This is a genomic window from Simplicispira sp. GW247-4R2A (genome assembly GCF_059424465.1).
Genome location: NZ_JBWKZM010000004.1, coordinates 157,795 through 214,165 on the forward strand (window position 1 = coordinate 157,795; position 56,371 = coordinate 214,165).

52 protein-coding genes (1 of these 52 cut by a window edge) are annotated in these 56,371 nt (G+C 65.0%); 25 read left to right on the top strand and 27 right to left on the bottom strand.

What is annotated here, in order from left to right:
- The first annotated feature begins 72 nt into the window (after positions 1-72).
- Both AC07ZH_RS04775 and AC07ZH_RS04780 read left to right on the top strand, forming a co-directional pair.
- Entirely contained in the window at positions 73-1,179 is a 1,107-nt protein-coding gene (locus AC07ZH_RS04775; protein ID WP_495198780.1) for an aminoglycoside phosphotransferase family protein, read from the top strand.
- Positions 1,180-1,244: 65 nt separating this feature from the next.
- Positions 1,245-1,976 (top strand): 16S rRNA (uracil(1498)-N(3))-methyltransferase, encoded by a 732-nt coding sequence (locus AC07ZH_RS04780; protein ID WP_495198781.1) that lies wholly within the window; start codon positions 1,245-1,247, stop codon positions 1,974-1,976.
- A 52-nt stretch (positions 1,977-2,028) separates the two neighbouring features.
- Here AC07ZH_RS04780 and AC07ZH_RS04785 read toward each other — a convergent pair whose 3' ends face one another.
- Positions 2,029-3,975 carry a GspE/PulE family protein gene (locus AC07ZH_RS04785; RefSeq protein ID WP_495198782.1) on the bottom strand — a complete coding sequence of 649 codons (1,947 nt, stop codon included), beginning with the start codon at positions 3,973-3,975 and terminating at the stop codon, positions 2,029-2,031.
- Positions 3,976-4,023: 48 nt separating this feature from the next.
- The gene (locus tag AC07ZH_RS04790; protein ID WP_495198783.1) at positions 4,024-4,839 is read right to left on the bottom strand and encodes an exodeoxyribonuclease III; all 816 of its coding nucleotides are present in this window, start codon (positions 4,837-4,839) and stop codon (positions 4,024-4,026) included.
- Between AC07ZH_RS04790 and pyrE the strand changes: the two genes are divergently transcribed.
- Complete coding sequence (pyrE, locus tag AC07ZH_RS04795) at positions 4,838-5,536, top strand: orotate phosphoribosyltransferase (RefSeq protein WP_495198784.1); 699 nt, start codon at positions 4,838-4,840, stop codon at positions 5,534-5,536. The two genes, AC07ZH_RS04790 and pyrE, sit on opposite strands and share 2 nt — an antisense overlap.
- A gap of 4 nt (positions 5,537-5,540) precedes the next feature.
- Positions 5,541-6,212, top strand: a complete 672-nt coding sequence (locus tag AC07ZH_RS04800; protein ID WP_495198785.1) for a DUF4124 domain-containing protein — start codon at positions 5,541-5,543, stop codon at positions 6,210-6,212.
- 19 nt (positions 6,213-6,231) lie between these two features.
- Here AC07ZH_RS04800 and gatB read toward each other — a convergent pair whose 3' ends face one another.
- Genes gatB through gatC form a run of 3 tightly spaced genes read right to left on the bottom strand, consistent with a single transcriptional unit; the run spans position 6,232 to position 9,486 of the window.
- Positions 6,232-7,677 (bottom strand): Asp-tRNA(Asn)/Glu-tRNA(Gln) amidotransferase subunit GatB, encoded by a 1,446-nt coding sequence (gene gatB, locus AC07ZH_RS04805; protein ID WP_495198786.1) that lies wholly within the window; start codon positions 7,675-7,677, stop codon positions 6,232-6,234.
- A 1-nt stretch (position 7,678) separates the two neighbouring features.
- Positions 7,679-9,178, bottom strand: a complete 1,500-nt coding sequence (gene gatA, locus AC07ZH_RS04810; protein ID WP_495198787.1) for an Asp-tRNA(Asn)/Glu-tRNA(Gln) amidotransferase subunit GatA — start codon at positions 9,176-9,178, stop codon at positions 7,679-7,681.
- Positions 9,179-9,186: 8 nt separating this feature from the next.
- Entirely contained in the window at positions 9,187-9,486 is a 300-nt protein-coding gene (gatC, locus tag AC07ZH_RS04815) for an Asp-tRNA(Asn)/Glu-tRNA(Gln) amidotransferase subunit GatC (RefSeq protein WP_495198788.1), read from the bottom strand.
- A 269-nt stretch (positions 9,487-9,755) separates the two neighbouring features.
- Between gatC and AC07ZH_RS04820 the strand changes: the two genes are divergently transcribed.
- The 4 genes from AC07ZH_RS04820 to mrdA are packed head-to-tail and all read left to right on the top strand — an operon-like array spanning position 9,756 to position 14,281.
- Positions 9,756-10,799: a rod shape-determining protein gene (locus AC07ZH_RS04820; RefSeq protein ID WP_119109740.1), complete on the top strand. Its 1,044-nt coding sequence runs from the start codon at positions 9,756-9,758 to the stop codon at positions 10,797-10,799.
- A 41-nt stretch (positions 10,800-10,840) separates the two neighbouring features.
- The gene (gene mreC / locus AC07ZH_RS04825; protein WP_495198789.1) at positions 10,841-11,767 is read left to right on the top strand and encodes a rod shape-determining protein MreC; all 927 of its coding nucleotides are present in this window, start codon (positions 10,841-10,843) and stop codon (positions 11,765-11,767) included.
- Positions 11,768-11,825: 58 nt separating this feature from the next.
- Entirely contained in the window at positions 11,826-12,344 is a 519-nt protein-coding gene (mreD, locus tag AC07ZH_RS04830; RefSeq protein ID WP_495198790.1) for a rod shape-determining protein MreD, read from the top strand.
- Positions 12,341-14,281, top strand: coding sequence for a penicillin-binding protein 2 (gene mrdA, locus AC07ZH_RS04835; RefSeq protein ID WP_119109743.1), 1,941 nt, complete (start codon positions 12,341-12,343; stop codon positions 14,279-14,281). The genes mreD and mrdA overlap by 4 nt, the downstream gene beginning before the upstream one ends.
- Positions 14,282-14,295: 14 nt before the next feature.
- Here the strand turns inward: mrdA and AC07ZH_RS04840 are convergent, their stop codons facing one another.
- From AC07ZH_RS04840 to AC07ZH_RS04870, 7 genes are all read right to left on the bottom strand, one after another.
- Positions 14,296-15,180, bottom strand: coding sequence for a DMT family transporter (locus tag AC07ZH_RS04840; RefSeq protein WP_495198791.1), 885 nt, complete (start codon positions 15,178-15,180; stop codon positions 14,296-14,298).
- Positions 15,181-15,231: 51 nt separating this feature from the next.
- Positions 15,232-16,533, bottom strand: coding sequence for a DcaP family trimeric outer membrane transporter (locus tag AC07ZH_RS04845; RefSeq protein ID WP_495198792.1), 1,302 nt, complete (start codon positions 16,531-16,533; stop codon positions 15,232-15,234).
- 31 nt (positions 16,534-16,564) lie between these two features.
- The gene (locus AC07ZH_RS04850) at positions 16,565-17,308 is read right to left on the bottom strand and encodes an amino acid ABC transporter ATP-binding protein (RefSeq protein WP_495198793.1); all 744 of its coding nucleotides are present in this window, start codon (positions 17,306-17,308) and stop codon (positions 16,565-16,567) included.
- On the bottom strand, positions 17,305-18,087 hold the full coding sequence (locus AC07ZH_RS04855; protein WP_495198794.1) for an amino acid ABC transporter permease: 783 nt from the start codon (positions 18,085-18,087) through the stop codon (positions 17,305-17,307). Before AC07ZH_RS04855 ends, AC07ZH_RS04850 begins: the two co-directional genes overlap by 4 nt.
- A gap of 34 nt (positions 18,088-18,121) precedes the next feature.
- A complete protein-coding gene (locus AC07ZH_RS04860) occupies positions 18,122-18,886 on the bottom strand; it encodes an ABC transporter substrate-binding protein (protein WP_119109748.1) in 765 nt (254 codons plus the stop codon).
- A 165-nt stretch (positions 18,887-19,051) separates the two neighbouring features.
- Entirely contained in the window at positions 19,052-19,810 is a 759-nt protein-coding gene (locus AC07ZH_RS04865; protein ID WP_119109898.1) for a sulfite exporter TauE/SafE family protein, read from the bottom strand.
- 247 nt (positions 19,811-20,057) lie between these two features.
- Positions 20,058-21,731, bottom strand: a complete 1,674-nt coding sequence (locus tag AC07ZH_RS04870) for a GMC family oxidoreductase (RefSeq protein ID WP_119109899.1) — start codon at positions 21,729-21,731, stop codon at positions 20,058-20,060.
- Between the two features lie 212 nt (positions 21,732-21,943).
- Between AC07ZH_RS04870 and AC07ZH_RS04875 the strand changes: the two genes are divergently transcribed.
- The 10 genes from AC07ZH_RS04875 (at position 21,944) to AC07ZH_RS04920 (ending at position 35,688) form a co-directional block, all read left to right on the top strand.
- Positions 21,944-23,068, top strand: a complete 1,125-nt coding sequence (locus AC07ZH_RS04875; protein WP_495198795.1) for an MlaE family ABC transporter permease — start codon at positions 21,944-21,946, stop codon at positions 23,066-23,068.
- A gap of 196 nt (positions 23,069-23,264) precedes the next feature.
- The gene (locus AC07ZH_RS04880) at positions 23,265-24,086 is read left to right on the top strand and encodes an ABC transporter ATP-binding protein (RefSeq protein WP_495198796.1); all 822 of its coding nucleotides are present in this window, start codon (positions 23,265-23,267) and stop codon (positions 24,084-24,086) included.
- Positions 24,086-25,066 (top strand): MlaD family protein, encoded by a 981-nt coding sequence (locus tag AC07ZH_RS04885; RefSeq protein WP_495198797.1) that lies wholly within the window; start codon positions 24,086-24,088, stop codon positions 25,064-25,066. The genes AC07ZH_RS04880 and AC07ZH_RS04885 overlap by 1 nt, the downstream gene beginning before the upstream one ends.
- A gap of 70 nt (positions 25,067-25,136) precedes the next feature.
- Positions 25,137-25,748, top strand: coding sequence for an ABC-type transport auxiliary lipoprotein family protein (locus tag AC07ZH_RS04890; RefSeq protein ID WP_495198798.1), 612 nt, complete (start codon positions 25,137-25,139; stop codon positions 25,746-25,748).
- A gap of 194 nt (positions 25,749-25,942) precedes the next feature.
- Positions 25,943-26,161 carry a CsbD family protein gene (locus tag AC07ZH_RS04895; protein WP_119109753.1) on the top strand — a complete coding sequence of 73 codons (219 nt, stop codon included), beginning with the start codon at positions 25,943-25,945 and terminating at the stop codon, positions 26,159-26,161.
- 30 nt (positions 26,162-26,191) lie between these two features.
- A complete protein-coding gene (locus AC07ZH_RS04900) occupies positions 26,192-26,770 on the top strand; it encodes a hypothetical protein (RefSeq protein WP_495198799.1) in 579 nt (192 codons plus the stop codon).
- Positions 26,771-27,283: 513 nt separating this feature from the next.
- Positions 27,284-29,491 (top strand): type I secretion system permease/ATPase, encoded by a 2,208-nt coding sequence (locus tag AC07ZH_RS04905; RefSeq protein ID WP_495198830.1) that lies wholly within the window; start codon positions 27,284-27,286, stop codon positions 29,489-29,491.
- Positions 29,488-30,996 (top strand): HlyD family type I secretion periplasmic adaptor subunit, encoded by a 1,509-nt coding sequence (locus tag AC07ZH_RS04910; protein WP_495198800.1) that lies wholly within the window; start codon positions 29,488-29,490, stop codon positions 30,994-30,996. Before AC07ZH_RS04905 ends, AC07ZH_RS04910 begins: the two co-directional genes overlap by 4 nt.
- A gap of 166 nt (positions 30,997-31,162) precedes the next feature.
- Positions 31,163-32,074, top strand: a complete 912-nt coding sequence (locus AC07ZH_RS04915; protein WP_495198801.1) for a hypothetical protein — start codon at positions 31,163-31,165, stop codon at positions 32,072-32,074.
- 2 nt (positions 32,075-32,076) lie between these two features.
- Positions 32,077-35,688: a calcium-binding protein gene (locus AC07ZH_RS04920; RefSeq protein ID WP_495198802.1), complete on the top strand. Its 3,612-nt coding sequence runs from the start codon at positions 32,077-32,079 to the stop codon at positions 35,686-35,688.
- A gap of 76 nt (positions 35,689-35,764) precedes the next feature.
- Here the strand turns inward: AC07ZH_RS04920 and AC07ZH_RS04925 are convergent, their stop codons facing one another.
- Both AC07ZH_RS04925 and AC07ZH_RS04930 read right to left on the bottom strand, forming a co-directional pair.
- The gene (locus tag AC07ZH_RS04925; RefSeq protein ID WP_495198803.1) at positions 35,765-37,180 is read right to left on the bottom strand and encodes an aminopeptidase P N-terminal domain-containing protein; all 1,416 of its coding nucleotides are present in this window, start codon (positions 37,178-37,180) and stop codon (positions 35,765-35,767) included.
- Positions 37,177-37,995, bottom strand: a complete 819-nt coding sequence (locus AC07ZH_RS04930; protein WP_495198831.1) for a nucleotidyltransferase family protein — start codon at positions 37,993-37,995, stop codon at positions 37,177-37,179. The genes AC07ZH_RS04925 and AC07ZH_RS04930 overlap by 4 nt, the downstream gene beginning before the upstream one ends.
- A gap of 129 nt (positions 37,996-38,124) precedes the next feature.
- Between AC07ZH_RS04930 and tkt the strand changes: the two genes are divergently transcribed.
- The 5 genes from tkt to AC07ZH_RS04955 all read left to right on the top strand — a co-directional run bounded on the left by tkt (position 38,125) and on the right by AC07ZH_RS04955 (position 44,694).
- A complete protein-coding gene (tkt, locus tag AC07ZH_RS04935; RefSeq protein WP_495198804.1) occupies positions 38,125-40,170 on the top strand; it encodes a transketolase in 2,046 nt (681 codons plus the stop codon).
- Between the two features lie 33 nt (positions 40,171-40,203).
- On the top strand, positions 40,204-41,205 hold the full coding sequence (gap, locus tag AC07ZH_RS04940) for a type I glyceraldehyde-3-phosphate dehydrogenase (protein WP_495198805.1): 1,002 nt from the start codon (positions 40,204-40,206) through the stop codon (positions 41,203-41,205).
- A gap of 195 nt (positions 41,206-41,400) precedes the next feature.
- On the top strand, positions 41,401-42,561 hold the full coding sequence (locus tag AC07ZH_RS04945; RefSeq protein ID WP_495198806.1) for an iron-containing alcohol dehydrogenase: 1,161 nt from the start codon (positions 41,401-41,403) through the stop codon (positions 42,559-42,561).
- Positions 42,562-42,630: 69 nt separating this feature from the next.
- Complete coding sequence (locus AC07ZH_RS04950; RefSeq protein ID WP_495198807.1) at positions 42,631-43,674, top strand: CaiB/BaiF CoA transferase family protein; 1,044 nt, start codon at positions 42,631-42,633, stop codon at positions 43,672-43,674.
- A gap of 105 nt (positions 43,675-43,779) precedes the next feature.
- Positions 43,780-44,694 (top strand): ketopantoate reductase family protein, encoded by a 915-nt coding sequence (locus tag AC07ZH_RS04955; RefSeq protein WP_495198808.1) that lies wholly within the window; start codon positions 43,780-43,782, stop codon positions 44,692-44,694.
- A gap of 198 nt (positions 44,695-44,892) precedes the next feature.
- Here AC07ZH_RS04955 and AC07ZH_RS04960 read toward each other — a convergent pair whose 3' ends face one another.
- The 6 genes from AC07ZH_RS04960 to AC07ZH_RS04985 form a co-directional block, all read right to left on the bottom strand.
- Positions 44,893-45,513 (bottom strand): hypothetical protein, encoded by a 621-nt coding sequence (locus AC07ZH_RS04960; RefSeq protein WP_495198809.1) that lies wholly within the window; start codon positions 45,511-45,513, stop codon positions 44,893-44,895.
- 55 nt (positions 45,514-45,568) lie between these two features.
- On the bottom strand, positions 45,569-46,039 hold the full coding sequence (locus AC07ZH_RS04965) for an FKBP-type peptidyl-prolyl cis-trans isomerase (RefSeq protein ID WP_119109769.1): 471 nt from the start codon (positions 46,037-46,039) through the stop codon (positions 45,569-45,571).
- 114 nt (positions 46,040-46,153) lie between these two features.
- A complete protein-coding gene (locus AC07ZH_RS04970; protein ID WP_495198810.1) occupies positions 46,154-47,233 on the bottom strand; it encodes a pirin family protein in 1,080 nt (359 codons plus the stop codon).
- A gap of 222 nt (positions 47,234-47,455) precedes the next feature.
- Entirely contained in the window at positions 47,456-48,901 is a 1,446-nt protein-coding gene (locus AC07ZH_RS04975) for an MFS transporter (protein WP_495198832.1), read from the bottom strand.
- Positions 48,902-49,052: 151 nt separating this feature from the next.
- On the bottom strand, positions 49,053-49,682 hold the full coding sequence (locus AC07ZH_RS04980; RefSeq protein ID WP_119109771.1) for a dihydrofolate reductase family protein: 630 nt from the start codon (positions 49,680-49,682) through the stop codon (positions 49,053-49,055).
- A gap of 187 nt (positions 49,683-49,869) precedes the next feature.
- Positions 49,870-50,286, bottom strand: a complete 417-nt coding sequence (locus AC07ZH_RS04985) for a VOC family protein (protein ID WP_495198833.1) — start codon at positions 50,284-50,286, stop codon at positions 49,870-49,872.
- Between the two features lie 114 nt (positions 50,287-50,400).
- On the opposite strand from AC07ZH_RS04985, the gene AC07ZH_RS04990 reads away from it, so the two are divergent.
- Entirely contained in the window at positions 50,401-51,039 is a 639-nt protein-coding gene (locus tag AC07ZH_RS04990; protein WP_495198811.1) for a TetR/AcrR family transcriptional regulator, read from the top strand.
- 49 nt (positions 51,040-51,088) lie between these two features.
- On the opposite strand, the gene AC07ZH_RS04995 is transcribed toward AC07ZH_RS04990, so the two are convergent.
- Genes AC07ZH_RS04995 through AC07ZH_RS05005 form a run of 3 tightly spaced genes read right to left on the bottom strand, consistent with a single transcriptional unit; the run spans position 51,089 to position 52,838 of the window.
- Entirely contained in the window at positions 51,089-51,961 is an 873-nt protein-coding gene (locus AC07ZH_RS04995; RefSeq protein ID WP_495198812.1) for a DMT family transporter, read from the bottom strand.
- Entirely contained in the window at positions 51,958-52,572 is a 615-nt protein-coding gene (locus AC07ZH_RS05000) for a DUF1439 domain-containing protein (protein ID WP_495198813.1), read from the bottom strand. The genes AC07ZH_RS04995 and AC07ZH_RS05000 overlap by 4 nt, the downstream gene beginning before the upstream one ends.
- An 8-nt stretch (positions 52,573-52,580) precedes the next feature.
- Complete coding sequence (locus AC07ZH_RS05005) at positions 52,581-52,838, bottom strand: hypothetical protein (RefSeq protein WP_495198814.1); 258 nt, start codon at positions 52,836-52,838, stop codon at positions 52,581-52,583.
- A gap of 141 nt (positions 52,839-52,979) precedes the next feature.
- Between AC07ZH_RS05005 and AC07ZH_RS05010 the strand changes: the two genes are divergently transcribed.
- A complete protein-coding gene (locus AC07ZH_RS05010; protein WP_495198815.1) occupies positions 52,980-53,567 on the top strand; it encodes a DNA-3-methyladenine glycosylase in 588 nt (195 codons plus the stop codon).
- Positions 53,568-53,584: 17 nt separating this feature from the next.
- Here the strand turns inward: AC07ZH_RS05010 and AC07ZH_RS05015 are convergent, their stop codons facing one another.
- The 4 genes from AC07ZH_RS05015 to AC07ZH_RS05030 form a co-directional block, all read right to left on the bottom strand.
- Positions 53,585-54,376, bottom strand: a complete 792-nt coding sequence (locus AC07ZH_RS05015; RefSeq protein WP_495198816.1) for a tRNA-uridine aminocarboxypropyltransferase — start codon at positions 54,374-54,376, stop codon at positions 53,585-53,587.
- Positions 54,377-54,543: 167 nt separating this feature from the next.
- Complete coding sequence (locus AC07ZH_RS05020; protein ID WP_495198817.1) at positions 54,544-55,146, bottom strand: methyltransferase domain-containing protein; 603 nt, start codon at positions 55,144-55,146, stop codon at positions 54,544-54,546.
- Entirely contained in the window at positions 55,143-55,559 is a 417-nt protein-coding gene (locus AC07ZH_RS05025; RefSeq protein WP_495198818.1) for a VOC family protein, read from the bottom strand. Before AC07ZH_RS05025 ends, AC07ZH_RS05020 begins: the two co-directional genes overlap by 4 nt.
- 209 nt (positions 55,560-55,768) lie before the next feature.
- On the bottom strand, positions 55,769-56,371 hold the 3' portion of the coding sequence (locus AC07ZH_RS05030; RefSeq protein ID WP_495198819.1) for a PA4780 family RIO1-like protein kinase. 279 nt of this gene lie beyond the right edge of the window; the window shows 603 of its 882 coding nt (coding positions 280-882); its start codon lies off the right edge, out of view — the gene reads right to left on this strand; its stop codon occupies positions 55,769-55,771.

Here is a 56,371-nt window from a genome sequence, read left to right on the forward strand (position 1 = left end):
CGGCTGCCTTGCAGCCCCAGCACTGGCAAAGGCCCGCGCTGCGCGGGCCGGGTTTGTAGAATCGGATTATCCATGAGCCACTCCACCAACACGCCGGGCACGGGCGCCGTTACCTGGCCTGACATCCTTCGCCAGGCGCAATTCACCCAGTGGCTCGCCCCGCTGGTCGAGCGCCACGGCCTGCGCCCCGAGACGCTGCGCCCGGCCTCGGCCGACGCCAGCTTTCGCCGCTACCTGCGCCTGGACACCTGCGTCCCCGGCGAGAGCCGCATTGTCATGGACGCGCCGCCCGATCGGGAAGACTGCGCGCCCTTCGTCCACGTGCAGGGCTTGATGCAGCGCGCCGGCTTGAACGTGCCGGACATCCTGGAATGGGACAAAGCACATGGTTTCCTGCTGCTCTCCGACCTGGGCCAGCACACCGTCATCGAACGCCTCGATGCTGCCGACCCGCAAGCGGCAAACGCCTGGTACCGCCAGGCAACGGACGTGCTGCTGCAGTGGCAATTGGCTTCGCGCCCTGGCGTGCTGCCCCCTTACGACGCGGCCTTGCTGCGCCGCGAGCTGGCACTGTTTCCCGATTGGTACGTGGCGCAGCACCGCCAGGTGGTGCTCAGCGAGGCGCAGCAGCAAGTGTTGTCCACTGCGTTTGACCGCATCGTGGCGGAAAACCTGAGCGTGCCCAGCGTGTACGTGCACCGCGACTTCATGATGCGGAACCTGATGGCCCCTGTGGGTGAGGGCGGCCCGTTGGGCGTGCTCGACTTTCAGGATGCGGTCTATGGCCCCATCACCTACGACATTGCCAGCCTGCTGCGCGACGCCTTCATCAGTTGGGACGAAGAGTTCGTGCTCGACATCACCGTGCGCTACTGGGAGCTGGCGCGCAAGGCCGGCCTTTTGGGCCGCGCCAGCGCCAGCGGCTGGGGCGACGATTTTGGCGCGTTCTACCGCAGCGTTGAGTGGATGGGCCTGCAGCGCCACCTGAAAGTAGCCGGCATCTTTGCCCGCCTGACCCTGCGCGACGGTAAGCCCAAATACTTGGCGGATGCGCCGCGCTTCATCGGTTACCTCCGTGCCACGGCCCGCCGCTACCGGGAGCTGGGGCCTTTGGCGCGGCTGCTGGACCAGATCGAAGGCGATGCGGCCCCGGTCGGTTACGCCTACGGGCGGATGTAGATTTCATACAAAATAGGCCTCTAGCGCTTATCCAGTAAGCGCTAGCAGCTATTTATTTAGAAGCAATGCCCCGTTTTTATTGCCCAGTCGACATGGCCAGCGGCGCTGAACTGGAGCTGCCTGCAGGCGCCGCGCGCCACGTACAAGTGCTGCGCCTGCAGCCGGGTGATGCCATCACGCTGTTTCACGGTGGCCTGGAGGCGGCTGGCCCAAGGGGCGAGTTCGAGGCGCGCATCACCCACATGGGCCGCAGCAGCGTGCGCGCCGAAGTGGGCGCCCACCAAGCGATTGAGCGCGAGGCGGCGTGGGAGGTGCATCTGGTGGCCGGTATCACGGCGAACGAGCGCATGGACTGGCTGGTGGAAAAGGCCGCCGAGCTGGGCGCCGCCAGCATCACCCCGCTGCTGGCCGAGCGCAGCGTGCTCAAGCTCAAGGGCGAGCGCGCCGACAAAAAGCGTGCCCACTGGCAGGCCATCGCCATCGCCGCCTGTGAACAGTGCGGGCGCAACCGCGTGCCGCTGGTCGCGCAGGCGCTGGATTTGAGCGACTGGCTGGCCGGACCTGCCGGGGCTGCGCCCGCGCAGCGCCTGCTGCTGTCGCTGCGCGCAGGCAGTGTGCCTTTGAAAACCCGCCTTGCAGAGGCGGGCCCTGCGGTGTTCCTGTCAGGTCCGGAAGGCGGGCTAAGCCCCTTTGAAGAAGAGGCTGCGCTGGCGCAGGGCTTCGTTCCCGTCGGTCTTGGCCCGCGCGTGCTGCGCGCCGAGACGGCGGCGCTGGCGGCGTTGGCGCTGATGGCCTGAGCTGCCCCTGCCGGTACGGCCGGGGCGCGCCGCGCCCCATACCTTGCAAGTGTCAGAGGTTGGTCGCGGCCAGCACTTCGCTGATATCGGTCAGGCCTTGCAGCACCTTGTCGATGCCGTCCTGGCGCAGCGTGCGCATGCCGGCGACCAGCGCCGAATGGCGGATTTCGCTGGCCGACGCACGGTGGCGAATGTGCTGGCGGATGGTGTCGTCGCTCAGCATGAGTTCGTGAATTCCCAGGCGGCCGTGGTAACCACTCTGTTCGCACTTGTCGCAGCCGACGCAGCGCCACAGGGAAATGCTGCCGTCCACCTTGCCGTGGGCTGAACGCCAGCGCGCGATTTGCGTGGCGCGTGCCTCGGGGCCACTGTCGGAGGTGCTGGCAAGGTACTGCTCGGCAAGCTCGTCCAGCCTCGCCATGTCCGCCGGTACGGCCTGGCGACAGGCGGTGCACAGGCGCCGCACCAGGCGCTGGGCCAGGATGGCGAGCAGCGAATCGGAAAAATTGAACGGGTCGATCCCGATTTCCAGCAACCGCGCGATGCTCTCGGGCGCCGAGTTGGTGTGCAGGGTGGAGAGCACCAGGTGCCCGGTGAGCGAGGCCTCGACGGCGATGCGCGCGGTTTCCTCGTCGCGCATTTCGCCAATCATGATGACGTCGGGGTCGGCGCGCAGAAAGGTGCGCATGGCCGCGGCAAAGGTCCAGCCGATGCGCGGGTTCATTTGCACCTGGCGCAGCCCGCTCTGGGTGATCTCAATCGGGTCTTCGGCGGTCCAGATCTTGCGACCGGCGGTGTTGATGTCGCTGATCACCGAATGCAAGGTCGTTGTCTTGCCGCAGCCCGTGGGGCCGCACACCAGCACCAGACCATAGCTTTTCTGCACCATGCGGCGCAGGGCCGTCAGGTTGGCAGGGCTCAGGCCGATGCCGTCGATCGGCAGCGGCTTGGCGCCGGCCAGCAGGCGCAGCACCACGTCTTCGAGGCCGCGCGAAGTTGGCACGGTGACCACGCGCAGTTCTACCGGTGGGCCGCCAAAGCGCGAGAAATCGATTTTCCCGTCCTGCGGCTTCCGGTGCTCGGAGATGTCCATGCTGGCCATGATCTTGAGGCGCGCCACCATGGCGAACCGATAGCGCGCGGGCAGTTCGAGATAAGGCCGCAACTCGCCGTCCACACGCAGGCGTATGCGCAGGGGCCGGGGTGGCATTTCGGTTTCGATGTGGATGTCCGAGGCGCGCTGGGCAATGGCCTCGGTGATCAGCGAATTGATCAAGCGCACCAGGGTGTTGTCCGACTCGTTCACCACGTCGGCCGCTTCGCCTGCGCCGTCGGGCGTCGCGCTATCCAGGGTGCTGGCCAGGTCCCGTGCGCTGGCGCGGGCGGCGTTGTTGGCTGCCGCACTGTCGGGGCGCGGCGCGATTTTGGGGTTGTCTCCTGGGTGGATGGCATACGCCTTGGCAATGGCGGGCGCCAGCGTGCCTGGCGCCGCGCGCAGGGCGATCAGGCGGCGCTGCGTCAAAAAGCGAAGCTCGTCGAGCAGCACGCGGTCCAGCGGGTCCACCACCAGCACCACCAGTGCATCGTCCCGCGCCAGCAGCGGCAGCACCGATTCGCGTTCAGCTACCAGGCGCGGCACCAGTGCCAACGCGGCCGTATCGGGATGGAGCTGCCCAGGGTTGACCACGTAGTCACCCAGCCAGGCGGCAATGACCTGGCGCAACTGGTCTTGTGTGAGTTCGCCGCCGCCGATGAGAATTTGCCCGATCAGGCGGTGAACACCCTGCGCGCGCTCCTGGCGCTGCAACTGCAAGGCCTCGGCCAGCGCCGCCGCGCGCACCATGCCGGCATTGACCAAAGCCTCGCCCAGATGCTTGGCCGTACCCACCACCGGATGCGGGGAATTGATCAGCTGCCAAAGCGCGTCGGAATCGTGCGGCTCGAAATGCGGGCTGGGCGGCGGCGTTTCGTGCTGAGTCGCGGCAGGCAGAGAATCCATGGCAGTGCTTTTCATCCAGGGCAGTGGGCCGCATCACAGCGGCTTCGGTTACAGGGCCAACGCGTAGTCGATGGTGAGCGGTGCGTGGTCGGAAAAGCGCTGCGTTTTGTAGATGCTGGCCGACCGTGCCAGCTGGGCCATTGCGGGGCTCGCCAGATGGTAGTCGAGCCGCCAGCCCACGTTGTTGGCCCAGGCCTGACCGCGATTGCTCCACCAGGTGTAGGCCTCGTCCGTCGTTTCGGGGTGCAGCAGGCGGTAGACATCCACCAGGCCTTCGCTTGGGTCAGTTGTGTGCAACAGTTTTGTCATCCAGGCGCGTTCTTCGGGCAGAAAACCGCTGTTCTTCTGGTTGCTGCGCCAGTTTTTGAGATCGATTTGCTGGTGCGCAATGTTGATGTCGCCGCACAAAATGAACTCGCGCTCGCCCCGGCATTGCACCAGGTGCGGGTGGAACTGTTCCAGAAAGCGGAACTTGGCCTGCTGGCGCTCTTCGCCGGACGATCCGCTGGGAAAGTAGGCGCTGATGATGGAGAGCTTGCGCGCAGGGGTGTCGAAGCGCAGCTCGACATAGCGCCCCTCGGCGTCGAATTCTTCCGAACCGTAGCCGGTGCGCACGTCGCTGGGTTCGTGGCGGGTGTAGACGCCGACGCCGGAGTAGCCCTTTTTCTGCGCGAAGTGAAAATGTCCGTCCAGACCCGCAAGTTGCTCGAAGCGGCCGGCCACGTCAGATTGTTGTGCCTTGACCTCTTGCACACAAATACAATCCGGTCGCAGCGTGTGCAGCCACTGTTCAAGCCCCTTGGTAGTGGCTGAGCGGATGCCGTTAAGGTTGAGGCTGGTGAGCTTGAACAAGGAGTTTCCCATGTCGGATGTGGATGCAGCGCAGGCACCTGCCGGTGCGATGGCGCAAGAATTTGTGCGCTTTGCCGTCGAGGCCGGCGTGCTTGGATTCGGCGAATTCAAGACCAAGGCGGGCCGCATGAGCCCGTATTTTTTCAACGCCGGCCTGTTCAACGACGGCGCCACGCTGGGGCGCCTTGCCCAATTCTATGCAAATGCCCTGATCGCCAGCGGTATCGAGTTCGACATGGTGTTCGGCCCGGCGTACAAGGGCATTCCCTTGGCGGCCACGTTGGCTGTCGAGCTGGCGCGGCGCGGGCGCAACGTCCCCTTTGCCTACAACCGCAAGGAAGCCAAGGACCACGGCGAAGGCGGAACCCTGGTGGGGGCGCCGCTCGCCGGGCGCGTGCTGATCGTGGACGATGTGATGTCCGCAGGCACCGCGGCGCGCGAGTCGATCAAACTGATCGTGAAGGCGGGCGCCACCCCGCACGCCATGGTGGTCGCACTTGACCGCCAGGAAAAGGCAACCGAGGATGGCCGCGACGTGGACTACAGCGCGGTGCAGTACGTACGCCGTGCGCTGGGACTTGAAGTCTGTGCCATTGCCTGCCTGGCAGACTTATTGCTGTATCTTTCGGAAACGCGGGGTACTGACATGTTGCAGCACCGCGAGCGGGTGCTGGCGTACCGCCAGCGGTACGGAGTTGCTGAAGGGTGACGCATTGAACGCATTGGTCTGGAGCGCAGGAATCGCAATCGCCTTGCTGGTGCAGGCGGGCGCGCACGCGGAAGACGCTTCCACGGGCGGCATCTACACCTGTGTCGATGCCAGCGGCCGACGCATCACGTCAGATCGGCCCATTGCCGCCTGCATCGACCGTGAGCAGCGCGAACTGGGGCCGACCGGCACCGTGCGGCGCGTGATTGGCCCCAGTCTCACGGAACATGAAAAAGCTGTCCAGGCCGCGCAGTTGCGCAAGCAACAAGACGAAGCCAACCGGGTTGCCGATGAGAAGCGCCGCGAACGTGTGCTGGTGGCGCGCTACCCGAACCGTGCCGCACATGATGCAGAGCGGGCCGCGGCGCTTGAAACCGTTGATTCCGTCACGGCAGTGGCCGTGAAGCGGATTCAAGCGCTGAAAGAGGCCCGCAAGGCAATCGATGCCGAAATGGAGTTCTACAAGAAGGACCCCGCCAAAGCCCCCATGAAGCTGCAGCGCGAGGTGGCCGCCAACGATGCGGAAATCCAGGAGCAGCAGCGGTTCATTCTCAGCCAGGGGCAGGAGAAGCAGCGCGTCAACAAGCGGTTTGACGTCGAACTGGCGCAGCTGCGCCAGTTGTGGGGGACTCGGGCCACCGAGCCGTCCGTGCCTGCGGGAACGGCGGCGCAGTAGTTTCGCCCGCAGGCGGCGTTCAGGCGAGGCGTTGGCGCAGCAAATCGTTGACCTGCTGCGGGTTGGCCTTGCCTTTGCTGGCCTTCATCACTTGGCCCACCAGCGCGTTGAAGGCCTTGTCCTTGCCGGCGCGGAACTGTGCCACGTTGTCGGCGTTGGCGGCAATGACGTCGTCGATGATTTTTTCTAGCGCGCTGCTGTCGTTCATCTGGCGCAGGCCGAGAGAATCGATGAGCGCGTCCACCTCGCTGCCCGCGCCGCTCCACAGCGCTTCAAACACCTGGCGGGCGGCGTTGTTGGAGATGGTGGCATCGACGATGCGCTTGATCAGTTGCGCCAGTTGCTGTGCGCTCACGGGCGACTGGTGGATGTCCTGCTCTTGGGCATTGAGGCGCCGGGCCAGCTCGCCCATGATCCAATTGCTGGCAAGTTTGGGCTGCTCGCTGGCCTTGGCAGCCTCCTCGAAATACGCCGCCATGGCCTTGCTTTGCGTCAGGATGGCTGCGTCGTACTCGGGCAGGCCATAGCCACCAACGAAGCGCGCCGCCATGGCCCGCGGCAACTCGCCCATGGTGGCGCGGGTGGCCTCTATCCACTCCGGCGCAATCACCAGCGGCGGCAGATCGGGGTCGGGGAAGTAGCGGTAGTCCGCCGAATCTTCCTTGCTGCGCATGGCGCGCGTCTCGCCGGTGTCAGGATTGAACAGCACGGTGGCCTGCTCGATGGCGCGGCCGTCTTCCAGCTCTTCGATCTGCCAGCGAATCTCATAGTCCATCGCCTGCTGCATGTTGCGAAAGCTGTTGAGATTCTTGATCTCGCGCCGCGTACCCAGGGGCGCACCGGGCTTGCGCACGGACACGTTGGCATCGCAGCGGAACGACCCTTCCTGCATGTTGCCGTCGCAGATGCCGATCCAGGTGACGAGCTTGTGCAGCTCGCGCGCATAGGCCACCGCTTCGGCGGATGAACGCATATCGGGCTCGGTGACGATCTCCAAGAGCGGCGTGCCGGCGCGGTTCAGGTCGATGCCCGACTGGCCAATGAAGTCTTCGTGCAGCGATTTGCCGGCGTCTTCTTCCAGGTGCGCGCGCACCAGGCGGACGGTTTTCTGCTCATCGCCAAGCAGGAAGGACACCTCGCCGCCCTGCACAACGGGAATCTCGAACTGGCTGATCTGGTAGCCCTTGGGCAAGTCCGGGTAGAAGTAGTTTTTTCTAGAAAAAATGCTCTCTAGGGCAATGTGGGAGCCAAGAGCAAGTCCTAATTTAATAGCGCACTGCACCGCTTCGCGGTTCATCACCGGCAGCGTACCGGGAAGGGCCAGGTCGACCGCGCAGGCCTGTGTGTTGGGTTCGGCGCCGAAGGCGGTCGAGGCGCGGCTGAAGATTTTGCTGCGCGTGGCCAGTTGCGTGTGCGTTTCGAAGCCGATGACGACTTCGTAGCCGTGGATCAAGGGGGCGCTCATGTCAGAAGCCTGTAGGTGTGCGCAGGTGGAAATCGGTGGCTTGCTGCAAACGGTGTGCGGCGTTCAGCAATTGCGCTTCCTGGAAATAATTGCCAATGAGCTGCAGGCCCACCGGCATGCCGTGCTCGCCAAACCCAGCCGGCACGCTCATGCCGGGGAGCCCCGCGAGCGAGGCGGGCAGGGTGAAGATGTCGGCCAGGTAGTCGGCCAGCGGGTCGCTGCCGTGCTCGCCAATCTTCCAGGCGACGCTGGGTGCCACGGGCCCGGCAATCACGTCGCATGCCTTGAAGGCCTGCTGGAAGTCGTCGGCAATCATGCGGCGAATCTTTTGCGCCTGCAGATAGTAGGCGTCGTAGTAGCCGTGCGAGAGCACGTAGGTGCCGATCATGATCCGGCGCTTGACCTCGTCGCCAAAGCCCTCGGCGCGCGTCTTCTTGTACATGTCCATCAGGTCGGTGTAGTCCTTGGCGCGGTGGCCGAACTTCACGCCGTCGAAACGGCTGAGGTTGGAGCTCGCCTCAGCCGGGGCAATGATGTAGTACACCGGGATGGCCAGCTCGGTGCGCGGCAGCGAGATGGGGACCAGGTGGGCGCCCAGTTTCTCGTATTCCTTGAGCGCAGCGTCGAGGGCGGCGCGCACGCCTGGCGCAACGCCGTCGGCAAAGAACTCCTTCGGCATACCGATGCGCAGGCCGTCGAGCGAGTCGTTCAGTTGGCGACTGAAGTCTTCGGCAGGGCGGTCGAGCGAGGTCGAATCCCGGTCCGGGTCCGGCCCGCACATGGCGGACAGCAGCAGCGCACAATCTTCTGCCGTGCGCGCCAGAGGTCCCGCCTGGTCCAGGCTGGAGGCAAAGGCCACCATGCCGTAGCGCGATGCCCGGCCATAAGTGGGTTTGATGCCCGTGATGCCGCAAAACCCTGCCGGCTGGCGGATCGAGCCGCCGGTATCGGTGCCCGTGGTGGCTGGTACCAACCGTGCTGCCACCGCTACGGCACTGCCGCCGGACGAGCCACCGGGAATGCGCGTGCTGTCCCAGGGGTTGCGCACTGGCTGCGCGCTGTCAAAACCCACGGGAACAGTGGCAGAGTTCTCGTTGGCCGAGCCCATGGCGAATTCGTCGCAGTTGAGCTTGCCCAGCGTGACAGCGCCGGCTTCAGCGAGCTTGCGCACCACGGTGGCGTCGAACGGCGAGCGGTAGCCGGCCAGCATGCGCGAGCCGGCGGTGGTTGGGAAATCGCGCGTGACAAAGATATCCTTGTGCGCCAGCGGCACGCCTTCCAACGCTGCCGTGCTGCCTGCGGCCAGCCGCTCGTCGGCCAGGCGGGCCTGGGCGCGGCTGGCGTCTTCGTCCACGGCGAGAAACGCGCCCAGGCTCTGGTGCTGGCGCATGCGCGCGAGAAAATGCTCGGTGGCTTCCAGCGCGCTGACCCGGCGCGAGCGCAGGGCCTGCGCCAGCGTGGACAGCGGCATCTCGTGGAGGGCAAGTCCGTGGGAACTCATGGCGGCGCTCATTCGATCACCCGCGGCACGAGGAACAGGCCGCGCTCGACTGCAGGGGCGTTTTGCTGGTTGGCGGTGCGCTGATCGGGCTCACTGGCGATGTCGTCCCGCAAGCGCAGAACCACCGGCGCAACGGCGGCGACCGGGTGGGTCAGCGGCGCGATGCCGGAAGTGTCTACCGCGCGAATCTGCTCGACGATGTCGAAAAAGCCGTTCAATTGGGTGAGCATGTGCCCACTTTCATCGTCGCTGAGGTCAAGTCGGGCCAGATGGGCGATGCGGCCGATCTCCTGGTGGGTGAGTGCCATGGGAATGAGGGGTTCGAAACCGGATGTAAAGCTCCTGCGAAGGGCGCGCAGGGAAGAGTTATTCACAGGGGATGCGGTATTATCCCGCCTTTGTCGAAAAGCCCTGGAAACTGACGCTACTTGTGCGCAAAGTCCCACTAAAACTTTTGCTTATGGGTTCCTCCGGCGTCAGGATGGCACCTTCTTGTCGGCATTTCAGGCACGATTTTTACCCATGTAACACGGCGATGGCAGGCCGACGCGCGTGCCGTGCCCGAGAGGATTCTTGAATGTTTGGAGTTTTTCGTCGGTATTTTTCTACCGACCTCGCGATTGACCTCGGCACCGCGAACACCCTGATTTTTGCCCGCGACAAGGGCATCGTGCTGGATGAGCCTTCGGTCGTCGCCATCCGCCATGAAAGTGGGCCGCACGGCAAGAAGGTGATTCAGGCGGTCGGCCGCGAAGCCAAGGCCATGCTCGGGAAGGTGCCCGGCAACATCGAAGCCATTCGTCCGATGAAGGATGGCGTGATTGCCGATTTCGTCATCACCGAGCAGATGATCAAGCAGTTCATCAAGATGGTGCACCCGCGCACCTTGCTCACGCCCAGCCCGCGCATCATCATCTGCGTGCCCTGTGGCTCCACGCAGGTCGAGCGCCGCGCCATCAAGGACGCGGCAGAGGCGGCGGGTGCCACGTCGGTCTACCTCATTGAAGAGCCCATGGCTGCGGGCATCGGCGCCGGCCTGCCGGTGTCCGAGGCCTCGGGCTCCATGGTGGTGGACATTGGCGGCGGCACCACGGAGGTGGGCGTGATCTCGCTCGGCGGCATGGTTTACAAAGGCAGTGTGCGCGTCGGCGGCGACAAGTTCGACGAAGCCATCATCAGCTACATCCGGCGCAACTACGGCATGCTCATCGGGGAGCCGACGGCGGAAGCGATCAAGAAGAAAATCGGTTCGGCCTTTCCCGGCTCGGAAGTGCGCGAGATGGAAGTGCGGGGTCGCAACCTCAGCGAGGGTGTGCCGCGCAGCTTCACCATTTCCAGCAACGAGGTGCTGGAAGCCCTGACCGAACCCCTCAACCAGATTGTTTCGGCGGTGAAGAATGCGCTGGAGCAAACTCCGCCCGAACTCGGTGCCGACATTGCCGAGCGCGGCATGATGCTGACCGGGGGTGGCGCGCTCTTGCGCGACCTGGACCGCCTGCTGGCCGAAGAAACCGGCCTGCCGGTGCTGGTGGCGGAAGACCCGCTGACCTGTGTGGTACGCGGCTGCGGTATAGCCTTAGAGCGCATGGACCGTGCAGGAAGTATCTTTACCAGTGAATGAGCCCTGCGCACGGCGGTTCGTCGCTGTGAAAGGGAGGCGCCATGCCGCACGGTACCCTTGAACGGAGCGCCCCATCCTTCATGCGCCCGGGACCAACGCCTCGGGCGCAATTGATTCTCTACAGCGCCTTGGCGCTGTTTTTGATGGTGGCCGATGCCCGTCTTCATGTGACGGAGCCACTGCGCAATGTGGTGGCCACCGTGCTCTATCCTGTGCAGTGGCTGATGCTGCAGCCGGCGAACCTTCTGGGGCGCAGCAGCACCTATATGGAGTCGCTGGAGACGGCGCAGGCCGAGGCCAAGGAGGCGCGTCAGAAATGGCTCGCGTCGTCGCTGCGCGCCAACCAACTGGACCAGCTGGAACTGGAGAATGAGCGCTTGCGCCAGTTGCTCGATCTGCGTACCCGCACCAAGGTTTCGGCGCGGGCGGCGCAAATTCTCTACGACACCGCCGATCCCTACAGCCGCCGCGTGGTGGTGGACGCAGGCCAGACGTCAGGCGTGGAGCCAGGCTCCCCCGTGGTGGATGCGCTCGGTGTACTGGGCCAGATCACGCGCGTGCATCCTTTCTACAGCGAAGCGACCCTGCTCATCGACAAGGACCAGGCCATTCCCGTGCTCAACGTGCGTACCGGACAACGCGGTGTGGCCTATGGTGACCCGGTGCTCAGCCATGGCGGGGGCATGGAACTGCGCTTCATGCAGGCCAATGCCGATATTCAGGAAGGGGACCTGCTGACCACCAGCGGCATGGACCGCGTATACCCACCAGGCCTGCCGGTCGCCCGCGTGGTGCGTGTGGAGCGTCGGGCGGACCTTGCCTTTGCGCGCGTGTACTGCGCGCCGCTTGCGCGCGTGCAAGGTGCCCAGCATGTGCTGCTGCTCTCGCCTGCGACGAATGACCTGCCGCAAGCGCTGCCGTCGCCCGAGGCTCCTGCATCAACACCAAAGAAGAAGCCACGCAAATGATGGTTCAGTGCATCGATGTGCGTGATGGGGTGTGCCCAGCGCTGCCAGGAGGTGCCGCATGATCATGCCGCGCGGACAGTTGCTGCTGATGCCGGTCAGGCCGGCTTTTATCGTGGTCAGCTTGTTGGCTGCGCTGGCGCTCAACATGCTGCCGCTGGGGCCAAGGCCCTGGATGCCTGATGCACTCATCTTGCTGCTGGCATTCTGGGGCATGCACCAGCCCCTGCGCGTCGGTATGGGGGTGGCGTTTGCCTTGGGTCTGTGCATGGATGTGCAGCAGTCTTCTTTGCTCGGCCAGCACGCGTTGGCCTATGCGGTGTTGATGTACGGGGTGGCGCTCGCACACCGCCGGCTGTTGTGGTATTCGGCGGTTTCTCAAGCACCCCAAATGGCGGGGTTTTTTGCTTTGGCGCATGCCGTCTTGGTGGTCGTTGGCCTATTGGCAGGGGGCGGCCTGCCTAGCTGGAGCGTTGCGCTCGCACCCGTGCTCGAAGCCTTGCTCTGGGCCCCCGCAAGCTGGCTGTTGCTCGCGCCCCAGCGGCGGGCACCGGATCGCGACGAGAAGCGCCATCCATGACGGAGTTGCGCAATGTCGAGGCCGACGCCTCGCGTTTTCGCACGCGGATCTGGATTGTCGGCGCCGTGGTGCTGCTGGCGTTTTGCTTGCTGGTGGCACGGCTGGTCTTTTTGCAGGTGGTGCGGCACGAAGATTTGGCCGAGCAGGCCGAAAGCAACCGCACGGCCATCGTCCCCATCGTGCCCAATCGTGGGCTTATCAAGGATCGGAACGGGGTCGTGCTCGCCAGCAACTATGCTGCGTACACGCTCGAAATCACGCCTTCCAAGGCGGGGGTTCTGGAGGACACGATCAACAGTCTGGCGCAGATTGTCGAGATCACGCCGCGCGACCGCCGGCGCTTCAAGCGCTTGATGGAAGAGTCGCGCAACTTTGAGTCGCTTCCCCTGCGCACCCGGCTCACCGACGCCGAGGTGGCACGTTTTGCTGCGCAAAACTACCGGTTTCCAGGCGTGGAGGTGAAGGCCAGGCTGTTTCGCAACTACCCGTTTGGCGAAACTGCGAGCCACGCCATTGGGTACATCGGGCGCATCAATGAAGCCGAGAAGGCACGCATCCAGGACTCTGACGACGAAGCCAACTACCGTGGTACCGACTACATTGGCAAGCTGGGCGTTGAGCAGAGCTTTGAGTCGCAGCTCCATGGCGAAACTGGGGTAGAGCAAATGGAGACCTCTGCCGGCGGCCGGGCGGTGCGCAAACTGCAGAGCTTTCCCGCCACGCCCGGCAACACCGTGACGCTGACGCTGGACATCAAGTTGCAGCGCATGATCGAAGACCTGTTTGGCGACCGACGTGGTGCCCTGGTGGCGATTGATCCGCGCAACGGTGAAGTGCTGGCCATGGTCAGCAAGCCCACCTTCGATCCGAACCTGTTTGTCGAAGGGATTGACTTCGAGAACTGGACGGCGCTCAACGAGTCGCTCGACAAGCCCCTGCTCAACCGCGCGCTGCGTGGCACCTACCCAGTCGGCTCGACCTACAAACCCTTCATGGGACTGGCAGCGCTGGAGACGGGGAAGCGAACTCCCGGAGCCATTACACAGGACAATGCCTCCTGGACCTTTGGTGGGCACACCTTCCGCAGCCATGGCGACCATGCTCTGGGGCCGGTGGATATGTACCGTGCCATCATGCTATCGAGCAACGTGTACTTCTACCAGGTGGCCAATGACATGGGCGTGGACGCGATCCATGATTTCATGGCGCCATTGGGGTTTGGCCAGATTACGGGGATCGACCTGCCGGGCGAAGTGCGTGGCGTGCTGCCCAGCCAGGCCTGGAAGCGCAGTGCCTACAAGCGACCCGAGCAGCGGCGCTGGTACGCTGGCGAGACGATTTCGCTTGGTATCGGGCAGGGCTACAACAACTTCACCATTTTGCAACTGGCGCATGCAACGGCCACGCTGGCCAATGGCGGCATTGCCTATACCCCCCACCTAGGGATGTTTACCACCGACGTGATGACGCGTGAAAAGCACCCTGTGGAGCGCCCAGAGCCGGTCAATCTGGGGTTCAAAAAGGCCAATGTGGACGTGATCAAGCGCGCCATGGTCGGCGTCACGCAGGGCGGTACCGGGAGCCATGTATTTGCGGGTGCGAGCTACGTTTCAGGGGGCAAGACGGGGACGGCGCAGGCAGTCACCATCGGGCAGAAAGACAAGTACAACGCCAAGAAGCTCGAAGAGCACCAACGCGACCATGCGCTCTATATCGCATTTGCCCCGGCCGAAGAGCCGCGCATTGCCCTGGCCGTCATTGTCGAGAACGCGGGCTGGGGCGCTGGTGTTGCGGCCCCTATCGCACGGCGGGTGTTTGACTACTGGCTTAACGGCCAATACCCCAGCGTGGAAGACATCGCTGCAGTGCGCAAGGGCCTGGCGACGGCACCTATCGGTACGCCGCGCCGGGTGGAAGATATTCCACTCTTGCCCTGAAGGGTGTTGGAGCGCTAGGCACCAGGGCTTGACGGTGTGGGCTGCCACTGGCTCCATACCAGTGCCAGCACGACCAGGGCTGCTCCCGTGAGTGCCACCAGTCCCATGTGTTCGCCTATCAAGGCCCAGGCCGTGAGGGCCGCAAATACCGGTTCCAGTCCGAAAATGATGGCGCTGCGCAGCGCATCGACCCGCTGCTGCCCCCAGGCCTGCAGCGTGACGACGATCACACTGGCAAGCAGCCCGAGGTAGATCAGCGCCGTCCAGGCAGGGGCAGTGAGTACCTGCATGCCTGTGCTCCATTCGCTGCCGTGGCGCCCTAATAGCAGTGCGAACGCGGCGATGCACATGACAGTGGCCTGTGCGGCCGCCATGCGCGTCGCGCGAAGTGGCGCTCCCGTGTGCCGCCGTGCGGATTCTTCAAGCATGAGAATGTAGACGGCATAGAAGAACGTGCTGCAAAGGGTGAGCGTATCGCCGAGGTTCCAGGGCGCATCTTCGTGAAACATCAGCGCCATGCCAGCGCACGCCAGCGCACACGCGGCCCACAGACGCCAGCCGTAGCGCCGTCCGAGGGTGAGCATGGCCAGGAGGGGCACCACCAGCACGTTGAGACCGGTAACGAAGGCGTTGCGGTTGCTGCTGGTGCGCACCAGCCCCTCGATCTGCAGCCAGAACGCGCAAAACAGCAGCGCACCCAGAAGCAGGCCCCAGCGCCGCTCGCTGGCCCGCATACCGCGCCAGAGCGGTGCCAGAACCACAAGGGCAATGGCAAAACGCAGCCAGATGATCTGCAGGGCATCCAGCTGGCCAGAGAGCAACTTCATGGCCGGAAACGTCGTGCCCCATACGGCAGTGACCAGCAGGAGGGCGGCTAGTCCACGTTTTTCTGATTGCATAAAAAAAGCCGGCCACTTGCGCGGCCAGCTTCTGTGAAATGTAAGAACAGATCAGTTGAAGATGTAGCGAGCCTGCAGGTTCAGGCGGCTCAGACTGCCGGTATCTCCGCCGTACGTCGTGCGGCGGCCACCAATCAATTCAGTGCCAAGCTCCACATTCTTGATGGGCAGGTAATAGAAGCCCAGATGCCACTGCGTCAGGCGTTCGTTCCCGTCCAGGCCGTAGGCGTTTACGTACGCATCGCCGACATTTCGCGTGGAGCGCACCGTGCCTACCGACACCGTGGCACGCAGGTGCTCGCTGAATGTGTTGGTCAGCCCGAGCACCACACCACGCGCGCGATCCAGGCGGAGGGTCCCGCCGTCGAGCACTGGGTAGTTGGCACCGACCAGATAGGCGCCGTCGCCGTCGCCGTCCACCTGGGTGTACTGTGCCATCAGCGTGGCCGTTCCGGTCAGCTTGTAGCTGCCGCCCAGGCCGAAGCCGAAGCCCCGCTTGCTGGCGCTGCCCACCCGCTGCTCGTGCGAGAGGATGCGGGCATTGAGTGTGCCCCAATCAAAGCCTTTGTCCACGCGCGCCACCAAGTTGGGCGAATGCGCGCCGTCGCTGGGTTCCTCCAGTGCAAATTGGAACTTGGCCAGATTGGGGTTGTTCCAGGTGTAGCGCGCCTGCACCGGGCGGCGGAAGGTGGCGCCGGGCGGGCCGTTGAAGTCCACGGTTTCCGGCATGTCGTCCAGGTCCATGAATGTGGACCAGGTCTGGCCGATCAGCCAACCGGCGTACTCGCCGTAGGCATGGCGCAGGCGCAGGCGATTGCGGTTGCATTCGTTGCCGCAGTAGCCATAAAAATCAGCCTCAATCTTGGTGTTGAACGCGCCGTTCGACATGGGCGTAGAAGTCTCAAAGCCAAAGCGGGAGGTCTGGCCGGTGAGCACGGTTTTGCCGGTTGCCGGGTGGCCTGAGTTGAGTGGCTGTTCGGCGAGGTTGGTGAAATTGTCGCCAGGCGCGGTGCTCTTGAAGTCCTTGATGGCGTTGGCTTCGGCAAAACCATAGACGCGGATCGAGGTTTCGCTGCCGGGCAAACGGAAGCTGCCCGGGATGTCGCCCAGCACGACAGCGTCTTTCTGGCGCAGCTCGACGTTGTCGAGGCGGTCGTTCCAGTTCGACGCGCTGGCGGCGGGCGCCACGGGCGCCTGTGCTTGTTGCGCCTTGAGCTGGTTGAGCTCGGTGCGCAAGGCTTTGATCTCGGCGCGCAGGTCGTTGAAGTCCTGCGCAGATTGCGCAAAGGCCTGAGACGAGAGGCTGCACAAGCCGGCGGCCATCAAGGCAAGAAAAAGAGAACTGCGTTTCATGGTGACTCCGGGGGTAGAAAGGGTGGAGGATTCAGGCGCCCATGCGGCCTATGAATGCACGGATGCGGTCGTTGGCGGGGTTACCAAAGAAGGCTTCCGGCGGTGCGTCGTGCGCGATGCGGCCTTGGTCGAAAAACAGCACGCGGTCGGCCACTTCGCGTGCAAAGCCCATTTCGTGCGTGACCACGATCATGGTCATGCCACCGCGAGCGAGCTCGCGCATCACGTCCAGCACCTCCTGCACCATCTCAGGGTCCAGCGCCGAGGTGGGTTCGTCAAACAGCATGACCTTGGGGTTCATGGCCAGAGCGCGGGCAATGGCCACGCGCTGCTGCTGGCCGCCCGAGAGCTGCCATGGATACTTGTGCGCATGCTCATGCAGGCCGACGCGGCGCAGCAGCACCATGGCCTCGGCGTTGGCCTGCGTACGGGCCGTGTGGCGCACGCGCCGTGGTGCCAGGGTGATGTTGTCCAGCACCGAGAGGTGGCCAAACAGGTTGAACTGCTGGAACACCATGCCGACATCGCAGCGCTGCTTCTGCAGCGTCGCGATGTCGTCCGAGACTGGCACGCCTTCGATGGTGATGGTGCCGCTGTCGTGCGGCTCCAGCCGGTTGATGGCGCGCAGCAGGGTGCTCTTGCCAGAACCCGAGGCGCCAATGATGACCGTCACCTCGCCGGTATTGAAGTGGGTGGAGACGTCGCACAGCACCTGGTGCGCCCCAAAGGATTTGCACACGTGGTCTGCCACGATGAAGGCTTGTGGCGTGCTCATTTGACACGTCCCTCGACGTCAAAGCGGTACTCGATGGCGTTCGATATCTGCGTCACCAGGGTGGTCAGCAGCAGGTAGGTCACGGCCACGGTCGAAAGCGTGGCAATCGGCTGGAACGTGGCCGACTGGATGCGGTTGCCCACGTTGGTGAGTTCGACCACGCCAATCGCATACGCCAGGGACGAATCCTTGAGCAGCGCAACGAAATTGCTCACCAAGGGTGGCAGTGCAATCTTGAAGGCTTGCGGAAACACCACGTCAAAGAATACGTGCAAGCGGCCCAGGCCCAGCGCACGCGCCGCCTCCGTCTGACCGCGTGGAACGGCCAGCAGGCCCGCGCGCACGGATTCCGAGTTGTAGGCGCCTACGTTGAGCGACAAAGCCAGCACCGCTGCGGCGAAATCAGGCAGGTTCAGGCCGGGCACCAGCGCCGGCAGGGCAAAGTAGACGAACAGTATCTGCACCAGCAGCGGCGTACCCCGAATGGCCCAGATGTAGAAACTGGCCACCCAGCGCAGTGCGCGCCAGCGGGCGGTGCGCGCCAACGCGGCGCAGGTGCCCAGCAGCAGACCTAGCGTGCCGCTCACCAGGGTGAGCCACAGCGTGGTGCGCGCGCCGGCGGCAAACGCCTGCGCGTTCGAGCCAATCGGCTCGGGCAGAAAAGAAAGCAACTGGCCGAGCACGGACAGCGCCAGCACCATCAGCACCAAGGCGCTGACGAGCGTGGCGTTGCTGCGCTGCTGGCGGCTCCAGCGCTCTGGCCAAAGGGCAACGAGCATGAGGGGGAAGACCTGGCGGGGCGCCTGCTCTGCCTTAGTGGCAGCGCACGTCTTCGTTGAAGTATTTCTTGGACAGTGCCGTGTAGCTGCCGTCGGCCATGATCTCGGACAGTCCCTTGGACCAGGCGTCGGCCAGCGGCTGGTTGCCCTTGGCCACGGCCGCGGCGATGCGCTCGATGAACAGCATGTCACCCAGTTTGAAGCCGGCATTCGGGTTCTTGTCCACCACGGCCTTGGCGACGAAGCGGTCGGTCACCCAGGCGTCCACGCGGCGTGAGTTGAGGGCGCTGCGGGCATCGACGTCGGTGGGAAAGTTTTTCATTTCCTTGATGGAAGCGACCTTTTGCACGTTCTCCAGGTAGCTGGTGCCGGTCTGCACCGCCACGACCTTGCCGGCCAGATCCTTGGCGGTGCGGATGGCTGGGTCCATGGCAATGATCATGCCGCCCGAGCAGTAGTGCGGCGCCGTGAAGGTGACGGCCTTGGCGCGTTCGTCGGTGATGCCGTGCGAGGCGATGACCAGGTCCCAGCGGTCCTGGCGCAGGCCGGTGAGCAGCGCGTCGAAGCCCAGCGTCTTCCACTGAATTTTCAACCCCATTTTCTTGGCCACCAGCTCGGCCAATTCCACTTCGAAACCGGTCAGGGTGGTGCCATTGAAATAGTTGAAGGGGGCGAACTGGCCTTCGGTGGCAACGATCAGTGTGCCGCTCTTCTTGACCTCGTCAAGGGGCCTGGCGTGAGCGGAAAAGACGGTGAACAAGGCCAGTGCAGTGCAGGCCAGTGTTTTGAGCAACTTCATCTTGTGTCCTGTCTGGGGTGATTTCAGGTACAAAAAATCCGGCCTGCGGTAGCGAAGCCGGAGCTTGGTAAATCGCCTGACCGATCGCTGCGTCTCACAGGCCTCGGTGCGAACAAGGGCGCGATTATAGGTTCCTGAAATGCATCTTTAGCTCAGGTCTTTCCCTCAGCGCAGATAGGCGTCGTGGCCGGTTTTGAGGATCAGGATGCCCACGACGAAGATGAAGATCGCGCGCACGAAGCCGGTGCCGTGCTTGAGCGCCATGTGCGTGCCCAGCACACTGCCGGCCACATTGGCGACTGCCAGCGGCAGGGCGAAGTGCCACCAGACATGGCCTTTGGCGGTAAAGAGAATCAGCGCGGCAATGTTGGTCGAGACGTTCAGCAGCTTGGCCGAGGCCGAGGCATTGAGGAAGTCGTAGCCCAGCCAGCGCACGAACAGAAAGACAAAAAAACTGCCGGTTCCGGGCCCAAAAAATCCGTCATAGAAACCAATCGACAGGCCAATGGCGCTTGCCGCCAGCCATTCGGCGCGGCCCGAGAAACGTGGACGGTGGTGCTTGCCCAGCTCCTTTTTGGCAATCGTGTACAGCAGCACGGCGAAAAGCACCCAAGGGAGCATGCGGCGCAGGAAGTCGGGCGAGAGCACCGTCACGGCCCAGGCGCCGGCAAACGCACCGACGAAACCTGCCAGCGCGGCCGGCATCAGCGCACGCCAGCGCACTTGCACGCGCCGGCTGTACTGCCAGGTCGCCATGGCAGTGCCCCAGATGGACGCGCTCTTGTTGGTGCCGAGCAAGGTAGCCGGCGGTGCGTTGGGGAAAGTGGCAAACAGGGCCGGAAGCAGCACCAAGCCGCCGCCGCCCACGATTGCGTCGATAAAACCGGCCAGCAACGAGGCCAGCGTCACGATGAACCATTCCATCATGGAATTGTCTCAGGCCAGATGAAAGCGTGCCGGAGGGCGTCGCAGGCAAAAAAAACGCCGGCATGGCCGGCGTCTGAAAAAGAGTGACGTCTCGCTGGACGCTATTCAATCGTTGGTGTTTTGCAGTGTTGTCTCCTCTGGCCCCCCCGTGTTGGCGGCCTGAGCACGCCATCGAGTGGGAGCAAATGTAGGGCAGGATCAGGTGGCTGGGTATAGGGAATTTCCCGCGGAAGACGGCGCGTTCTCAGCGGCTGTTGTCCTGCGCAATCCATTGCGCTGCCTTCTCGGCCATCATCAAGGTGGGCGAATTGGTGTTCCCGCTGGTGATGGTGGGCATGGCACCGGCATCCACCACGCGCAGGCCTTGGACGCCGCGCACGCGCAGGCGTGGGTCCAGCACCGCCTGGGGGTCGTCGGCACGGCCCATGGCGGTGGTGCCCACGGGGTGGAAGATGGTGCTGGCGATGTCGCCGGCCAAACGGGCGAGTTCCTCATCGCTCTGGTACTGCACGCCGGGCTTGAATTCCTCGGGCTGGTAGCGTGCCAGCGCCGGCTGGGCGACGATGCGCCGCGTCAGGCGCAGGCTGTCGGCGGCGACCTGGCGGTCCTCCGGCGTGCTGAGGTAGTGCGGGGCGATGGCGGGTGCGTCCTGAAAGCGCGGGCTCCTGATCTGCACGCTGCCGCGGCTGGTCGGGTTGAGGTTGCAGACACTGGCAGTGAACGCCGGGAAGGCATGCAAGGGGTCGCCAAAGGCATCGAGCGAGAGCGGCTGCACGTGAAACTCCAGATTCGCGTGCGCTTGCTCGGGTGAGCTGCGCGTGAAGGCGCCCAGCTGCGAGGGCGACATGCTCATGGGGCCGCTGCGCAGCGCCGCGTATTCGAGCGCGATGCGCGCCTTGCCCAGCAACGAGCTGGCCAGCGTATTGAGCGTGGTCACGCCCTGCACCTTGAAGACCGAACGGATCTGCAGGTGGTCCTGCAAGTTGGCCCCCACACCCGGCAGGTCGCGTACGACCGGAATGCCGTGTGCCGCCAGCAGCGCCGCCGGGCCGATGCCCGAGAGCTGCAGCAACTGCGGCGAGTTGATGGAGCCGGCCGCCAGCACGACCTCGCAGCGGGCGTGCACCTGCACCATCTGTTGGCCCGTCCACACCTCCACGCCCGTGCAGCGCTGCGTGCCGTCGGGCAACTGGGTGAGCAGCAAGCGAGCGGCCTGGGCGCCCGTCCAGAGCTCGAAGTTCGGCCGCTGCATGCAGGCCGGTCGCAAGAAGGCCTTGGCGGTGTTCCAGCGCCAGCCTTTTTTCTGGTTGACCTCAAAGTAGCCCACGCCTTCGTTGTTGCCGCCGTTGAAGTCCTGGGTGGCGGGGATGCCGGCCTGCTGCGCAGCCAGGGAGAACGCGTCGAGCACGTCCCAGCGCAAGCGCTGCTTTTCCACCCGCCACTCGCCGCTGCCGCCCTGGCTGGCATTGCCGTGGAGCTGCGCAAAGGCAGCGTCGTCCGCGCCGGGCTGATCGAGCCGCCAGTGGCTCTCATGCCGGCGAAAGTCGGGCAGCACATTGTCCCAGCGCCATGCGTCTTCGCCCGTGATTGCCGCCCACTGGTTGTAGTCGCGCGCCTGACCGCGGATGTAGAGCATGCCGTTGATGCTGCTGCAGCCGCCCAGTGTCTTGCCGCGCGGGTAGCGCAGGCGCCGGCCGTTGAGCCCTGGGTCAGGCTCGGTCTGGTAGAGCCAGTCGGTGCGTGGGTTGCCGATGCAGTACAAGTAGCCGACCGGGATGTGAATCCAGTGGTAGTTGTCCTTGCCGCCTGCTTCGAGCAGCAGCACGCGGCGCTTGGGGTCGGCGCTGAGCCGGTTGGCCAGCAGGGCGCCCGCAGTGCCTGCGCCAATGACGATGTAGTCGTAGGAGGTATCGCTCATGAGATTCAGCCGTTCGCCCAATGGCCTTTGCATTCAAGGGTGGTGAGCTATGAAAAAGATAGCATAAAGCGCAAATATAACAAGCGCCGACCAGCATTTTGATACCAATTCCCGCGCCGCGTAGCTGCGGGTTCCCGTTGGCGCACGCTGCCGCTACCATGCAGCATCCTGCGACTGCCTTGCCGCATGCTCTGATTTGCCTTGTTCTTTTGATGCCCGATTCCGCTCCCCGACTGTCCCGCGACGACACGCCCCAAGGGCCGTGGATGCGCTTGCATGGGCGCTGGGGTGCGGCCGACATCGGTGCGCGCAGGCGCTGGCGAGCGCTGGCCGCCGCGCTGGTTGCGGCACCGCCTGAGACGCAGCTTGGCTGGGACCTGAGCGGCCTCACCTGGCTCGACCACGTCGGCGCACAGCTCTTGTGGAACCACTGGGGCCGGGCCTGGCCCGAGCATCTGGTGCTGGACGACACGCAGCGCTCGTTGCTGGAGCGCGTGGCCTCGCTGTCCACTGCGCCGCCACCGCCCGAGCGCTGGACATTGGCCAAGCAGGTAGACAGCTTCGGTGTGCTGGTGCTGCACGCCGTCGACCATGGCAAGCGCTTGCTGATGCTGATCGGCCAGTTGCTGCTCGACAGCCTGCGTGTGCTGCGTGCGCCGCTGCGCGCGCCTTGGCGTGACGTATCGGGGCATCTGTACCGCATGGGCGCGACGGCGCTGCCCATTACCGCACTGGTCGGTTTTCTGATCGGCGTCGTACTGGCCTACCTGATGAGTCTGCAACTGCGCCAATTCGGCGCCGAAGCCTTCATCGTCAACATCCTGGGGATCTCGCTGATCCGCGAGCTCGGGCCCATGCTGGCGGCCATTCTCGTCGCCGGGCGTTCCGGCTCGGCCATCACCGCGCAGATTGGCGTCATGCGCGTGACCGAGGAGCTCGACGCGATGCGGGTCATGGGCATCCCGCAAGGCTTTCGCCTGGTACTGCCGCGCGCGCTGGCGCTGGCGATTGCCATGCCGTTGCTGAGCGTGTGGACGACGCTGGCGGCCCTTGCCGGCGGCATGCTGGCGGCAGACGCGGCCATGGATGTCTCGCCCGCGTACTTCTTCCAGGCGCTGCCCAATGCGGTCGGCAGCGGTAACCTGACGCTGGCCTTGTCGAAATCGGTGGTCTTTGGCATCTTGATCGCGTTGGTGGGCTGCCACTGGGGCTTACGGGTCAAGCCCAACACGCAGAGTCTGGGTGAGGGGACGACGGCCTCGGTGGTCTCGTCGATTACCGTTGTCATCATCGTGGACGCCCTGTTTGCCGTGGCGTTCAAGAACGTGGGGTTTTAGGTGGCATCCCCCTGTGCGGCTACGCCGCTTCCCCCTTCTCTCGCATCACTGCGTGCTGCGGGAAGGGGGACGACGCCGGCGCGGCGGGGCGGCCCTTGCGCGGCGTCCGCTGGTCTGGAGCGCGCCGGTTGCAGAGCGTGCAGGAAGACGTCCGCGGAGTCCCGGTTGCGGCGGGTATGCGGCGCGAAGGATGGATATGTCTGAGCCAACACCCGTTTCGCCCGCCGCCGCTTCCGCCGAGCCGGTGGTGCGCATCGAAGGCCTGGAAACCACCTTTGGCAAGGGGAGCGAGGCCTACACGGTGCACCAGAACCTCTCGCTTGACGTGCAGCGCGGCGAAATCCTTGCGCTGGTGGGTGGCTCGGGGACGGGCAAGACGGTGCTTTTGCGCCAGATGCTGGGGCTTTTGCAACCCACTGCGGGTCGGGTCACGGTGCTGGGCCGGCCAGCGTCCGAAATGGGCGGCGAGGGCGCGGCGAGCCGTGTCGGCATGCTGTTCCAGCACGGCGCGCTGTTCTCGGCCTTCAATGTGCTCGACAACGTGGCCTTTGCGCTGCGCGAGCAGGGTGCGTTGCCGGCCGCGCTGGTGCGCGACGCGGCGCTGGTCAAACTGCAGATGGTGGGGCTGGAGCCCGAGCACGCCACGCGCATGCCAGCCGACCTGTCGGGCGGCATGATCAAGCGCGTGGCGCTGGCGCGCGCACTCATCATGGACCCGCCGCTGTTGCTGCTCGACGAACCCACCGCCGGGCTGGACCCGAATGGGGCCGACGAATTCTGCGCGCTGGTGCGTGAATTGCACGCTGCGTTGGGGACCACCATGGTGATGGTCACGCACGATCTCGACACGCTGTTTGCGCTCGCCACGCGCGTGGCCGTGCTGGCCGACCGCAAGGTCATCGTGACCGGAGCGCCGGCCGAGGTGGCGCGATTTCCGCACCCCTTCGTCGAGCATTATTTTTTGGGTGAGCGCGGGCGCCGCGCCATGGCGCCGGTGCAAGCCGGCAAGGAGACCTGATGGAAAACAAGTCCCACGCACTCGCTGCCGGGCTGTTCGTGCTGGTGGTCAGCGCCCTGGTGGTGGCCCTGGCCATGTGGCTCACGCGCGACAACGGCAACTACAAACTCTACGAGCTCACCACCCGCGACGGCGTCAGCGGCCTGCAGCCCCAAGCCGCCGTGCGCTACAAGGGTGTGGCGGTGGGCAAGGTGACACACATCGGTTTTGACCCACAGGTCAGCGGCAACGTGCTGGTCCGCATCGCCGTGGACGACGACGCGCCCATCACCCCCACGACCTTTGCCACCCTGGGCTACCAGGGCGTTACGGGGCTGTCGTACATCCTGCTCGACGACGCCGGCAAGGCCCATCCGCCCCTTCCCCCTGGCCCGAGCGGCCTGCCGCGCCTGCCGCTGCATTCATCGCCCTTTGCACAGCTTTCCGAGCAAGGCCCGGTCATTCTGGGCCAGGTGCAGGAGATGACCCAGCGCGTCAACCAATTGCTGTCCGACGACAACCAGAAGCGCTTCTCCGATGCCCTGATCCACATTGGCGCGGCGGCAGCCAGCGTCGATACGCTCACACGCCGGATCGACCGCAGCGTGACCGAGGGCCTCGACCCCGCCCTGGCCGCCCTGCCCGCGCTGGCCAAAGATGCCAGCGGCGCCGTGCAGTCGCTGAAAAAGGCCGGCGATCAGGTTTCGGTGATGGCCGGTGCGTTCGGCCAGACCGCGCAGCGCCTCAATGCCCCCGGCGGCCCCATCGAGCAGGCTTCGCGCGGGGTGGAAACTTTCTCGCAAGCGGCCGACCGCCTGAAGACCAGCACGCTGCCCAGCCTGGAGCGTGCTGCCGACGACACCGGCCGCGCGGCGCGCCAGGTGACGCGCACGGCCGCAGACGTCAGCGCCAACCCCCAGGCCTTTATTTACGGTTCCGGGCCGGCCAGTCCGGGGCCGGGGGAACCGGGTTTTGTCGCCCCTGCCCACAACCCGCCGTGAGTGTGCCATGAGTACTATTAAATCGATAGCTGTCAGCGCAATACGTATAAGCGCTGGAGCCATTTTTTGCTTGAATTTTCTGGCCGCTTGCTCGGCCTTGCCGGCGCCGCCCGTGCACCCCGTGGTGTACGACTTCGGCCCGGGTGCCAGCCGGGCGGCGGCGCAGGGCGCGGCACTGGCACCCCGGCGCGCGCCGCTGGTGCTGGCCGATGTGGAGAGCCCCGGCCTGCCGGAGGGCAGCACTGCCCTGAACTACCGCCTGGGCTATGACGATGCCCAGCAACTGCGCGCCTACCAGCGTGCCCGCTGGAGCCAGCCGCCGGGCCAGCTGGTGCAGCAAAGTGTGGCCGTCGAACTGAGCGCCGAGCGCGCCGTGCTTGGGTACCGTGCGGCGCGCGAAGCCGCGCGCGAAGGCAACGGCGGCCTGCTGGTGCTGCGGCTGGAGCTGGAAGAATTCAGCCAGGTCTTCAGCTCCGCCAGCCAAAGCGAGGGCGTGCTGCGCCTGCGCGCCACGCTCGCCGAGCCCACGCCCCAGGGCGAGCGCCTGCGGGCCCAGCGCGTCTTCGAAGCGCGCCAGCCGGCCCCCAGCGCCGACGCGGCGGGCGGCAGCGCTGCCTTGGCGCAGGCGGCGCGCCAGGTGGCGCGCGACGTGCGTGCCTGGGTGAATCAGACAGCGCCCTGAGCCTGGTGCAGGGCGCGGATCACGGCAGCCCTTTTTTTCGCCGACGGTCCGGTGCGCCTTCGTCTGACAGTGCCAACCGCCACCCGACTACCGCCAGCGCGGCGCGGTGTTTCTACAGTGACCCCATCGAGTCAGGCATTGGTTTTCGCTGTTTCGGCGAAAGGCCTGATCCGTGACACGAAGAGGATCACCCAATGAACGAAGACCGCATCAAGGGCAACTGGAAACAATTCACCGGCAAGGTGAAAGAGCAGTGGGGCAAGCTCACCAACGACGATCTGGACGTGATTGATGGCAAGCGCGAGCAGTTCATCGGCAAGCTCCAGGAGCGCGAAGGCGTGGTGCGTGAAGTGGCCGAGAAGCAGCTCAAGGAGTGGCACACCCGCAACCCCGATTTCCGCTTCAACGACTGACCCCCCCCACAGCCTTCCCAAGGACACACCATGAACTTCACCCGCAATCTCATCGCTCTGGCACTCACCGGCCTGGCCGCCACCACCGGCATGGCCATGGACAAGGCCGAGCACGCCACTGCCAAGGACCGTATTTCGGCCGACTACAAAATGGCCAAGCAAAACTGTGACACGCTCAAGGCCAATGCCAAGGACGTGTGCATGAAGGAAGCCAAGGGCAACGAAAACATTGCCAAGGCCGAACTCGAAGCCCAGTACAAACCCAACGACAAGTCGGCCTACAAGGTGGCCAAGGCACGCGCCGATGCCAACTACGCAGTCGCCAAGGAAAAGTGTGACGATGCCACCGGCAACGCCAAGGACGTCTGCAAGAAAGACGCCAAGGCCGCCCACGTAAGGGCGCTTGAAAACGCCAAGGTGGCCCGCGCCGAAGCCAAGCCCGCCGACAACATGAGCGAGAAGCGCGCCGACGTGGCCGAAACCAAGCAGGACGCCGCGCACCAAAAGAGCGAAGCCGACTACCAAGCCGCCAAGGAACGCTGCGACGCGCTCAAGGGCGCTGAACAGGACACCTGCGTGGCCGATGCCAAGCGCAAGTACGGCATGTAAACTGCCTGAACGAAGGAATCCCTCCCCTGGGACTGCGCCGGGGCCGTACCGCCGGCCCGCCAGTCCCCTTCACACCCCGCCGTGGTTCGTCCGCTGCGGGGTTTTTTTGTGGTGCGCCCAGCATGGGCGCACTCTTGGGAGCACTAGCCCTTCTGTGGGTGGATGACAGCGAACAAGGCAAAGCGCAAGGGCAAACAAGTCCATGGCTGTTGCGCGGTACCTGCTGCGTTATTTGGTAACGAGGCGTCAGAGTTGTGTCCTTGACCTCGTCAAGAGTTCGCCCGAGAGCGTCCTGACTCCTGCGTGACACCTATTTCGGACGTCCGTCATTTGCTTGCATTTGATGCATGTCGATACACATCGCGGCGCATTGACCCGTGGACGTGGCCAACACCCTCTTAAGCTTCCTCGCTGAATAAATAAGAATCTGGGAGGGATGTTTTGCCAAAAGACTTTCAATGGGGCCCCGCCGGCACCCCAGCGGTGCAGTGCGCGCCAGACGACGCCCCGCCAATGCCGCCGCAGGAAGCTGCGGCCCCTTCCGCCCTGATCGCCCTGTGTCTGGTGGCCCGCCTGCACCAGATTGCCGCGGACCCGGCCACCCTGGCCCACCAACTGGGCCTGCTGCCCAGCGAACCCCTCACCGCCCAAGACCTGCTGCGCGCCACCAGGCACCTGGGCCTCAAGGCCCGGCGCCTGCACAGCGACGCCAAGCGCTTGGCCCTAGTCCCTCTGCCCGCCCTGGCCCTGCTGCACTCGGACGGCTCTTGCCCGCGCACCGTCGTCCTCGCCCAGTGCGACGGCCAGAAGGTCCTGTTTCAAGACCCGGCCGCCGAAGGCGCGGGCAGCCGCCCCGTCATCGAGCCCCTGGACGTCTTCGCCCAGCAGTGGACCGGCGAACTCATCCTCATCACCAGCCGCGCCAGCCTGGCGGGGGCGCTGGCCAAGTTCGACTTCTCCTGGTTCATCCCCAGCCTCGTCAAGCACCGCAAGCTTTTGGGCGAAGTGCTGCTGATTTCCTTCATGCTGCAGCTCTTTGCGCTGGTCAGCCCCTTGTTCTTCCAGGTGGTCATGGACAAAGTGCTGGTGCACCGGGGCGTCACCACGCTCAATGTCCTCGTCATCGGCCTGGTCGTCGTCGTGGTGTTCGAGAGCCTGCTCAATGGCCTGCGCAGCTACGTCTTCAGCCACACCACCAGCCGCATCGACGTCGAACTCGGAGCGCGCCTGTTTCGCCACTTGGTGCAACTGCCCCTGGCCTACTTCCAGGCGCGGCGCGTGGGCGACTCGGTGGCGCGCGTGCGCGAGCTGGAGAACATCCGCAGCTTCCTCACCGGCAATGCCCTCACCGTGCTGCTCGACGTGCTGTTCTCGGGCATCTTCATCGCCGTCATGCTGTTCTACAGCGTGCCGCTCACCCTCATCGTGCTGGCCAGCCTGCCGCTGTACTTCGGCCTGAGCCTGGCCATCGTGCCCCTGCTGCGCAGCCGCCTGGACCACAAGTTCGCCCGGGGCGCCGAGAACCAGGCCATGCTGGTGGAGACCATCACCGGCATCCAGACCGTCAAGGCCAGCGCCCTGGAGCCCAGCTTTGCCCGCCGCTGGGACAACCAGCTTGCCGCCTACGTCAGCGCCAGCTTCAAAACCCAGAACCTGGCCAGTTGGGCGCACGAAGGCGTCAACCTCATCGGCAAGCTCGCCAACGCTGCCACCCTGTGGTACGGCGCCCACCTGGTCATGGACAACCAGCTCACCGTGGGCCAGTTCGTCGCCTTCAACATGTTGGCCCAGCGCGTCGCACAGCCCATCATGCGCATGGCGCAGCTGTGGACCGACTTCCAGCAGACCGGTATCTCCATGGCGCGCCTGGGCGACATCCTCAACACCCGCACCGAAGTACCGCCCGCGAGCGCCGCCCAACTGCCGCCCATCCAGGGCCGCATCACGCTTGACGGTGTGCACTTTAGATACCGCCCCGAAGCGGCGCCGGTGCTCGGTGGCATCAATTTGGACGTGCGCCCCGGCGAAGTCATCGGCATCGTGGGCCGCTCGGGTTCGGGCAAAAGCACGCTCACAAAGCTGGTCCAGCGCCTCTACACCCCCGAACAAGGCCGCATCCTGGTGGATGGCATCGACATCAGCCTGATCGACGCCGCCCAGCTGCGCCGCCAGGTCGGCGTGGTGCTGCAAGAGAACCTGCTGTTCAACCGCAGCGTGCGCGAGAACATCGCCATTGCCGACCCCGCCGCCCCCATAGCCGCCGTGGTGCACGCCGCGCAACTGGCTGGAGCGCACGACTTCATCAGTGAACTGCCCGAGGGCTACGACACCCTGGTGGGCGAGCAGGGCAGCAGCCTCTCGGGCGGGCAGCGCCAGCGCATCGCCATTGCGCGCGCCCTGTTCACCAACCCGCGCATCCTCATCCTGGACGAAGCCACCAGCGCCCTCGACTACGAAAGCGAGGCCATCGTGCAGCGCAACATGGCGCACATCTGCGAGGGCCGCAGCGTGCTCATCATTGCCCACCGCCTGTCTGCCGTGCGCCATGCCGATCGCATCATCGTAATGGACAAGGGCGCCATCGTCGAAGCGGGCTCGCACGACGCGCTGCTGCGCAACCCGAGGGGCTTGTACGCCCACCTCTGGCGCATGCAAGACGGCAGTCGGGCGGCACCGTTGCCCACCGCAGGCACGGCGCCCACCCAGGAGGCGGCGGCATGAGCGCGCCCATCCACGCCCCCGCGCAAGCCAGCCAAGCCTCCCAACCCCGCCACCCCGCCCTCGAACTACTGGCACGCTACCGCGCCATCTTCGCCGCCGCATGGCGCCACCGCGCTGAACTGGCAGGCCCCGCGCGCCTGGCCGATGAGAACGCCTTTCTGCCCGCCGCCCTGAGCCTGCAGGAAACGCCCGTCCACCCCGTGCCCCGGCGCGCTGCCTACGCACTCATGGCGCTGTTTGTGATTGCGCTCGTCTGGGCCATCTTCGGCAAGATCGACATCGTCGCCGTGGCACCGGGCCGCATCATCGTCAGCGACCGCACCAAGCTCGTGCAGCCGCTCGAGCGCAGCGTGGTCAAACGCATCCTCGTCAAGGACGGCGACCACGTCGAAGCCGGCCAGACCCTGGTGGAACTCGACCCCACCAGCGCACGGGCCGACAAGGCCAGCTTCGAAGAGGCGCGCCGCGCCGCCCAGTCCGAAGGCCTGCGCACCCGCGTGCTCCAGAAAATGCTATCGAGTAAAGAGCAAAAAAGTAATACCCATCAAGCGCTGGAGGCTATTTTTACGCAAACTTCTGAGGCCACGCCCTGGACCGCACCCTGGAGCGCCCGAGAGCGCGCCCAGGCCCGTGCGCAATTGGCCGCCGAGTGGAGCGACATCACCGCCCGCCTGGCCCGCCTCGCCGCCGAGCACCAGCACCGCCAGGCAGAAATCGCCACCGTGCAAGCCATGATCGGCAAGCTGCAAGCCACTGTGCCCCTTGCGCGCCAGAGAGAGACAGACTTCCACACCCTCAGCGCCCAGGGCTTCATGTCCAGCCACGCCAACCAGGACCGCACCCGCGAGCGCATTGAATTGGAACGCGACCTGGCTACCCAGCAAGCCCGGCTCTACGAAGCCCAGGCCGCCCTGACGGAGGCCGAGCAAGGCCGCGCCGCCTACCTGGCCGAGACCCGCAGAAGCCTGAGCGAGCGCCAGGCAGATGCCGACCTCAAACGCCAGCAAAGCGACCAGGAAGTCACCAAGGCCACCCAGCGCGAGCAACTGGCCACCCTTACCGCGCCCGTAGCGGGCACCGTGCAGCAGCTCGCCCTGCACACCGAAGGCGGCGTCGTCACCGAAGCCCAGGCCCTGATGGTCATCGTGCCGGACAGCGCCAGCGTGAGCGCCGAAGTGACGCTGGAGAACAAGGACATCGGCTTTGTCTCCCCGGGCCAGGAAGTGGCCATCAAGCTGGAAACCTTCCCCTTCACCCGCTACGGCACCGTCAGGGCCACCGTGGACAAGGTGACGCAGGACGCGGTCAATGACGAGAAACGCGGGGCGATCTTCCCGGCCACGCTCAAGCTGCAGCAAACCACGATCAACGTCGATGGCAAGGCCATTGCGTTAGCGCCAGGGATGAATGTGACGGCGGAGATCAAGACGGGCAAGCGGCGGGTGATTGAGTTTCTGCTGAGCCCGATTCAGCGGGCGGGGAGTGAGGGGTTGAGAGAGCGGTGAGACGGGCTAATTCCTATTAACTAGAAGGGGAATAATGATAAAAAAGTTAATCAGAAAGAAACTTTCGTTTTTTGTTAGCGCGCACGCGGGAAATAATCATGAGCGAAGTTGCATATACAGATTAAAGGAAATCATGCTAGACAATATGACGAGCAGGCCCACCTCCATGGTTAGCGCATCTGTACTGACGTTGGCATGCGCCGCCGGGTGTGGATCCCAACCAATAGAGAATAATCAAGGCACTATTCCTTCGAATACCCAGTTGGCATTAAGTCCCAATGGGAATCGCTTGGTCGTATCTTGGTACGATCAGAAAAAGAAGTTGCACTCTAAATTGGTGGAACTCAACGGTGCTAAAGTAGCGTCGATGCGGGATATCGCCTTGCCACCGAGCACCTTCACTACTGAGTTTGCCAATAATAATGAGCAGCTACTGGTCACTACAAATGTCAACGGTGCGAGCGAACTGATCAAGATATCAATTGATAGTGGCGCTCAAACCTTGATTTATAAGAGTGCATTTACTTTGCGTTTTCCCCTAGAAATAAGCGATAGAAGCTACGTTTTCCTGGAAGGTGAGCCAGCGAAAGACGGTGACCCCGCCAATAGATGGAAATATTGGCAAAAGTATCAAAACGATAGAAAAAGCCGACTAAACGATCAGCCCTTTGGAATGGCTGCTCCACTTAATGTGATCGGTGATTCTTTGTTTGTATTTACTCCGGTTCGCACATTTCTTGCAATACAAGGCACTGTTCCAGAACAACTTTTACCATTGATACGAAGCGATACCTGGGATATCACTTGCGCCGATAAAAGCCCGCTGACATGTATTCACGATGCCCTGAGCTACGAATCTGGCCGCTATCTAGCAACCATATCAATTTTTAATGGCCAGCACCGATGCAATATAGCGGGAAAATGGTTGGACATTAGGCAACTTGAAATTTCCCGCGACGGCCGCACCGTTGTATTTCACGCAGCATTACAGGAATTGGATGGTCCGCGTGCTATCTATGCGGTGACAAATGCAAATGCAACTTGCCTAACCAATACTATACCAATCGAGGCCAAATAATCATGAGTTGTTTTTACCAATATGGAAATTATACTGGGCCAAACTGGACGGGAGGTCAATGTGTCACGGATCCTGGGGCGACGGAAGATTATAAGGCCCCACCAAAGAGCCCGACTGATAATTTGGCTCGAAACCATGATTGGGCATATTCCAACGCCAAAAAAGTGCGTGAAGGCAATTTGCCAAATAAACACGATATTGCGGATGCAATTATTGACGCGGCTGACAGAGCGCTGAGAGATGGCGCTGCAGCACGTTTCAGGGATATTGAGAACGGCATAGGTTTGCTTCCCAATGAAGGAGACCGTGCCGAGGAATGGCGAGTTGTTCAACAAGTGGATGGGGCGTTCAAGCTCAAGGAAGGTCTCATTAACCGGCACCCAGTTGTCGATCCGGGCCTCGTGGAACCGTACAACCCGCCACCGCCCCCTTTAGGTGGAGGCGGTGAAGGTGAGGGCGCTCCCGGGGGCGGCGAGGGCTCGGGGACCGGCGGTTCAGGCGGAGACGGCGGCGGTGGTGGATCGTCAGGGGGGACAGGCGAAGGAGGCGGTGAATCGGGTGGCGAAGGTACGGTCCCACCGCGCCGCGACCCGCTCGTGCTTGATCTGGACGGCGACGGCATAGAAACCACCGGCAAAAGAAGCGTCGTCCTCTTTGACCACGACGCCGATGGGGTGAAGTCGGGTACGGGTTGGGTCAAACCGGACGATGGGTGGCTGGTAATGGACCGCAATGGCAATGGCCTGATCGACTCGGGCCGTGAACTCTTTGGCATAGACACGTTAAAGAGCAACGGCCAATTTGCAACAGACGGTTTTGACGCGCTCCAGGACTTGGATGCCGATCAAGACGGCAAGATCACTGATGTTGACGGCATGTTTGCCAATTTGCGCATATGGCGCGACCTGAACCAGGACGGCGTCAGCCAGCCTGGGGAGTTGACCACGCTTGGTGATAACGGGATTATTAGTATAGGGGTTGGTTCGAGTGTTGTGAACACTGATCTAGGCAATGGCAATATGCAGACAGCAGAAGGCACTTACACCCGTTCCAACGGCACCACCGGAACCACCGGCGAAACCAATGGCGCAGCCGCCAATCTGGACTTGCTGGCCAACACTTTCTATCGACAGTTCATCGACCACGTTCCACTCACTGACCAGGCCAAGGCATTGCCGGACTTGCGCGGTTCAGGCCGTGTACGAGACCTCGCTGAAGCCATCAGTCTCTCGGCTGATCTTGGCAATTGGGTACAAACTTATACCCAACAAACCACACGCGAGAATCAAATCATCAGGCTTGATGGATTTATTGAGAAATGGGCCGAAACAGCCGATCTGAAATCACTTAAGACCCAGGCTGAAGCCCTCTCCAGCAGTGGCGTTGATTTGACCTACCATCTAGAAGGGCTGACTGCGGGAACAGTCGCCTACGACGATTTTGTACGAAAACTGGGGGTGGTTGAGCGTTTCATGGGATTCACTTATGGCGGCGCAAACGGTCAAGCACGTTTGGCACCGCTGGATGCCACCTCGGGCAACGTATCGGTATCTCTTGCAGCGACGCAGATATTCAGCATAGAGAGAGCCTATGACCGATTCAAGACGGATATTTATGAGTCGCTGTTGCTCCAAACGCGCTTGGGCCCGTACACAAGCGTCTTACGCAATGTCATGGTGGACATGGACAATCAGGGCGAGGCGGCTTTTCAAGAAATTGAAAATTCATTCAAACAGGCTATTGCGAGAAATCCTAACGAGGGAATCATCGACTTGATAGAGTTCGTAAGCGCGACGGGTGAAACCAATCTGGCAATATTCGGCTGGGACGCTAAGGGCTTTTTGCTTACCCAACTTAATAGCATTCCCGATGTGGACGCATTTAGTGAAGAACTAAGCAGTTGGACAGCTCGTCTCGCCGGTTCCGCCGAATACGAACTCATCGGCACCTCCCGACCGGACCTGATTGTTGGAAATGCAGGTGACAACAGTATTCAGGGGTTCGACGGCAGTGACATTTTGATTGGAAAAGGAGGTAACGATTCCATTTACGCCGGAAATGGCAACGACACTTTGCAGGGAGGCGAAGGCGACGACCAACTCAATGGCGACGGCGGCAACGACACGCTTGATGGCGGCGAAGGCAACGACACGCTGCTCGGCGGGAACGGCTCGGACACGCTGGTTGGCGGCGCAGGCGACGACACGCTGTACGCCGCAGGCACCTACGGACGCGGCACCGAGGGCAGCGCAGACACCCTCGATGGGGGCGCCGGCAACGACTACCTGTACGGTGGCTTTGGCAGCCAGACCTATTTGTTCGGGTGCGGCGACGGCCAGGACCGGATCACCAACTTCACCGACCCCTGGAACGGCTACGCCGACACCACGGTGAGCAAGCAGGACGTGCTGCAGTTCAAGGCCGGGGTGCTCGCCAGCGACGTTGCCATCAGCCGCAGCGGCGACGACCTGGTGCTCACGATCAACGGCAGCACCGACCAGGTGACGGTGTCAGGCTACTTCGGTGCCGATGGCCAGTCCACGCAGGGCTATACGCTCGATGCGATTCGCTTTGACGATGGCACCACCTGGGACTACGCCCAGGTCAAGGCCATGTCGCTGCAGGGCACCGAGGGCGATGACACCCTGACCGGCGCTGCCACGGCCGACGTGATCAATGGCAAGGGCGGTAACGATCTGATCTACGGAGCCGAGGGAGACGATAGCCTCAGCGGTGGCATGGGCGACGATCAGCTCTATGGCGACGGCGGCAACGACACGCTCGATGGCGGCGAAGGCAACGACACGCTGCTCGGCGGGAACGGCTCGGACACGCTGGTTGGCGGCGCAGGCGACGACACGCTGTACGCCGCAGGCACCTACGGACGCGGCACCGAGGGCAGCGCAGACACCCTCGATGGGGGCGCCGGCAACGACTACCTGTACGGTGGCTTTGGCAGCCAGACCTATTTGTTCGGGTGCGGCGACGGCCAGGACCGGATCACCAACTTCACCGACCCCTGGAACGGCTACGCCGACACCACGGTGAGCAAGCAGGACGTGCTGCAGTTCAAGGCCGGGGTGCTCGCCAGCGACGTTGCCATCAGCCGCAGCGGCGACGACCTGGTGCTCACGATCAACGGCAGCACCGACCAGGTGACGGTGTCAGGCTACTTCGGTGCCGATGGCCAGTCCACGCAGGGCTATACGCTCGATGCGATTCGCTTTGACGATGGCACCACCTGGGACTACGCCCAGGTCAAGGCCATGTCGCTGCAGGCTGTTTCGGTAGCAAAGCCAGCCCTGGCGGGGGCCACCGCAGACCTGGCATCCGCAAGCGCGGTGCTGGACTTTGGAATTGCGTCAACCCAACCGTATCTCATGCCGGACACGGAAACTTTGTATACCCGGCCCTGGCTGCTGCGCGGGGAGGGAGGCCAGGGCTGGGGCGTGGCAGGTAGTGGCGGCACTACGCTGGACAGCCAGGTGCAGCAGTTGACAAGTGCCATGGCAATCTTTGCGCCGCCCTCGGCCGGGGAGGTGACGATGCCCGCTGGCGGCCTGCAAGTCGCCATGGCGTCGCTGGTGGCGCCTGCGGCGGTGCAGTGGCAGTAGTGTGCAAACGGTGCGGTGCTTGATTCCTGGCGCCACCTGCGCCACCCTCAATAGGCGCCAGCATTGGCGCCCTTTTTCACAAGCGCGCCGCCACTGCTTCCTGCATCAGCGCCTCAATCGCCTCGGCCTGCACCGGCACGCCGCGCGTCAGCAGTTCGCAGCCGCCTTGCGTCACCACGGCGTCGTCCTCGATGCGGATGCCCAGGTGGTGGAAGGCCTCGGGCACGCCAGGGGCGGGCCGGATGTACAGGCCGGGCTCCACGGTCAGCGCCATGCCGGCGCGCAAGATGCGGCTGGGCCTGTCGACGAGGGTCTCGCCTGAGAGCGCGTCGCGCCGCTCGCGGGTCTGACCTTGCTCGGCGGGCTCCCCATAGCCGCCGCAGTCGTGCACGTCCATGCCGATCCAGTGGCCGGTGCGGTGCATGTAGAAGGGGAAGTAGGCACGCGTCGCCACCACGTCCTGCGCGCTGGCGTGCTTGGTTTTGTCGAGCAGGCCCAGGTCGAGCAGGCCTTGCGCCAGCACCGCCACCGCCGCGTCGTGCGGGTCGGTAAAGCGCGCGCCGGGGCGGGTGGCGGCAATGGCGGCTTCCTGGCTGGCCAGCACCACGTCGTAGAGTGCGCGCTGCGGGCCGGTGAACTTGCCGTTGGCGGGGAAGGTGCGCGTGATGTCGCTCGCATAGCCGTGCAGTTCGCAGGCCGCATCGATCAGCACCAGGTCGCCGCTTTTCACCGGCGCACGGTCGGCGCGGTAGTGCAGCACGCAGGCGTTGGCGCCGGCGGCGACGATGGAGCCGTAGGCGGGCGACTCGGCGCCGCTTTGGCGGAACTCGTGCAGCAGTTCGGCTTCGAGGTGGAACTCGCGCAGGTCTTCGCCAGCGGCCAGCATGCGCGCCGAGCGCTGCATGGCGCGGACGTGGGCGCGCGCGCTGATGGCACCGGCGTCCCGCATCAGGCCAATTTCGTGCGCGTCTTTCATCAGGCGCATTTCGTCGAGCAGCAAGCACAGGTCGCCCTGCTGCTGCGGGCACAGTGCGCCGTAGCGCACGCGCTCGCGCACCTTGGCCAGCCAGCCTTCGACGCGCGCGGCCAGGCCGTCGTGCGTGGCGAACGGGAACCACACGCGCTCGCGGTTTTCCAGCAAGCGGGGCAGGCGCGCATCAAGCTCGCCCACGGGCAGCGCTGCATCCACCCCCAGGGCGGCCACGGCAGCGTCGGGGCCCAGGCGGTAGCCGTCCCAGATTTCGCGTTCCAGGTCTTTGGGCTGGCAGAACAGGGTGCTCTGGCCCTCGGCGGTCAGCACCAGCCAGGCATGGGGTTCGGTAAAGCCCGTGAGGTAATAAAAGTAGCTGTCGTGCCGGTAGGGGAAGTCGCTGTCGCGGTTGCGCTGGCGCTCGGGCGCGGTGGGCACGATGGCGACGCCGCCAGGGCCGAGCTGGGCCGCCAGGCGCGCGCGGCGCTCGGCATACAAAGAGGGGAGCGGGGTGAGGGTCATGGTGAAAAGGTTTCGGCGTTGAGGTCGGCCAGGCGCTGCGGTGTGCCTACATCGACCCAGCGGCCAGTGTGAAGTTCAGCCTGTACCCGGCCATTGTCCATCGCCCGGCGCAGCAGCGGCGCCAGTGCTGCGCGCACCCCTTGCGGGTTGCCGGGCGCAATGTCGCACCACGGCGGGGCCAACAGATCGCGGTGCAGCAAGGCGACGGTGCTGTAGGTGTAGCGGGGCTGCGGGTTGCCGTCCGGCAGGTTGAGTGCCAGGCCAGTTTCGGAGAGCCCGAAATCGCCGCGTGGGTGCTGCGGTGGGTTGGGCACCAGCCACAGGCGCGCCAACGCGCTGCTTTGGCGAAAGGCTTGTACGGCGGCGGCGTTGAAGGCGAAACCGGGCATGAACACGTCGCCCGCCGCCAGCCAGAACACGTCGGCGTCCAGCAGCGGCAGGGCGCGCGCAATGCCGCCTGCGGTTTCCAGCGCACCGCCGAAATCACGGCCTTCCTCGGAATATAAAATTGATAGCTGCTTGCGCTTATCTGCATTGCCTTGGAGGCCGAAAACACTTCCAAATTGCTGCGCAATCTGCTCGCCCAGCCAGGCGGTGTTGATGACCACGCGCGGCACTTCGGCGCGCGCCAGCGCCTGCAGATGCCAGGCCAGCAGCGGCTGGCCGTGGACGGGCAGCAAGGGCTTGGGCGTGGTGTCGGTCAGCGGGCGCATGCGCTCGCCGCGGCCGGCCGCCAGCAGCAGGGCGGGGGCTTGTTCGGCACCGTAGTCGTGCGCCGCCGCCGCGCCTGCGGACGAAGGAAATGAGGGAGGCAAGGGGAGGGTCACGCCTGGCACTCTAGTGCATCGCGCGGCAGTGCAGAAGCCGCTGTGGGGAGCCCATTCAAGGCGGGCCGTTAAAATCTGGGGTTTCCCCTCATGACCGTCCTGACCGGACCCGCCCCGATGGCCAATTCTGAACAAATGGCGAATGCGATCCGCGCACTCGCAATGGATGCTGTGCAACAAGCCAATTCCGGCCATCCCGGTGCGCCCATGGGCATGGCCGACATGGCGGTTGCGCTGTGGGGCCGGCACCTGCGCCACAACCCGCAAGACCCGCACTGGGCCGACCGGGACCGCTTCGTGCTCTCGAACGGCCACGGGTCCATGCTGCTCTATGCGCTGTTGCACCTCACAGGCTACGACCTGCCGATCCAGGAGCTCAAGAACTTCCGCCAGTTGCACAGCAAAACGGCAGGCCACCCCGAAGTCGGCGTGACGCCGGGCGTGGAAACGACCACCGGCCCACTGGGCCAGGGCCTGACCAACGCCGTGGGCATGGCGCTGGCCGAAAAGCTCCTGGCAGCCGAATTCAACCAGGCCGGCCACACCGTCGTCGACCACCACACCTACGTGATGCTGGGCGACGGCTGCCTGATGGAAGGCATCAGCCACGAGGCCGTGGCACTGGCCGGCGCCTGGCGCTTGTCCAAGCTGGTGGCGCTGTACGACGACAACGGCATTTCGATTGATGGCCAGGTGGCGCCCTGGTTCATCGACAACACGCCCAAGCGTTTCGAGGCCTGTGGCTGGAACGTGATTGGCCCGGTCGATGGCCACGACGCCGACGCCGTGGACAAAGCGATTGCCAAGGCGCGCAAGCAGGGCGACAAGCCGACGCTCATCGTCTGCAAGACGCACATCGGCAAAGGCTCGCCCAACCGCGCCAACACGTCCAAGGCACACGGCGAGCCATTGGGTGCCGAAGAAATTGCGCTCACCCGCGCCGCGCTCAACTGGCCCTATGCGCCGTTCGAGGTCCCTGCCGAGGTCTATGCCGACTGGAGCGCCAAGGCGGCCGGCGCCCAGGTGCAGGCCGAATGGAACCAGCGCTTTGCCGCCTACCGCGCCGCCTTCCCTGAGCTGGCGGCCGAGTTCGAGCGCCGCATGGCCGGCGACCTGCCCAAGCACTTCGCGCAAACCGCCGTCGATGCGGTGGTCGAGGCCCACACCAAGGGCGACACCGTCGCCAGCCGCAAGGCCAGCCAGCTCGCGCTGGAAGCCTTCACCGCCAAGCTGCCCGAGCTGCTGGGCGGCAGCGCCGATCTGACCGGCTCCAACCTGACCAACACCAAATCCACGCCAGCGCTGCGCATGGACGCCAAGGGTGCTGTCGCCAAGACCGAAGACGGCCAGATCGGTCGCCACATCAACTATGGCGTGCGCGAATTCGGCATGGCGGCGGTGATGAACGGCATTGCGCTGCATGGCGGTTTTATCCCCTACGGCGGCACCTTCCTCACCTTCAGCGACTACAGCCGCAACGCCATCCGCATGGCGGCGCTGATGAAGCAGCGCGTGATCCACGTGTTCACGCACGACTCCATCGGCCTGGGCGAGGATGGGCCCACGCACCAGTCCATCGAGCATGCCGCCAGCCTGCGGCTGATTCCCAACCTCGACGTGTGGCGCCCGGCCGATACCGCAGAAACCACCGTGGCCTGGAGCGTGGCGCTGTCCAACCGCGACAAGCCGACGGCGCTGCTGCTCTCCCGCCAGAACCTGCAACACCTTTCCGCTTTGGCGCCCAAGCGCAACCTGGGCGACATCTCGCGCGGCGCCTATGTGCTGTCCGAGCCCAAAGACGTGGGCTTGAAGAAGAAGGCCCAGGCGGTCATCATCGCCACCGGCTCTGAGGTGCAGCTCGCGCTCAAGGCGCAGCGCCTGCTGGCTGCCAAGAAGATCGCGGTGCGCGTGGTCTCCATGCCCAGCACCACCGCCTTCGACCGCGAAGACGTGAAGTACAAGAAAGCCGTGTTGCCCACGGGCGTGCCGCGCATCGCGGTGGAAATGGGCGTCACCAGCGGCTGGTGGAAGTACGGCTGCGCAGCAGTGATCGGCATCGACACCTATGGTGAATCGGCTCCCGCCCCGGTGCTGTTCAAGCACTTCGGTTTCACCGAAGAGAACGTCGCCGCGACGGTGCTGGCGGCCCTCAAACGCAAATAATTTTTGGCAATCCAACCCTGGAGAGACTGAGCTATGGCGATCAAGATTGGTATCAACGGTTTCGGCCGCATCGGCCGCATGGTGTTCCGCGCTGCGGTGCAGAATTTTTCCGACATCGAAGTGGTGGGCATCAACGACCTGCTGGAGCCTGACTACCTCGCCTACATGCTCAAGTACGACAGCGTGCACGGCCGCTTCAAGGGCGAGGTGTCGGTGGAAGGCAAGCACCTCGTCGTCAACGGCAAGACGATCCGCCTGACGCAGGAGCGCGACCCGGCCAACCTGAAGTGGAACGAAGTTGGCGCCGACGTCGTCATCGAAGCCACCGGCCTGTTCCTGACCAAGGAAGCCGCGCAGAAGCACCTGGATGCAGGCGCCAAAAAGGTCATGATGTCGGCACCCTCCAAGGACGACACGCCCATGTTCGTGTTCGGCGTGAACCATGGCACCTACGCTGGCCAGACCATCGTCTCCAACGCCTCGTGCACCACCAACTGCCTGGCGCCCGTGGCCAAGGTGCTGCACGACAAGTGGGGCATCAAGCGCGGTTTGATGACGACGGTACATGCTGCCACCGCCACGCAGAAGACCGTGGACGGCCCGAGCAACAAGGACTGGCGCGGCGGCCGCGGCATTCTGGAAAACATCATCCCCAGCAGCACCGGCGCGGCCAAGGCGGTGGGCGTGGTGATTCCCGCGCTCAACAAGAAGCTCACCGGTATGTCGTTCCGCGTGCCGACTTCCGATGTGTCGGTGGTGGACCTGACCGTGGAACTGGAAAAGCCCGCCACGTACAAGGAAATCTGCGCCGAGATGAAGGCCCAGGCCGAAGGCCCCTTGAAGGGCATCCTGCGCTACACCGAAGACAAGGTGGTCGCCACCGACTTCCGCGGTGAATCGTGCACCAGCGTGTTCGACGCCGACGCCGGCATTGCGCTGGACGACACCTTCCTCAAGGTCGTCGCCTGGTACGACAACGAATGGGGCTATTCGAACAAGTGCCTGGACATGGTCCGCGTGGTGGCCGCCAAATAAGCGCTCGTCCCGTTGCACCACAAACCCGCCTTCGCGCGGGTTTTTTTGCGTTGCGCCCGGCAGGGCGCACCCACTCGATCCTGGTACGCGTGCTGCCCAAGGGGGCTTGTCGGCTGCGTTACAGAAGAATCGGCAGGGACGCAATAGCATGGCAGGTTCCAATCCCCGTTTCTCTTCCTGCAAGCGGCCCCTACCATGCTCAATTTCAACTTCTACAACCCCACCCGCATCCTTTTTGGTGCCGGCAAGATTGCCGAAATCGGCCCATTCGTCCCCCAGGACGCGCGCGTGCTGGTGCTCTACGGCGGCGCCAGCGCGCGCAGCACCGGCACGCTCGCTGAAGTGCTGGCGGCGCTGGGCGAGCGTACCGTGTTCGAGTTTGGCGGCATCGAGCCCAACCCGAGCTACGAGACGCTCTCGCGCGCCGTGGACCTGGCCCGTGCCGAGCGCATCGATTTCCTGCTCGCCGTGGGCGGCGGCTCGGTGCTCGACGGCAGCAAGTTCGTTGCCGCCGCTGTGCCGTTCGAGGGCGACACCTGGAGCATCCTGGAAAAGCGCGGCAGCAACATCGCCCGCGCGCTGCCCATGGGCGCGGTGCTCACGCTGCCCGCCACCGGCTCGGAAATGAACAACGGCGGCGTGGTGACGCGCAAGGCCACGCATGCCAAGCTCTCGTTTTCCAGCCCGCATTGCTTTCCACGGTTCTCGGTGCTCGACCCGACCAAGACCTACACCCTGCCCGCGCGGCAGATCGCCAATGGCCTGGTGGACGCCTTTGTGCACACCATGGAGCAGTACCTCACCTACCCCGTGAACGCCCCGGCGCAGGACCGCTTTGCCGAGGGCCTGCTGCAGACCCTGGTCGAGCTGGCGCCGCGCGCCATGCAGGAAGGTGCGCCCGACTACGACAACCGCGCCAACCTGATGTGGACGGCCACGCTGGCGCTCAACGGCCTGATCGGCGCCGGTGTGCCGCAGGACTGGGCGACGCACATGATCGGCCACGAGCTGACCGCGCTCTACGGCATCGACCACGCGCGCACCCTGGCCATCGTGCTGCCGCAGGTCATGCAGGCGCGGCGGGGCGCCAAGCGCGAGAAGCTGCTGCAGTACGCCGCGCGCGTCTGGCAGATCACCGAGGGCAGCGACGACGAGCGCATCGACGCGGCCATTGCCCGCACGGCGCAGTTCTTTGAAAGCGTGGGCATTCCTACCCGGCTGTCGGCCTACCAATTGGGCGGTGAGGCGGTGGATGCGGTGGTGAAAGCCCTGACCGAGCACGGCATGGTCAAGCTGGGCGAGCAGCGCGCCATCACGCCAGAAATCAGCCGGGCGATTCTCGAAGCCGCGCTGTAGCCGGCCGGGGCCGTGCGCGCCGGTGCTGCCAGAATGCCCGGCTGTTCACTGCTCTGAGGAAACCGCCCCATGACCCCACCCCTCGCCGGTATCCGCATCGTCGAATTCGAAGGCATAGGCCCCGGCCCGCTGGCCGGGCGCATGCTGGCCGACATGGGCGCCGAGGTGACCGTGATCGCGCGGCCTGCGCCGGGCGCCGTGGCGGCGCAGCTCGGCGGCGACGGCGACAACCCGCTGCGGCGCGGCAAGACCGTGGTGCTGCTCGACCTCAAGCAGGACGCCGCCCGTGCCGAGGCCCTGGCCCTGGTGGCGCAGGCCGATGCGCTGATCGAAGGCAACCGCCCCGGCGTGATGGAGCGCCTAAAGCTTGGCCCGGCCGAGTGCGCACAGGCCAACCCGCGCATCGTCTACGGCCGCATGACCGGCTGGGGCCAGAGCGGCCCGCTGGCGCAGGCGGCCGGGCACGACCTGAACTACGTGGCGCTGACCGGCATGCTCTCGCTCTCGGCGCACCGGGGCGAGCGGCCCATCGTGCCGCCCACGGTGGTGGGTGATGCGGGGGGCGCGCTGGGCCTGGCGTTTGGCATGGTCTGCGCCATTCTGGAAGCCAGGACCAGTGGACAGGGCCGCGTGGTGGATGCCGCCATTGTCGACATCGTGGCCATGCTGGGCGGCATTGCGCAATGGATTCGCGGCAGCGGCCAATTGGACGGCCCGCAACCGAGCCCGTTCCACGATTCGCCCTTCTACGACGTGTACCGCTGCGCCGACGGCGGCTGCATCACGCTGGGCGCGCTGGAGCCGCAGTTCTACGCACTGCTCCTGCAAAAGCTCGGGCTCGATGATATGGACCGGGGGCGCCAGTTCGACCCGCGCACCTGGCCTGCTCTCAAAGACCGTCTGACGGCCCTCTTTGCCAGCCAGCCGCGCGCGCACTGGGACGCTTTGCTGGCAGGTACGGACGTGTGCTTTGCACCGGTACTGAGCGTGGCGGAGGCAGCCGAGCATCCGCACAACGTGGCCCGGGGGACCTATGTGCATACGGCGGGCGTGGGCCTGGACGTAGCGCCCGCGCCGCGCTTTCTGCCGCTCCAGGACACTAGAGCGCCTTAAAAATCGCACTGCACATCGCTTTGTCCATGATCGCTAGACTATCCGCATGATGGCCGCCTTACTTGTCTTTCCTTGCCTGCTGCGCTGTGTGAAAGGGGCTCTGCCATGAAAATCGCCGTGATGGGTGCAGGTGCCGTCGGCTGCTACTACGGCGGCATGCTCGCGCGCGCCGGACATGAGGTGGTGCTGGTGGCGCGCGCGGCCCATGTGCAGGCGGTGCGCGAGCACGGCCTGTGGCTGGACACCCTGCATTTTCAGGAGCACGTGCGGCTGCAGGCCGACACCGAGGCCGCTGCGGTGCGCGGCGCCCAGTGCGTGCTGTTCTGCGTCAAGTCCACCGACACCGAAAGCGCGGGCCGGGCCATGGCGCCCTATCTGGCGGGTGGCGCCACCGTGCTGAGCCTGCAAAACGGCGTGGACAACGCCGAGCGCTTGCAGGCGACGCTGCAGCGCCCGGTGCTGCCTGCGGTGGTCTATGTGGCGGCCGCGATGGCGGGGCCTGGGCATGTGCAGCACTTTGGCCGTGGTGAACTGGTGCTGGCGGCTTCGCCGACCAGCGAGCAACTGGCGACTACTTTTGCTGCCGCGGGCATTCCGGTCCAGGTGTCGGACAACGTGGCCGGTGCCCTCTGGGCCAAGCTGGTGCTGAACTGCGTCTACAACCCGCTGTCCGCCATCACCGGCCAGCCTTACGGTCAGATCGTCAACCGTCCCGACCTGGATGTGCCCCGGATGATGGACGACATCGTGCAGGAGTGCCTGGCCGTGGCACATGCCAGCGGCATCGTTCTGCCCGAGGGAACGGCCGAGGCGGTGCTGCCGCTTGCCGCGTCCATGCCAGGCCAGGTATCGTCCACCGCGCAGGACCTGGCGCGGGGCCGGCACACCGAGATCGACCACATCAATGGATTCATCGTGCGCCGGGGCGAGGCCCTGGGCATCGCCACGCCGGCCAATCGCCTGCTGCACATCCTGGTGCACCTGCTGGAGAAGCGCCCGCCCGCACCTTCCGGCGACTGAGGCTCTCGAAGGCACGCGACCGGCGACGTCGTGCGCCTAGTGTCCTGCGTTAGAAGTTCGTTTCATAAAGATGCCGAGAATCACCGCCATGCGGCGTTGCAAATCCTCGCGATAGCTACGGCTATCTCTGCGGTTTGTGCCTTGCCTGACGGCGATTTCGACCTCTTCATTTCGTCAACGAACTTCTAACTCAGGACACTAGTCTTCAACCTGCGCGCGCTCCACAAACACCAGCTCGCAGGAGCCCGCCCCGGAGTCCGAGCGCGTGAGCGAGCTGGTCCAGCGCCAGCCGCTGGGATCGGTGGCCTGGACCAGGAACCCTGTGAGACGGATGGAGGCCCCCTCGCGTGCTTTGCCGAGCGTTTTCTCGACGGCGGCGTTCGCCGGAATCAGGTGCATGTTGGCCGAGGATTCGACGATTTCCTGCACCGGAATCGGCGGGGCGCCCTGCCAGCGGTAGAAGTACCAGCGCCGCCCCTGGCTGATGTCGAGCTGGCGGTATACCGCCGGGTCGGCCATGCGCTTCCAGCCCAGCGCCAGGTCGACCGGCGCAAGCTTGGCCTCCCGGTCCAGGTAATAGTCTTCGCGCGAGAGCACCTTGGCGTCGATGGCAAAGCGCGCCAGCGGCTTGATCTGAAAGCCCTTGAACGCGAATGCCGGCGTGTCGGTGGGGCCTTGCGCCGGGACTTGCAGGGCCGCCTGCGTTGCCAACGCGGGGGCGTTGGCGTACTGGGGCGCATAGCTGGTGCGGATCGACTCGATGGCGAAGAACGCCACCAGCATCACCACGCCGGCTGTGAAGACCGTCTTGAGCCGCATGGCAGCGCTCAGCGTTCAGTGCAACGCCGGGTGGGTGTCCACGCTGGGTGCGCGCTCAATGGTGGTGGCCGTGGTCGCCGTGGACGTGGCGATGCTGGATTTCCTCGGCGCTCGCAGCGCGCACGCCGGTCACCTTGCAGCCAAACCGCAGCGCCTGGCCGGCCAGCGGGTGGTTGCCATCGAGATGCACCTCGGGGCCCTTGATCTTGACCACGTTGAACATCTGCGGCTGGCCGTCGGGGCCTGGGCCTTGCAGTTGGCCGCCAACCTTCACGCCGGGCGGGAATTCGGATTTCGGAATGCTGCGCACCAGCGATTCGTCGCGCGCGCCAAAGGCGTCTTCCACCGCCAGATCAAGCGTTGTCGCAAACCCCACGGCCTGGCCGTCCAGCGCGGCTTCCACCTTGGGGAAGATGTTTTCATAGCCACCGTGCAGGTACGACAGGTTGCCCTTGTCGAGCGGCTTGCCCGCGGGCGTGGTGAGCTGGTAGCTGAGGGTGACAGCAGTGTCCTTGGCGATGTTCATGGGGTCTCTTGCGGAGGGAGATGGAAAAAGGAAAAAAAGCGCGCGCCGTACAGCGCGCGCGGTGGTGCGGACCAGGATTGTCCCTGAACCCCACGGCAGGGTTGTGCCGCGCCTTCAGGCAGCAGCCGGCGCCTCGGGCCGATCGTCCGGCAGCTCGTCCTGCGCCGCGCCGGGATAGCGCGCAAAGCGCCGGGCCTCACTGCCGTGCACAGGGTCACTCGACTCCCAGGGCCAGCCGCCAAACTGGGTGCGGCGGTAGTCCTGCATGGCCTGCATGATTTCCTGCTGCGTGTTCATCACAAACGGGCCGTACTGCGCTACGGGCTCGCCAATCGGCCGGCCTTGCAGCAGCAGGCATTCCACGGTGTCGGCACCGGTGTTCTCCAGCAGCCAGTCCTGACCGGCCACGACTTCCAGCGCGGCGTGGCTGCGCTGCTCTGCTTCGCCGATGCGCAGGCTGGCGCCAGCAAAGAAGTACAGCATGCGCCGCGTGCCAGCGCCGGCTGCGGCGGGCAGTGTCCAGCGCGCGCCGGGTTCCAGCTTGAGCGTCCAGATGGCCACGTCGCCATTCGCTTGTGCTGCCCAGGATTCGGGCGGTGGTGGCAGGGGGGCGCCCGCACCGGGGAGCGCTCCGGCCACGACGGTCACGGTCGTTGCGCGGCCGGCGTCGTCGCGGTGCACCAGGCGCGGGATCGATTCGCGCCACAGCATGGTGAAGTGCGGCGCCACCATCTTGCTCTGCGCGGGCAGGTTCAGCCAGATCTGGAACAGTTCCAGCGGGTTGGGCCGGGTGGTGTCCAGCAGCGGGAACATCTCGGAATGCTGGATGCCGCGCCCGGCGGTCACCCACTGCACATCGCCGCCGCCAAAGCGTGCGGCCGCGCCCAGCGAATCGGCGTGGTCGATCAGGCCCTTGCGCACCAGGGTCACGGTCTCAAAGCCCCGGTGCGGGTGGCCGGGGAAGCCCGGCACCACATCGCCGTGGTACATGCTCCAGCCGTCCTTGCGGCTGAAGTCGCTGCCAATTTGGCGGCCTTCGAGCGGCACCGCCGGACCGCGCTCGGCGTTGCCGGCAGGGTAAGCGTCGTCGTGGTGGGCGCAGAACAGGAACGGGTCCAGCGTGGGCCACAGCGGACCGAGCGGCTGGCTTTGCAGGATGGGGGAGGCGGGGACGGGGACAGTAGGGGAAGACATAGCGAACTCCTGGTTGGGCGCCACCCATGCGCAGGTGGCCACGCTGCGCAGATGGGGTGCCTTGCGTGCAAGAAAAGGCGCAGTGTGTGGAACGCTGCAGTGCGCGGGCCAGGACAGCACGGCGCAGCGCAGGACGCTGCAGGCAGCGAAATTTTATAGAAAATAAGACGGTAGCGCTTTATACATAAGCGCATACAGCTATATAAACAATAGCAAAATGGTTCAATGGGCCAGCGGCGCGCCGCTCAGCGTGGCCGGGGGCGCGGCTGCTGGCCGCAGTGCAAAGCTTCCCAGTGCCGCAGCCACCAGTGCTGCGCATGCCGCTGCGGCAAAGGCCAGCCGGTAACCGCCATGGAGTGCGTCGGCGAGGGCGCGGCCGCTGGCGAGCAAGGCACCGGTGCGTGCGTCGGCAAGGCTCGCGAGCACGGCCAGCCCCAGCGCCCCGCCCATCATGAAGGCGGTATTGACCACACCCGAGGCAAGCCCGGAATCTTCCGGGTTCACCTCGCCCATCGCGGCGAGCAGCAACGGGTTGAGGGCGATGCCCGCGCCCACCCCCAGCAGCAGCATGCCCGGCAGCACATGCGGGATGAACTGTCCTTGCACGGGTGCCAGGGCGAACCAGGCGAGGCCGAGTGCCGCCATCAACAGGCCGGCCCCCAAGGTCGGGCGTATGCCAAAGCGCAGCACCACCCAGGCCGACACCCCGAGCGAGCACGTCGCCATGATGAGGTTCGCAGGCAGGAAAGCGAGTCCGATCTGCAAGGGGCTGTAACCGAGCACCCGCTGCAGGTACAAAGCCGACAGAAAGAACCACGCGAACATGGCGGCCGCCCAGAGCACGCCAATGGCGCTTGAAAGCGACAAGTTGCGCAGACGCAGGAGCGCCAGAGGCACCAGCGGCGCGGGCACGCGCGCCTGCAGCCACACAAAGAGGGCGAACAGCGCGGCGGCACTGGCCAGCAGCACCAGCGAGCGCGCGGAGGTCCAGCCGGCCTGGTTGCCGTTGACGATGGCGTACACCGCGAGCATCAGCGCCGTGGTGACCGTGGCTGCCCCGGCGACATCCAGCGCTTGCCCGTGGGCTTGGCCGGGGGTATCGGGCAGCATCGCGCGGCAGGCGAGGTAAATGGCGGCGCCGACCGGAAGGTTCACCAGAAATACCCAATGCCAGCTGAGTAGGCTCGTCAGCACACCTCCCAGGAGCACCCCCACACTGCCGCCGCCCGCGCAGACAAAGCCATACACGCCCATGGCGCGTGCGCGCTCCGCCGGTTCGGAAAATAACGTCATGATGAGCGACAGCGCCACGGCCGACACCACCGCGCCGCCCACGCCCTGGAGCGCACGCGCGGCCACCAGTAGCGCCTGCGTTTGCGCCAGCCCGCAGGTCAGCGACGCCAACGTAAACCCCGCGATGCCAAGCAGGAACAGCCTGCGCTGGCCGTACAAATCGCCCAGGCGCCCCCCCAGCAAGAGAAAGCCGCCGAAAGTCAGCATGTAGGCGTTGACCACCCAGACAAGCGAGGTCTCGGTAAAGCCCAAATCTGCGCGAATGCTGGGCAAGGCGACGTTGACGATGGTGGTGTCGAGCACGATCATCAACTCGCCCAGGCACAGCAGAATGAGGGCGCTCCAGCGCTGGCGCGGGGTGAGTGGAATAGGGATGGAGGTCATGCGGCGGGGGAATGCTATGGGAAATCGTTGCGGCGTACTTGCTGCCAACGCCCCAATGGGGCCGCCCCCTGCGCGGGACGACCTGCAATCTCCATCAAAGCTCCGCCCTTTTGCAGCGCTTTGTCATGTGCGTGGGCTGCAGTCACGCACGCACATAGCGCAGGTGGGTCGCCTCTGGAGTGCTGAGTACCCTGTCGATTTGAAACAGCGGTCCCGGGTCGCGCAGGTTCTCGAAGAGACGCCGCCCCCCGCCGAAGAACACGGGGGCCAGGGCGATTTCCAACTCGTCGACGAGACCTAGATTGAGGTACTGCTGGATGACGTCTGCACCACCCGAGATGCGAATATCACGATCGCCCGCAGATTGTTGGGCCTGCTCCAGAGCACGCTCCGGGCCATCGTGAACGAAGTAGAACGTCGTTCCCCCCGGCCGGGCCCACGGTTCGCGTCTTTCGTGGGTGAGCACGTAGACCGGCGTATGAAAAGGAGCCTCCTCAGGCCATGCCACTTCACCTTGCTCGAACATTTTCTTGCCCATGATATTGGCGCCAGTGCGCTCCATGGTGTGGCGAACCATGTCATTCACCGGACCAGTCTCTCCGCCTGATCCGAATTGCAGGGTCTCTCGGAAGTACTGCTGCTTGAGAAGCCAAGCCATCATCGCACCCCACTTTGCGCCCCAGTTCTTGTAATCAGGCTGGTCCATGGTCATCCCTTCAGGCGCCATGTAGCCATCGAGGCTAAGTCCAATGTTGACAAATATTTTGCTCATGATTTTCTATGCAAATATCCGCATGGCGGTTTGATTGGCGGCGTTTCTCAGCGCGCCTTCGACTTCGAACGATGCCGCGCCGCAGGCCGGGGCAAGGGGTGCGTGATGCCGGGCCCCATCACCTGCCGGGCATCCGATTGCGGCACCAGCAAAGGGATCATGGCCGCGCGTCTTTCTGGCGTTTCGCTTATTGCGGCACCATCACCATCCAGTGCACGCCAAAGCGGTCGTGCACCATGCCAAAAGCGGGCGAGAAAAACGTTTTGGCCATGGGCATGGTCACTTGCCCGCCCTCGGCCAGTGCTGCGAACCAGCGCCGCGCCTGTGACTCGTCGGCAGTGGTGAGCGAGAGCGCGATGCCGGCAAACGAGGGCTGGCCCGACGCCATGCCGTCGGATGCCATGAGCTGCGTGGTGCCCACGGTGAAGTCGGCGTGCATGACCTTGTCGCCCGCCGGAGCGGCACAGCCGGGCGGCGGCGTTTGCGGGTCGGGGTTGTCGCTGTAGCGCATCAGCATGCCGCGTTTTGCGCCTAGCGCCTTCTCGTAAAAAGCCAGGGCCTCCTCGCAGCGGCCTTCGAAGAACAGATAGGGTTGCACCTGGATGGTCATGGAAAAACTCCTCATCAATAGGGGGACATGCGCCACAGCCACCATTTGTGGACGGCGTACACAAATGGTGGCAGAGAAAATGGACGCTGTCTACAATCAAGCGTCCCCATGAGTGAAAAAATGCGTAACCCGGCTCCCCGCAGCACCTACCGCCATGGCGATTTGCGCCGTGCGCTGCTGGAAGCCGGCGTCGCCCTGGCGCGGGGTGGCGGCCCCACAGCGGTGGTGCTGCGCGAAGCCACGCGGCGCGCCGGAGTGGCGCCCAACGCCGCCTACCGGCACTTCGCCAACCGGGAGGATTTGCTCGGCGCGGTGCGCGCGGAAGCGGTGGCCGCCGTCGGCCGCGCGATGGAGGCCGAATACCGCACCGTGCCTGCCGAAGGCAGTGCGGCAGAGCAAGCCCATGCGCGGGTGCGCGCCGTAGGCCGGGGCTACCTGCGTTTCGCATTCGCCGAAACCGGATTGTTCCGTACCGCATTCGGCGGCCCGTTCACGGTGGCGCCCGATGCCGCCGCGTCGGGCGCCAGCGGCCACAACCCTTTTGGGCATCTGAACGCCGCGCTGGATGCCTTGGTGGCTGCCGGTGCGATGCCGCCAGAGCGCCGCCCAGGCGCGGAATTCTTGGCGTGGTCCACCGTGCACGGGCTGGCCCTGCTGGCGCTCGACGGCCCGCTGCAAGGCATGCCACCGCAGGCGCTCGATGCGCTGAGCGAGCGTCTGCTCGACATGGTGGAGCGTGGCTTGTAGAGGTGTAGCGCCCGTTCGTGCATCCAGCGCGCGATGGCGCCTTTAGCTTTCAGCGTCTGCGCACCAGCAAGGCCACGCCGGCAGCCGTCATCGCCGTGCCGACCACGGTGGCCGTGGTGATGCTTTCGCCAAAGAGCAGCCAGGCCATCAGCGCAGTGCAGGGCGGCACCAGGTACATCAGGCTGGTGACGGCGGTGGCCGCGCCGCGCTGGATCAGCAAATACAAGAGCGAGCTGCCTCCCAGCGTCAGCACCAGCACCGACCAGGCCAGCGCGCCGACCAACTCGGCGTTCCAGCGCACGGTCTCAACCTCCAGCAGCGCCAAGGGCAAGGTGGCGAGCAGCGCAGCCGCAAGCTGCACCGTGCTCGCGGTGCGCACGTCGCACGGCGCCACATGGCGCTTCTGGTACAGCGTGCCGCAGGTGATGGAGGCGAGCGCCAGAATACCCAGCGCCAGGCTTCCCAGCGACGCTTCATGGCCCGTTTCCAGCTTGTGCGACACCACCAGCACCAGCCCACCCAGGCCCAGCGCGAGCCCGACCCACTGCAGCCGGGTCACATAGCCGCCTCGCGCCGAGATCCAGGTGGCGGTGAGCAGCGGCTGCAGGCCGACGATGAGCGCAATCAGCCCCGCACCCATGCCCCCCTTCACGGCCGCCCAGACACCCCCGAGGTAGCCGCCCTGCATCAGCAGGCCCGTGACGGCCAAGTGCACGAACGCCAGGCGCCCCTTCGGCCACGGCACGCGTGCCAGCACAATCCACGGCAAAAAACAGGCGATGGAGAGCGCATAGCGCATTGCCAGAAACGTCATTGGCGGCGCATGGGGCATGCCATAGCGCGCGACGATGAAGCCGGTGCTCCACACGACCACGAACACTGCCGGCATGGCGCGCACCCACGCGCTGGAGCCGTGCTTCATTTCAACGGTTCAGGCGCGCGTCGCACGAAGGCAATGGCGAGCCCTTGTTCGGTCACCGTGATCGCCCCCGGCTGCAGGCCCAGGCCGTCGAGCAGCGCCAGGTCCTTGGGCTCCAGACGGTGCAGCACCACTTCGCCCAGTGCGCGCCGCGCCAGGCGGGGCGCCCAGGCGTGCAGCAGGGCAGCGGCGGCCGGGTCCAGGCCTTCGATCTCCAGGCTTTGCAGGGCGATGTCGTGGGCGCGCAGCGTGTGGTCCCGCGGCTCGTAGCGCAGGCCGAATTCGACTTCCAGCATGCCCTCGTGCGGTGGCGCCACCGCCGGGCCGCTGAGCACGGCGGGCACCCGTGCGCGCAGGCGGTTGGCTTCGGGCCGCAGCGCCAGCAGGGGCGCCTGCAGTTCCAGTGTTGCCAGGCCGGCGAGTGAAAGGCGGCGTGGAAAGCGCTCGCTGAGCATGGCTGAGAGCTCGGCCAGCGACACGGTGTAGCCCGAAATTCCCAGGCCGGCGGATGCGGCGCGCAGCCCACCGGTCAGCACCAGCGCAGCCGCGGCACTGGCTTGCACCAGCCAGCGCCGCCGGTTCGGGCCGGTGGGCCCGCAGAGGGCGTGGCGCATTGCGGCCTTCAGCGCCCCACCACGGCCCAGCCGGCGCGCTGGTCGCGCTTGTCGTTGGTGTACTCCCAGGCGGTGCCGCAGCGCTCGCAGACATGGCGCGTCACGGTCACCACGTGGTCGCCGTGCTCTTCGCGGCGGTGGCCGCCTTGCACCAGTTCGGCGTGACCGGGCGCACGGCGCCAGTTGCGCTGGATGCCGGCGCAGGCTTCGCACAGCTCCATCTTCTTGAGTTCGCTCTCGCGGGCGGGGTCTTTGCCGGGCGTCATAGGGGTCTTTCTCTGGGTGGGCGGGAGCAGGGTGGCGGGATGGCACTGTACGCCAGAGCGCAGCAGGCGGCAGGAATATGAATGAAAATGCTGCCTGGCGCTTATCCAATAAGCGCATGCAGCTATATTTTAAGGAGCATTATGGCAACGCCGGACCCCCTGGAGCCAGCCGACATCGACTTCAGCGCCGATTCAAGCGAGGTCGCGCGGCGGCTGATTGGCGTGACGCTGCTGGTCGATGGCGTCGGTGGCCGCATTGTCGAAACCGAAGCCTACGACCAGCAAGACCCGGCCTCGCACACCTACACCGGCCCCTCGGCGCGCAACGCCGCCATGTTTGGGCCGCCTGGGCATGTCTACGTGTACCGCTCCTACGGCCTGCACTGGTGCATGAACCTGGTCTGCCGTGAGGCTGGCCATGGCGCGGGGGTGCTGCTGCGTGCCTTGGAGCCTACGCAGGGGCTGGAGGTGATGCGTGCGCGCCGCGGCCTGCAAGACCCGCGCCTGCTCTGCGCCGGCCCAGGGCGCCTGGCGCAGGCCCTGGGCGTGGACCACAGCTGGAACCATCGCCCCGTGCAGCCGCCCACCTTCGCCTTGCGGTGGGATGGGCAGCCTGCGGACGTGCTGGCCGGGCCGCGCATCGGCATCAGCAAGGCGGCGGAAACACCCTGGCGCTTTGGCGAGCGCGGCTCGCGCTACCTGAGCCGGGGGTTTGGGCGCGGTGCGTAGGAGGCGTGCCCCGACGCCTATGTCGCCTGGTCAGCCGCGCACAGCGCCTGCAAGCGTAGGTGCGGCTCGCAGGCAGCATCCACCGGCAATTGGTGTTTGGCCTGCAGGTAGTGGTGGGTGAATAGCTCCAGCCAAGCCTCCAGCACCGCGCCTGCCTGTTCGTCGCCCGCCAGCGCCAGGCACAGCGCGGCGACTTCGGCGGTGCAGAAATGGTCGGCCCGGGTAGAGCGGCGCAACTGGTAGCGGGAGAGCTGATCGGGTTGCAGACTGAGCACTGGCAGCGCGTCGAGGTACGGGCTCTTGCGGAACATCTTGCGCGCCTCGGGCCAGGTGGCGTCGAGCAGGACGAAGAGTGGGCGCCGTGCAAGCGTACCGTCGCCCGCTTGCGGTGCTTGCCGTACCTGCGTCACCACCCGCTCAGGCGCCACGAACTCGCCGGGGAACACCACAAAAGGCTGCCACTGCGGGTCGGCCAGCAGCGCCAGCAAGGCCGGGTCCACCTCGGTGCGCGCCCAGCCGAAGGCAAAGGTGTCGGCCACCACGTCGGCGATCAGCCAGCCGGTGTTGCTGGGTTTGAGGGGCTCGATGTCCGCCATCAGCAGGCAGACGCCGGCGCGCGTCGGCGTCTGCGGGCGCAGCGCGCACAGGCAGTGGCTGGGCACCAGGCGGCAGCCGGGGCAGCGCTCGCCCTTGGGTCCGCCGCGCGCCAGAAACGGCTTGGCGCTGCGCGCCAGGCGGGCGGTTCTTAGCCTAGAAACGGCGTGGGGTGGGCGCGCCTCGGCGACATGGACAGAGGGCTTTTCAGTCACTGCGCAGTGATCCCTTGTGCCGTGCGCGACCCACGACGCATGCAATGGGCGAAGCACAGGTCAGCGGCCATCGTGCAAGGGCCGCCCCGCCGCACGGATGGCGTCCCCCTTTCGCAGCGCGCAGCGATGCGATGGGGGAGGGAGCGCAGCGACACAGGGGGAGCGCTTCACTTCAGGCTCTCCAGCGCAAACAGCGGCACCTCGGCCTCGCGGCTCAGCCACAGGCCGCCGCCCAGCGCGGAGTAGCCGCTCTCCAGCCCGCGCCGGTAGAGCGCGGCGCGGTGGCGGAACATGCGCGGGTCGGTCAGGTCCTCGTCCAGAATGCCCTGCTCCCAGTCCTCGCGTGCGACCGCCTCCAGGTACAGCGCGCCGTGCGAGAGCTGGCCCAGGGTGTGCATGGCGCGCTTCAAATCGGGTGCGTCCAGGTAGGGCAGCACGCCCTGGCAAATCACCAGGTCGTAGGGCGCGCTGGCGCGGTAGTCGACCACCGAGCCGGGCTCCCAGCCAAAGCGCTCGCACAGGTAGGGGCTGAACTCGACGCCGTGGTATGCCGCGTGCGGAAAGTGCCGCGCCACCACGTCACGCCACAGGCCAATGCCGCAGCCCATGTCCAGCACCCGGTGCACCGGTACGCGCAGGTACTGCAGGTAGCTGCAGACGAAAGCACCCAGGCGCTCGACGTGGCCGGGGTCGACGACGCTGGTTTTCTTGTCGAAATAGAAGCGCTGGTAATACGCTTCGTCAAACACCTCGGCCTGGGCAGATTTCACGTGCGCGCGGCGCCGGCTTCGGGTTTGGGCGGGCGGTGCAGCGCGCAGAGCTTGTTGCCGTCGGGGTCCCGTAGGTAGGCCAGATACATCTGCCCCACCGCGCCATTGCGCATCCCTGGCGGGTCTTCGCAGGTGGTGCCGCCGTTGGCCAGGCCGGCCGCATGAAAGGCATCGGCCTGCTCGGGCGACGCCATGGTAAAGCCGATGGTGCTGCCGTTGCCATGGCATGCGGGTTCGCCGTTGATGGGCGTGGTGATGCCAAAGCTGCCGGTGGGGCTGCGGTAGAAGTAGCGGCCCACGACCCCGTTGTGGTTGTAAATGCCGGGCCCAATGCCGATGGCGCCCAACACCGCGTCGTAGAACCGCTTGGACGCTTCGAGATCGCTCACACCCACCATCACATGACTGAACATCGTTGTCTCCGATTGCCCCCCGCACAGGGGGGTTGATTAAAAAACGCCGTTGCCGACACCAGCCATGGCTGGCTTGCGGCGCGCCCGGGGATCGTAAACAGGTTCGTGGCAGCGTGCAGGGCGGCGTATTTATTATTGAAATAGGCCGTTAGCGCAGGTGCAAATTACGGAGCCAGCTATCAATACAGAAGCAAGAGCCGAGAACTGCTTTACCCCGCCGCCGTCGCCATGCGCAGCCGGCGTGCCGCGTCTTCGTCCCGGGCGTCGTCGATCTCGCGCAGCACGGCCTGCATGTCCACATTGGCGTGGCTGCGCTCGTAGCGGCCGGTGAGCGGCGTCTCGTTGCTGAGCATGCCGCTTTGGTACAGGCTCCAGATTTCAGCGCCGTACTCGGTCTTCAGCAGCGCCGGCGCGAACTGGCCAAAGAAGCTGCGCAGGTTGGCCACATCGCGCAGCAGCATGCGCTGGGCGTGGTGGTTGCCGGCGGCGTCCACCGCCTGCGGCAGGTCGATGATGACGGGGAAGTCCACGCCCTCAGCGGTACCTTCCACTGCCCCATGGGCCAGCAGGATGTTGAACTCCGACAAGTCCCCATGCACCACCCCCGCGCACAGCATGCGCAGCACCTCGGCAATCAGCGTCGCATGGTGCTGCACGGCTTGTTCGGGTGTGAACGACACATCGTTCAGGCGCGGCGCGGCGTCGCCGTGGGCGTCGGTCACCAGCTCCATCAGCAGCACGCCATCGTGAAAGTTGTAGGGCTGCGGCACGCGCACGCCCGCCGCAGCCAGGCGGTACAGCGCGTCGACCTC

Coding starts and splice junctions, on each gene's coding strand:
- AC07ZH_RS04785 (WP_495198782.1), bottom strand. CDS start 3,975: ATGGATTCTCTGCCTGCCGCGACTCAGCACGAAACGCCGCCGCCCAGC.
- AC07ZH_RS04885 (WP_495198797.1), top strand. CDS start 24,086: ATGGAAAACAAGTCCCACGCACTCGCTGCCGGGCTGTTCGTGCTGGTG.
- AC07ZH_RS05025 (WP_495198818.1), bottom strand. CDS start 55,559: ATGTTCAGTCATGTGATGGTGGGTGTGAGCGATCTCGAAGCGTCCAAG.
- AC07ZH_RS04880 (WP_495198796.1), top strand. CDS start 23,265: ATGTCTGAGCCAACACCCGTTTCGCCCGCCGCCGCTTCCGCCGAGCCG.
- AC07ZH_RS04960 (WP_495198809.1), bottom strand. CDS start 45,513: ATGCGGCTCAAGACGGTCTTCACAGCCGGCGTGGTGATGCTGGTGGCG.
- AC07ZH_RS04915 (WP_495198801.1), top strand. CDS start 31,163: ATGGTTAGCGCATCTGTACTGACGTTGGCATGCGCCGCCGGGTGTGGA.
- AC07ZH_RS04850 (WP_495198793.1), bottom strand. CDS start 17,308: ATGAGCACGCCACAAGCCTTCATCGTGGCAGACCACGTGTGCAAATCC.
- AC07ZH_RS04970 (WP_495198810.1), bottom strand. CDS start 47,233: ATGTCTTCCCCTACTGTCCCCGTCCCCGCCTCCCCCATCCTGCAAAGC.
- AC07ZH_RS05010 (WP_495198815.1), top strand. CDS start 52,980: ATGGCAACGCCGGACCCCCTGGAGCCAGCCGACATCGACTTCAGCGCC.
- AC07ZH_RS04780 (WP_495198781.1), top strand. CDS start 1,245: ATGCCCCGTTTTTATTGCCCAGTCGACATGGCCAGCGGCGCTGAACTG.
- AC07ZH_RS04895 (WP_119109753.1), top strand. CDS start 25,943: ATGAACGAAGACCGCATCAAGGGCAACTGGAAACAATTCACCGGCAAG.
- AC07ZH_RS04865 (WP_119109898.1), bottom strand. CDS start 19,810: ATGGAATGGTTCATCGTGACGCTGGCCTCGTTGCTGGCCGGTTTTATC.
- AC07ZH_RS04910 (WP_495198800.1), top strand. CDS start 29,488: ATGAGCGCGCCCATCCACGCCCCCGCGCAAGCCAGCCAAGCCTCCCAA.
- AC07ZH_RS04905 (WP_495198830.1), top strand. CDS start 27,284: ATGCCGCCGCAGGAAGCTGCGGCCCCTTCCGCCCTGATCGCCCTGTGT.
- AC07ZH_RS04845 (WP_495198792.1), bottom strand. CDS start 16,533: ATGAAACGCAGTTCTCTTTTTCTTGCCTTGATGGCCGCCGGCTTGTGC.
- mrdA (WP_119109743.1), top strand. CDS start 12,341: ATGACGGAGTTGCGCAATGTCGAGGCCGACGCCTCGCGTTTTCGCACG.
- AC07ZH_RS04840 (WP_495198791.1), bottom strand. CDS start 15,180: ATGCAATCAGAAAAACGTGGACTAGCCGCCCTCCTGCTGGTCACTGCC.
- AC07ZH_RS04995 (WP_495198812.1), bottom strand. CDS start 51,961: ATGAAGCACGGCTCCAGCGCGTGGGTGCGCGCCATGCCGGCAGTGTTC.
- gatC (WP_495198788.1), bottom strand. CDS start 9,486: ATGGCACTCACCCACCAGGAGATCGGCCGCATCGCCCATCTGGCCCGA.
- AC07ZH_RS04945 (WP_495198806.1), top strand. CDS start 41,401: ATGCTCAATTTCAACTTCTACAACCCCACCCGCATCCTTTTTGGTGCC.
- AC07ZH_RS04775 (WP_495198780.1), top strand. CDS start 73: ATGAGCCACTCCACCAACACGCCGGGCACGGGCGCCGTTACCTGGCCT.
- AC07ZH_RS04965 (WP_119109769.1), bottom strand. CDS start 46,039: ATGAACATCGCCAAGGACACTGCTGTCACCCTCAGCTACCAGCTCACC.
- AC07ZH_RS04900 (WP_495198799.1), top strand. CDS start 26,192: ATGAACTTCACCCGCAATCTCATCGCTCTGGCACTCACCGGCCTGGCC.
- AC07ZH_RS04855 (WP_495198794.1), bottom strand. CDS start 18,087: ATGCTCGTTGCCCTTTGGCCAGAGCGCTGGAGCCGCCAGCAGCGCAGC.
- AC07ZH_RS04860 (WP_119109748.1), bottom strand. CDS start 18,886: ATGAAGTTGCTCAAAACACTGGCCTGCACTGCACTGGCCTTGTTCACC.
- pyrE (WP_495198784.1), top strand. CDS start 4,838: ATGTCGGATGTGGATGCAGCGCAGGCACCTGCCGGTGCGATGGCGCAA.
- mreD (WP_495198790.1), top strand. CDS start 11,826: ATGATCATGCCGCGCGGACAGTTGCTGCTGATGCCGGTCAGGCCGGCT.
- mreC (WP_495198789.1), top strand. CDS start 10,841: ATGCCGCACGGTACCCTTGAACGGAGCGCCCCATCCTTCATGCGCCCG.
- AC07ZH_RS04790 (WP_495198783.1), bottom strand. CDS start 4,839: ATGGGAAACTCCTTGTTCAAGCTCACCAGCCTCAACCTTAACGGCATC.
- AC07ZH_RS04950 (WP_495198807.1), top strand. CDS start 42,631: ATGACCCCACCCCTCGCCGGTATCCGCATCGTCGAATTCGAAGGCATA.
- AC07ZH_RS05000 (WP_495198813.1), bottom strand. CDS start 52,572: ATGCGCCACGCCCTCTGCGGGCCCACCGGCCCGAACCGGCGGCGCTGG.
- AC07ZH_RS04955 (WP_495198808.1), top strand. CDS start 43,780: ATGAAAATCGCCGTGATGGGTGCAGGTGCCGTCGGCTGCTACTACGGC.
- AC07ZH_RS04920 (WP_495198802.1), top strand. CDS start 32,077: ATGAGTTGTTTTTACCAATATGGAAATTATACTGGGCCAAACTGGACG.
- AC07ZH_RS04870 (WP_119109899.1), bottom strand. CDS start 21,731: ATGAGCGATACCTCCTACGACTACATCGTCATTGGCGCAGGCACTGCG.
- tkt (WP_495198804.1), top strand. CDS start 38,125: ATGGCCAATTCTGAACAAATGGCGAATGCGATCCGCGCACTCGCAATG.
- AC07ZH_RS05005 (WP_495198814.1), bottom strand. CDS start 52,838: ATGACGCCCGGCAAAGACCCCGCCCGCGAGAGCGAACTCAAGAAGATG.
- AC07ZH_RS04925 (WP_495198803.1), bottom strand. CDS start 37,180: ATGACCCTCACCCCGCTCCCCTCTTTGTATGCCGAGCGCCGCGCGCGC.
- AC07ZH_RS04990 (WP_495198811.1), top strand. CDS start 50,401: ATGAGTGAAAAAATGCGTAACCCGGCTCCCCGCAGCACCTACCGCCAT.
- AC07ZH_RS04980 (WP_119109771.1), bottom strand. CDS start 49,682: ATGAGCAAAATATTTGTCAACATTGGACTTAGCCTCGATGGCTACATG.
- gatB (WP_495198786.1), bottom strand. CDS start 7,677: ATGAGCGCCCCCTTGATCCACGGCTACGAAGTCGTCATCGGCTTCGAA.
- gatA (WP_495198787.1), bottom strand. CDS start 9,178: ATGAGTTCCCACGGACTTGCCCTCCACGAGATGCCGCTGTCCACGCTG.
- AC07ZH_RS04875 (WP_495198795.1), top strand. CDS start 21,944: ATGCCCGATTCCGCTCCCCGACTGTCCCGCGACGACACGCCCCAAGGG.
- AC07ZH_RS04820 (WP_119109740.1), top strand. CDS start 9,756: ATGTTTGGAGTTTTTCGTCGGTATTTTTCTACCGACCTCGCGATTGAC.
- gap (WP_495198805.1), top strand. CDS start 40,204: ATGGCGATCAAGATTGGTATCAACGGTTTCGGCCGCATCGGCCGCATG.